This window comes from Novosphingobium bradum (assembly GCF_042646485.1).
Lineage (GTDB): Bacteria > Pseudomonadota > Alphaproteobacteria > Sphingomonadales > Sphingomonadaceae > Novosphingobium > Novosphingobium bradum.
In genome coordinates this window covers 407,458-462,795 of record NZ_JBHRTQ010000007.1, presented here as the reverse complement: position 1 = coordinate 462,795, position 55,338 = coordinate 407,458, and the positions used below count along the sequence as shown (strand labels likewise).

The 55,338-nt window shown below is 68.9% G+C and carries 50 protein-coding genes (2 of these 50 cut by a window edge); 15 read left to right on the top strand and 35 right to left on the bottom strand.

What is annotated here, in order from left to right; translation table 11 throughout:
- On the bottom strand, positions 1-1,597 hold the 5' portion of the coding sequence (locus tag ACFOD9_RS08100) for an electron transfer flavoprotein-ubiquinone oxidoreductase (RefSeq protein WP_379509579.1). The gene continues 53 nt to the left of window position 1, outside the view; only the first 1,597 of its 1,650 coding nucleotides appear in the window; its start codon is at positions 1,595-1,597; the stop codon falls past the left edge of the window.
- Between the two features lie 43 nt (positions 1,598-1,640).
- Between ACFOD9_RS08100 and ACFOD9_RS08095 the strand changes: the two genes are divergently transcribed.
- Genes ACFOD9_RS08095 through moaB form a run of 3 tightly spaced genes read left to right on the top strand, consistent with a single transcriptional unit; the run spans position 1,641 to position 4,760 of the window.
- On the top strand, positions 1,641-2,447 hold the full coding sequence (locus ACFOD9_RS08095; RefSeq protein ID WP_379509578.1) for a uracil-DNA glycosylase family protein: 807 nt from the start codon (positions 1,641-1,643) through the stop codon (positions 2,445-2,447).
- Positions 2,390-4,243, top strand: coding sequence for a lytic transglycosylase domain-containing protein (locus ACFOD9_RS08090; RefSeq protein ID WP_379509577.1), 1,854 nt, complete (start codon positions 2,390-2,392; stop codon positions 4,241-4,243). The genes ACFOD9_RS08095 and ACFOD9_RS08090 overlap by 58 nt, the downstream gene beginning before the upstream one ends.
- On the top strand, positions 4,233-4,760 hold the full coding sequence (gene moaB / locus ACFOD9_RS08085; protein WP_379509576.1) for a molybdenum cofactor biosynthesis protein B: 528 nt from the start codon (positions 4,233-4,235) through the stop codon (positions 4,758-4,760). Before ACFOD9_RS08090 ends, moaB begins: the two co-directional genes overlap by 11 nt.
- Here the strand turns inward: moaB and ACFOD9_RS08080 are convergent.
- Positions 4,757-5,590 (bottom strand): arylamine N-acetyltransferase family protein, encoded by an 834-nt coding sequence (locus ACFOD9_RS08080; RefSeq protein WP_379509575.1) that lies wholly within the window; start codon positions 5,588-5,590, stop codon positions 4,757-4,759. The two genes, moaB and ACFOD9_RS08080, sit on opposite strands and share 4 nt — an antisense overlap.
- A gap of 82 nt (positions 5,591-5,672) precedes the next feature.
- Between ACFOD9_RS08080 and ACFOD9_RS08075 the strand changes: the two genes are divergently transcribed.
- Entirely contained in the window at positions 5,673-6,758 is a 1,086-nt protein-coding gene (locus ACFOD9_RS08075) for a PA0069 family radical SAM protein (RefSeq protein ID WP_379509574.1), read from the top strand.
- A 4-nt stretch (positions 6,759-6,762) separates the two neighbouring features.
- Here ACFOD9_RS08075 and dnaE read toward each other — a convergent pair whose 3' ends face one another.
- On the bottom strand, positions 6,763-10,251 hold the full coding sequence (gene dnaE / locus ACFOD9_RS08070) for a DNA polymerase III subunit alpha (RefSeq protein ID WP_379509573.1): 3,489 nt from the start codon (positions 10,249-10,251) through the stop codon (positions 6,763-6,765).
- 158 nt (positions 10,252-10,409) lie between these two features.
- On the opposite strand from dnaE, the gene ACFOD9_RS08065 reads away from it, so the two are divergent.
- Positions 10,410-11,039: a Yip1 family protein gene (locus ACFOD9_RS08065; protein ID WP_379509572.1), complete on the top strand. Its 630-nt coding sequence runs from the start codon at positions 10,410-10,412 to the stop codon at positions 11,037-11,039.
- A 38-nt stretch (positions 11,040-11,077) separates the two neighbouring features.
- Here ACFOD9_RS08065 and ACFOD9_RS08060 read toward each other — a convergent pair whose 3' ends face one another.
- From ACFOD9_RS08060 to ACFOD9_RS08050, 3 genes are all read right to left on the bottom strand, one after another.
- A complete protein-coding gene (locus tag ACFOD9_RS08060; RefSeq protein ID WP_379509571.1) occupies positions 11,078-11,362 on the bottom strand; it encodes a hypothetical protein in 285 nt (94 codons plus the stop codon).
- 101 nt (positions 11,363-11,463) lie between these two features.
- On the bottom strand, positions 11,464-12,177 hold the full coding sequence (locus ACFOD9_RS08055) for an ABC transporter ATP-binding protein (RefSeq protein ID WP_379509570.1): 714 nt from the start codon (positions 12,175-12,177) through the stop codon (positions 11,464-11,466).
- Entirely contained in the window at positions 12,170-13,411 is a 1,242-nt protein-coding gene (locus ACFOD9_RS08050; RefSeq protein ID WP_379509569.1) for a lipoprotein-releasing ABC transporter permease subunit, read from the bottom strand. Before ACFOD9_RS08050 ends, ACFOD9_RS08055 begins: the two co-directional genes overlap by 8 nt.
- A gap of 197 nt (positions 13,412-13,608) precedes the next feature.
- Here ACFOD9_RS08050 and purF point away from each other — a divergent pair, with 197 nt between their 5' ends.
- The 3 genes from purF (at position 13,609) to ACFOD9_RS08035 (ending at position 16,238) form a co-directional block, all read left to right on the top strand.
- Positions 13,609-15,069, top strand: coding sequence for an amidophosphoribosyltransferase (gene purF, locus ACFOD9_RS08045; RefSeq protein WP_379509568.1), 1,461 nt, complete (start codon positions 13,609-13,611; stop codon positions 15,067-15,069).
- A gap of 4 nt (positions 15,070-15,073) precedes the next feature.
- Entirely contained in the window at positions 15,074-15,799 is a 726-nt protein-coding gene (locus ACFOD9_RS08040) for an SDR family NAD(P)-dependent oxidoreductase (protein WP_379509567.1), read from the top strand.
- An 85-nt stretch (positions 15,800-15,884) separates the two neighbouring features.
- Positions 15,885-16,238 (top strand): PilZ domain-containing protein, encoded by a 354-nt coding sequence (locus ACFOD9_RS08035; RefSeq protein WP_379509566.1) that lies wholly within the window; start codon positions 15,885-15,887, stop codon positions 16,236-16,238.
- A gap of 271 nt (positions 16,239-16,509) precedes the next feature.
- On the opposite strand, the gene ACFOD9_RS08030 is transcribed toward ACFOD9_RS08035, so the two are convergent.
- From ACFOD9_RS08030 to ACFOD9_RS08020, 3 genes are all read right to left on the bottom strand, one after another.
- The gene (locus tag ACFOD9_RS08030; RefSeq protein WP_379509565.1) at positions 16,510-17,901 is read right to left on the bottom strand and encodes a cryptochrome/photolyase family protein; all 1,392 of its coding nucleotides are present in this window, start codon (positions 17,899-17,901) and stop codon (positions 16,510-16,512) included.
- A 96-nt stretch (positions 17,902-17,997) separates the two neighbouring features.
- A complete protein-coding gene (locus ACFOD9_RS08025) occupies positions 17,998-19,044 on the bottom strand; it encodes a 2-oxoacid:ferredoxin oxidoreductase subunit beta (protein ID WP_379509564.1) in 1,047 nt (348 codons plus the stop codon).
- 10 nt (positions 19,045-19,054) lie between these two features.
- The gene (locus ACFOD9_RS08020) at positions 19,055-20,935 is read right to left on the bottom strand and encodes a 2-oxoacid:acceptor oxidoreductase subunit alpha (RefSeq protein ID WP_379509563.1); all 1,881 of its coding nucleotides are present in this window, start codon (positions 20,933-20,935) and stop codon (positions 19,055-19,057) included.
- A 254-nt stretch (positions 20,936-21,189) separates the two neighbouring features.
- Between ACFOD9_RS08020 and ACFOD9_RS08015 the strand changes: the two genes are divergently transcribed.
- Positions 21,190-21,672, top strand: a complete 483-nt coding sequence (locus ACFOD9_RS08015; protein ID WP_379509562.1) for an RNA pyrophosphohydrolase — start codon at positions 21,190-21,192, stop codon at positions 21,670-21,672.
- 50 nt (positions 21,673-21,722) lie between these two features.
- Here ACFOD9_RS08015 and ACFOD9_RS08010 read toward each other — a convergent pair whose 3' ends face one another.
- From ACFOD9_RS08010 to ACFOD9_RS07990, 5 genes are all read right to left on the bottom strand, one after another.
- Entirely contained in the window at positions 21,723-22,226 is a 504-nt protein-coding gene (locus ACFOD9_RS08010) for a tetratricopeptide repeat protein (protein ID WP_379509561.1), read from the bottom strand.
- Positions 22,227-22,301: 75 nt separating this feature from the next.
- Positions 22,302-23,474, bottom strand: a complete 1,173-nt coding sequence (locus tag ACFOD9_RS08005; protein WP_379509560.1) for an RsmB/NOP family class I SAM-dependent RNA methyltransferase — start codon at positions 23,472-23,474, stop codon at positions 22,302-22,304.
- 147 nt (positions 23,475-23,621) lie between these two features.
- The gene (gene guaB / locus ACFOD9_RS08000) at positions 23,622-25,079 is read right to left on the bottom strand and encodes an IMP dehydrogenase (protein ID WP_379509962.1); all 1,458 of its coding nucleotides are present in this window, start codon (positions 25,077-25,079) and stop codon (positions 23,622-23,624) included.
- 167 nt (positions 25,080-25,246) lie between these two features.
- Positions 25,247-26,749, bottom strand: coding sequence for a M28 family peptidase (locus tag ACFOD9_RS07995; RefSeq protein WP_379509559.1), 1,503 nt, complete (start codon positions 26,747-26,749; stop codon positions 25,247-25,249).
- 178 nt (positions 26,750-26,927) lie between these two features.
- Positions 26,928-27,683 carry a 3-hydroxybutyrate dehydrogenase gene (locus tag ACFOD9_RS07990; protein ID WP_379509558.1) on the bottom strand — a complete coding sequence of 252 codons (756 nt, stop codon included), beginning with the start codon at positions 27,681-27,683 and terminating at the stop codon, positions 26,928-26,930.
- A 120-nt stretch (positions 27,684-27,803) separates the two neighbouring features.
- On the opposite strand from ACFOD9_RS07990, the gene ypfJ reads away from it, so the two are divergent.
- Both ypfJ and ACFOD9_RS07980 read left to right on the top strand, forming a co-directional pair.
- On the top strand, positions 27,804-28,733 hold the full coding sequence (ypfJ, locus tag ACFOD9_RS07985; protein WP_379509557.1) for a KPN_02809 family neutral zinc metallopeptidase: 930 nt from the start codon (positions 27,804-27,806) through the stop codon (positions 28,731-28,733).
- The gene (locus ACFOD9_RS07980) at positions 28,730-29,413 is read left to right on the top strand and encodes a hypothetical protein (protein ID WP_379509556.1); all 684 of its coding nucleotides are present in this window, start codon (positions 28,730-28,732) and stop codon (positions 29,411-29,413) included. Before ypfJ ends, ACFOD9_RS07980 begins: the two co-directional genes overlap by 4 nt.
- 59 nt (positions 29,414-29,472) lie before the next feature.
- Here the strand turns inward: ACFOD9_RS07980 and ACFOD9_RS07975 are convergent, their stop codons facing one another.
- The 3 genes from ACFOD9_RS07975 to ACFOD9_RS07965 form a co-directional block, all read right to left on the bottom strand.
- Positions 29,473-30,315: a carbonic anhydrase gene (locus tag ACFOD9_RS07975; protein WP_379509555.1), complete on the bottom strand. Its 843-nt coding sequence runs from the start codon at positions 30,313-30,315 to the stop codon at positions 29,473-29,475.
- 123 nt (positions 30,316-30,438) lie between these two features.
- Positions 30,439-32,628, bottom strand: coding sequence for a xanthine dehydrogenase family protein molybdopterin-binding subunit (locus ACFOD9_RS07970; RefSeq protein WP_379509554.1), 2,190 nt, complete (start codon positions 32,626-32,628; stop codon positions 30,439-30,441).
- Positions 32,628-33,104 (bottom strand): (2Fe-2S)-binding protein, encoded by a 477-nt coding sequence (locus ACFOD9_RS07965; RefSeq protein ID WP_379509553.1) that lies wholly within the window; start codon positions 33,102-33,104, stop codon positions 32,628-32,630. Before ACFOD9_RS07965 ends, ACFOD9_RS07970 begins: the two co-directional genes overlap by 1 nt.
- Before the next feature lie 218 nt (positions 33,105-33,322).
- On the opposite strand from ACFOD9_RS07965, the gene ACFOD9_RS07960 reads away from it, so the two are divergent.
- The gene (locus tag ACFOD9_RS07960; protein WP_379509552.1) at positions 33,323-33,982 is read left to right on the top strand and encodes an Hsp20/alpha crystallin family protein; all 660 of its coding nucleotides are present in this window, start codon (positions 33,323-33,325) and stop codon (positions 33,980-33,982) included.
- A gap of 107 nt (positions 33,983-34,089) precedes the next feature.
- Here the strand turns inward: ACFOD9_RS07960 and ACFOD9_RS07955 are convergent, their stop codons facing one another.
- The 4 genes from ACFOD9_RS07955 to sdhC all read right to left on the bottom strand — a co-directional run bounded on the left by ACFOD9_RS07955 (position 34,090) and on the right by sdhC (position 37,671).
- Positions 34,090-34,818 (bottom strand): 2OG-Fe(II) oxygenase, encoded by a 729-nt coding sequence (locus tag ACFOD9_RS07955; protein ID WP_379509551.1) that lies wholly within the window; start codon positions 34,816-34,818, stop codon positions 34,090-34,092.
- 232 nt (positions 34,819-35,050) lie between these two features.
- A complete protein-coding gene (sdhA, locus tag ACFOD9_RS07950; RefSeq protein ID WP_379509550.1) occupies positions 35,051-36,871 on the bottom strand; it encodes a succinate dehydrogenase flavoprotein subunit in 1,821 nt (606 codons plus the stop codon).
- A gap of 2 nt (positions 36,872-36,873) precedes the next feature.
- Positions 36,874-37,254 carry a succinate dehydrogenase, hydrophobic membrane anchor protein gene (gene sdhD / locus ACFOD9_RS07945; RefSeq protein ID WP_379509549.1) on the bottom strand — a complete coding sequence of 127 codons (381 nt, stop codon included), beginning with the start codon at positions 37,252-37,254 and terminating at the stop codon, positions 36,874-36,876.
- 12 nt (positions 37,255-37,266) lie between these two features.
- Positions 37,267-37,671, bottom strand: a complete 405-nt coding sequence (sdhC, locus tag ACFOD9_RS07940) for a succinate dehydrogenase, cytochrome b556 subunit (protein WP_379509548.1) — start codon at positions 37,669-37,671, stop codon at positions 37,267-37,269.
- Positions 37,672-37,868: 197 nt separating this feature from the next.
- Between sdhC and ACFOD9_RS07935 the strand changes: the two genes are divergently transcribed.
- Positions 37,869-38,831 (top strand): 50S ribosomal protein L11 methyltransferase, encoded by a 963-nt coding sequence (locus ACFOD9_RS07935; RefSeq protein WP_379509547.1) that lies wholly within the window; start codon positions 37,869-37,871, stop codon positions 38,829-38,831.
- Between the two features lie 152 nt (positions 38,832-38,983).
- Here ACFOD9_RS07935 and ACFOD9_RS07930 read toward each other — a convergent pair whose 3' ends face one another.
- The 11 genes from ACFOD9_RS07930 to ACFOD9_RS07880 all read right to left on the bottom strand — a co-directional run bounded on the left by ACFOD9_RS07930 (position 38,984) and on the right by ACFOD9_RS07880 (position 50,218).
- Positions 38,984-39,472 (bottom strand): CinA family protein, encoded by a 489-nt coding sequence (locus ACFOD9_RS07930; protein ID WP_379509546.1) that lies wholly within the window; start codon positions 39,470-39,472, stop codon positions 38,984-38,986.
- Positions 39,469-41,622 (bottom strand): NAD-dependent DNA ligase LigA, encoded by a 2,154-nt coding sequence (gene ligA, locus ACFOD9_RS07925; protein ID WP_379509545.1) that lies wholly within the window; start codon positions 41,620-41,622, stop codon positions 39,469-39,471. Before ligA ends, ACFOD9_RS07930 begins: the two co-directional genes overlap by 4 nt.
- Positions 41,622-43,286, bottom strand: a complete 1,665-nt coding sequence (gene recN / locus ACFOD9_RS07920; protein WP_379509544.1) for a DNA repair protein RecN — start codon at positions 43,284-43,286, stop codon at positions 41,622-41,624. Before recN ends, ligA begins: the two co-directional genes overlap by 1 nt.
- 187 nt (positions 43,287-43,473) lie before the next feature.
- The gene (locus tag ACFOD9_RS07915; RefSeq protein WP_379509543.1) at positions 43,474-44,028 is read right to left on the bottom strand and encodes a F0F1 ATP synthase subunit B family protein; all 555 of its coding nucleotides are present in this window, start codon (positions 44,026-44,028) and stop codon (positions 43,474-43,476) included.
- Entirely contained in the window at positions 44,021-44,512 is a 492-nt protein-coding gene (locus ACFOD9_RS07910; protein ID WP_379509542.1) for a F0F1 ATP synthase subunit B family protein, read from the bottom strand. The genes ACFOD9_RS07915 and ACFOD9_RS07910 overlap by 8 nt, the downstream gene beginning before the upstream one ends.
- A 97-nt stretch (positions 44,513-44,609) precedes the next feature.
- Positions 44,610-44,837 carry a F0F1 ATP synthase subunit C gene (locus ACFOD9_RS07905; RefSeq protein WP_054122335.1) on the bottom strand — a complete coding sequence of 76 codons (228 nt, stop codon included), beginning with the start codon at positions 44,835-44,837 and terminating at the stop codon, positions 44,610-44,612.
- 42 nt (positions 44,838-44,879) lie between these two features.
- Complete coding sequence (locus ACFOD9_RS07900; RefSeq protein ID WP_379509961.1) at positions 44,880-45,638, bottom strand: F0F1 ATP synthase subunit A; 759 nt, start codon at positions 45,636-45,638, stop codon at positions 44,880-44,882.
- A 105-nt stretch (positions 45,639-45,743) separates the two neighbouring features.
- Complete coding sequence (locus tag ACFOD9_RS07895; RefSeq protein WP_379509541.1) at positions 45,744-46,076, bottom strand: F0F1 ATP synthase assembly protein I; 333 nt, start codon at positions 46,074-46,076, stop codon at positions 45,744-45,746.
- Between the two features lie 244 nt (positions 46,077-46,320).
- The gene (locus tag ACFOD9_RS07890) at positions 46,321-46,713 is read right to left on the bottom strand and encodes a YdbL family protein (protein ID WP_379509540.1); all 393 of its coding nucleotides are present in this window, start codon (positions 46,711-46,713) and stop codon (positions 46,321-46,323) included.
- Positions 46,713-46,877, bottom strand: coding sequence for a YnbE family lipoprotein (locus tag ACFOD9_RS07885; protein WP_379509539.1), 165 nt, complete (start codon positions 46,875-46,877; stop codon positions 46,713-46,715). The genes ACFOD9_RS07890 and ACFOD9_RS07885 overlap by 1 nt, the downstream gene beginning before the upstream one ends.
- 104 nt (positions 46,878-46,981) lie before the next feature.
- Positions 46,982-50,218, bottom strand: a complete 3,237-nt coding sequence (locus ACFOD9_RS07880) for a YdbH domain-containing protein (RefSeq protein WP_379509538.1) — start codon at positions 50,216-50,218, stop codon at positions 46,982-46,984.
- Positions 50,219-50,292: 74 nt separating this feature from the next.
- On the opposite strand from ACFOD9_RS07880, the gene radC reads away from it, so the two are divergent.
- Positions 50,293-51,021: a RadC family protein gene (gene radC, locus ACFOD9_RS07875; RefSeq protein WP_379509537.1), complete on the top strand. Its 729-nt coding sequence runs from the start codon at positions 50,293-50,295 to the stop codon at positions 51,019-51,021.
- On the opposite strand, the gene ACFOD9_RS07870 is transcribed toward radC, so the two are convergent.
- Positions 51,018-52,706 carry a M10 family metallopeptidase C-terminal domain-containing protein gene (locus tag ACFOD9_RS07870; RefSeq protein WP_379509536.1) on the bottom strand — a complete coding sequence of 563 codons (1,689 nt, stop codon included), beginning with the start codon at positions 52,704-52,706 and terminating at the stop codon, positions 51,018-51,020. The genes radC and ACFOD9_RS07870 overlap by 4 nt on opposite strands.
- A 142-nt stretch (positions 52,707-52,848) precedes the next feature.
- Positions 52,849-53,355, bottom strand: a complete 507-nt coding sequence (locus tag ACFOD9_RS07865; protein ID WP_379509535.1) for a response regulator — start codon at positions 53,353-53,355, stop codon at positions 52,849-52,851.
- A gap of 221 nt (positions 53,356-53,576) precedes the next feature.
- Between ACFOD9_RS07865 and purB the strand changes: the two genes are divergently transcribed.
- Positions 53,577-54,890, top strand: coding sequence for an adenylosuccinate lyase (purB, locus tag ACFOD9_RS07860; protein WP_379509534.1), 1,314 nt, complete (start codon positions 53,577-53,579; stop codon positions 54,888-54,890).
- A gap of 96 nt (positions 54,891-54,986) precedes the next feature.
- Here the strand turns inward: purB and ACFOD9_RS07855 are convergent, their stop codons facing one another.
- Positions 54,987-55,338 carry the end of a TonB-dependent receptor gene (locus ACFOD9_RS07855; RefSeq protein WP_379509533.1) on the bottom strand. 2,174 nt of this gene lie beyond the right edge of the window, so only the last 352 of its 2,526 coding nucleotides appear in the window; the start codon falls outside the window, past its right edge; the stop codon is at positions 54,987-54,989.

Genomic DNA, 55,338 nt, shown 5'->3' with positions numbered 1-55,338 from the left:
TGTTCTGGGTCGGGTCCTTGATGTCGCAGGTCTTGCAGTGGACGCAGTTCTGCGCGTTGATCTGGAGGCGCGGGCCAGACCCATCGGGATCGACGAATTCATAGACCCCGGCCGGGCAATAGCGCTGCTCCGGCCCGGCATAGAGCGGCAGGTTGATCCGCGTCGGCACCGTCGGGTCCGTCAGGCGCAGATGGCAGGGCTGCTCTTCCTCGTGGTTGGTGAACGAGTAGGAGACGCTGGTCAGCCGGTCGAAGCTGATCACGCCATCGGGCTTGGGATAGGCGATCGGCTGGTAGAGATCGGCCCGGCCGATGCTGGAGGCATCGGTGTGGTGCTTCATCGGCTTGGCCACGCCGAAGCCGAACAGGGTCCGCAGCCACATATCGGCGCCGGCCAGGATCGTGCCGATCTCGCCGCCGAACTTGGCGACCAGCGGCTCGGCGTTCTGGACCAGCTTCAGCTCCTTGGCGATCCAGCTATCGCGCACGGCGGCATCGTATTCGGCAAGGGCATCGCCCTCGCGGCCGGCGGCGATGGCCGCGGCAATGGCTTCGGCCGCCAGCATCCCGCTCTTCATCGCGGTGTGGCTGCCCTTGATGCGCGGCACGTTGACGAAGCCGGCCGAGCATCCCGCCAGCACGCCGCCGGGGAAATCGAGCTTCGGCACCGATTGCCAGCCGCCCTCGTTGATCGCGCGCGCGCCATAGGCCACGCGCTTGCCGCCTTCGAGGATCGCCCGGATTTCCGGGTGCTGCTTCCAGCGCTGGAATTCCTCGAACGGGAAGACATAAGGGTTCTTGTAATCGAGCGCGCAGACGAAGCCCAATGAGACCTGGTTGTTCGCCTGGTGATAGAGGAACCCGCCACCCCAGCTGTCGCTCTCCGAGAGCGGCCAACCCTGGGTGTGGATCACCCGGCCCGGCACGTGCTTGGCCGGATCGATGTCCCACAGCTCCTTCATGCCGATGCCGTAGACCTGCGGCTGGCATTCGGCTTCAAGGTCATACTTCGCCTTGAGCCGCTTGGTCAGATGGCCGCGCGCGCCCTCGCAGAACACGGTGTATTTCGCCAGCAGGTTCATGCCCGGTTGGAAATCGGCCTTGGGATTGCCCTCGCGGTCAACGCCCATGTCGCCGGTCTGCACGCCGATGACTTCGCCGTTTTCCCCATAGAGCACTTCGGCGGCGGGGAAGCCGGGGAAGATTTCGACGCCCAGCGCCTCGGCCTTGCCGGCCAGCCAGCGGCACAGGTTGCCCAGGCTGCCGGTGTAGTTGCCGTGGTTCGACAGGAACGGCGGCATGATCACGTGCGGGATCGAAAGCTTGCCGCCCTTGGTGAGGTTCCAGTGCCAGTTGTCGGTCACCGGCACTTCGGCCATAGGGCAGCCGTCGTCGCGCCAGTCGGGCAGGAGCTCGTCGAGCGCCTTGGGATCGTAGGTCGCGCCCGAAAGGATGTGGGCGCCGATCTCGGAACCCTTTTCGAGGATGCACACCGACAGCTCGGGATTGAGCTGCTTCAAGCGGATCGCCGTGCCGAGCCCGGCGGGGCCACCGCCGACGACAACGACGTCGTAAGGCATGGATTCGCGTTCGATCATGGGAAAACCCGTCCTGTCCTGCTCTCTTTTGGTCGAATGTGCCTTGATTGCACTCGGCGCAGAGGTCAAGGCCGAAGCGATGGAGGGTCTTCGCCAGCGCGAAAACGATCGGTTGCGTCCGGGCGATCTCGCCGGGGCGATGGCCTGGTGGCGCGATGCCGGCGTGGACCTCGATTTCACCGATGAACCGCAGGGCTGGCTGGCCGCTCCCGAAGCCCCGCCGGGGCACGAGATCAAGTCCGCCGCCGCCCCCGCCCGCCCGGCGCCCGAACCCGCCCCCCCCGCCCGCATCGGCGGCGATCCCCAGGCCTGGCCGGCGGATCTCGCCGCCTTTCGCGAATGGTGGCTGGCCGAACCCCTGCTCGATGGCGGAAGCCTGCGCGGCCGGGTGCCGCCGCGCGGCAGCGCCGAGGCGCAGGTGATGATCGTGGTCGGCCAGCCCGAAGCCGAGGATGAGGGCGAACTGCTCTCGGCCAGCCAGGGACGGCTGCTGTCGGCCATGCTCGCGGCCATGTCCCTGCCGCCCGAAGCGGTCTATCTCGCCTCGGCCCTGCCCCGCCACACCCCCGTGCCCGATTGGGCCGATCTGGCCGCGCGCGGGCTGGGCGCGGTGCTGCGCCACCACATCGCCCTCGCCCGCCCGCGGCGCCTGCTGGTGTTCGGAGAGGGCGTCCTGTCGCTGCTGGGCAACGATCCGGCGCAAAGCGCTCAAAATTCATCGCACTTTTACCATGAGGACCAAACCTTGCCGCTGCTGGGCGCGCGCGAACTCGCGTCGCTGGCCCGGCCGGCATGGAAGGCCCGCTTCTGGCGGGACTGGCTGGACTGGACTGGAACCGAAACCGCGTGAAGCAGGCGAACCCTTCCTGGCTGGCAAGCCTGGGCCTGGCCACCGGCCTGGCCCCGCTGGCCCTGGCGCTGGTCCCGGCTCCCGCCGCGGCCAACAGCGCCGCGGTCGATTATTTCCGTGGCCGCGCCGATCGCAGCGCCGTGCCCACCCTGCTCTCGCAGGACGAACGCGCCTATTACAAAGACCTGTTCGGCGCCATCGCGCATGAGGATTGGGCCAGGGTCCAGGCCCTGTTCGCTCAGAAGGTCGACGGCCCGCTCCACCAGGTCGCCCGGGCCGAGTATTTCCTCGATCCCAAGAGCCCGAAGATCGAACTGGATGCGCTGAGCCAGTGGCTTGCCGCCAGCGCCGCCCTGCCGCTGCCGCAGACCGAACAGGTCGCCGCCCTGGCGCTGAAGCGCGGGGCCACCGCGCTCCCTGTCCTGCCTGCGCCCCAGCCATTCGTCTCCCAGCCCTCCAGCCCCAAGCGCCTGCGCCCGCGCGAAACCAACGATGGCACCATGCCCGCGCCGGTCGCCACGGCCATGCAGCAGCGGATCAAGGCCGATGATCCGGCCGGCGCCCGGCTCCTGCTCGATGGCATCGATGCCAGCCTCAGCCCGGCCACCCGGGCCGAATGGCGCGCCCGGATCGCCTGGTCGTTCTATATCGAGAACGACGATGCCTCGGCCTATGCCCTCGCCCAGACCACAGCCGATGGCCAGGGGCCATGGGTGGCCGAAGGCTGGTGGACAGCGGGCCTCGCCGCCTGGCGGCTCGACGATTGCCAGGGCGCCGCCGATGCCTTTTCCCGCACGGCGAGCCTGGCTGACAATGTCGAGCTGAAAACCGCGGCCTATTACTGGCAAAGCCGCGCCCTGGTTCGCTGCCGCCAGCCGGAAAAGGCCGCCGCCCCGCTCCGCCTCGCCGCCGCGCGCGATGAAACCTTCTACGGGATGCTCGCCGCCGAACAGCTTGGCCTGCGCCTGCCCGAAACCCACCAGACCGCCGATTTCACCACGGCCGACTGGCAGCGCCTGCGCGACAATCCCACGGTCCGCACCGCGGTCGAACTGGCCGAAGTGGGCGAGGATGGGCTGGCCGACGAAGTGCTGCGCTACCAGGCCCGGATCGGCGATCCCGCGCTCTACCAGCCGCTCTCGCGCCTTGCGCGCGACATGGGCCTGCCCTCCACCCAGCTGTGGATGGGTTACAGCGCGCCGCGCGGCGGGCAGAGCGAGCCGGCCCTGCGCTTCCCCACCCCCAAGTGGACCCCGGCCAATGGCTGGAAGGTCGATCCGGCGCTGGTCTATGCCCACACGCTCCAGGAATCGGTGTTCCGCACCAGCGTCACCAGCCCGGCCGGCGCGCGCGGGCTGATGCAGATCATGCCCGGCACCGCGCGTGATCGCGCGGCGGAACTGGGCGTCTCGGCGGCCGATGTCACCCGCCCCGAAGTCAACCTCGCCTTCGGCCAGCAGCACCTGCAACTCCTGCGAAATTCCGCAGGAACCCAAGGCCTCCTGCCCAAGGTGATCGCCGCCTACAATGCCGGCCTTCTGCCGATCACCCGCTGGAACACCGAGATCAGGGACAAGGGCGATCCGCTGCTGTGGATCGAAAGCGTGCCCTATTGGGAAACGCGCGGCTACGTGAACATCGTGCTCAAGAACTACTGGATGTACGAGCGCCAGGCCGGCGGCCCCTCGGAAAGCCGGATCGCCCTTGCCCAGGCCATGTGGCCCACATTCCCCGACCTGTCCGGCAGCCAGGCCGTCCGCATGGCAAGCAATGGAGTTCTTCTGCGTGGCCGTTGACCTGACCCGTGAATTCAAGCCCATCGGCATCGCCGTCCTCACTGTTTCCGACACCCGCACCGCCGCCGACGATACCTCGGGCGACCTTCTGTGCGAGCGGGTGAAGGGAGCCGGCCACCGCCTGGTCGCCCGCGCTATCGTCAGGGACAGCGTCCACGAAATCGCCAGCCGCATCCGCAACTGGCTCGATGATCGCGCGGTCGATGCGATCATCACCACCGGCGGCACGGGCCTGACCGGGCGCGACATCACCCCCGAGGCGCTCGACACGATCAAGGACCGCGACATTCCCGGCTTCGGCGAACTGTTCCGCCTGGTCTCCTACCAGACCATCGGCACCTCCACCCTGCAATCGCGCGCCTGCGCGGTGATCGCGCGGGGCAAATACGTGTTCGCGCTCCCCGGCTCGAACGGCGCGGTCAAGGACGGCTGGGACCTGATCCTTGCCGAACAGCTGGATAGCCGCAACCGCCCCTGCAACTTCGTCGAACTGATGCCGCGGTTGCGCGAGGTCTAGCGCAGGGCCGCTTCGGGCAAGTCGATCCCGAACACCGCGTCCAGCGCCGCGCGATAGTCAGCGGCATCGGTGATCGTGCGCCGTTCCGTCCGGCCCGCGCGCGTGATCGCCAGCGCCCCGCCGTTCATCGCGGCAAAGCCATCGGGCAGGACGCGGCTGATGACATCGGCCTGGACGAAGCGCGAAGCCGGCCAGGTGGAGGTCCACCAGTTGGCCTGTTCGAGATCGTCGGCGGCCACTTCGGCAAGGTCGAAGGTATATTGCGCCTGCCAGCCGTCATGCGCGGCAAAGCGGCCGTCCGTCGCCGCGGTGGCCCCGGCGCGCTCCAGCTGCCACTCGCCGGCAAGGCTCCCCGGGGCACCCACCCGGCGCAGCCGGTGGCGCGCGCCATCCGGCGTCTGTGCTCCGGCGCCATCGACCAGCGGCAGGGGCGGCACATAGGACCCGCCGAACCCCGCATCGCAGATCCACGGGCTTCCCCCAAGGTCAACCAGCAGCAGCACGTGGGTGCGCGGCGGCACGGTGCCCGCCGGGATCGCCAGCCGGGGCCGCGCCAGCAGCGGCCGGGAGGCGAAGCCCAGCAGCCCCAGCATATCGGCGTAGAGCCGGTTCTGCTCGAAGCAGTATCCCCCGCGCCGGCTGTGAACGAGCTTGGCCAGCACGCTGGCGCCGTCGATCCGGATCGGCCGGCCCAGCCGCACATCGAGGTTCTCGAAGGCAATCGCCTGGCGCTGGGCGGCCTGCAACTGCGCCAGCCCCGCCGCATCGCGCGGCGGCGGACGGTCAAGGCCAAGGCGGGCAAGGTAGGCGGCGAGAGCGGCATCAGTCATGGCGCGCTTCTAGCCGACATCGCGGCACGGGTCAGCCCGAAGGCGCTTGCCCATCTGTTCTTATTATGTTCTGTCCATCTCGATGACTCGCCCTCCCCCCCTGCACGGTCGCGGCGCGCAGTCGGCGGCCGTGCCCCAGCGCTTCGGCCTCGCCGCGCGCGAGGCAGATGGCGATTGGCTGGATGAGAGCGCAAAGGTCGATGGCCCACCCGCGCCTTTGCGAACCACCGTCACCGAGGAACACCCCCGCTCGATCCTCACCTTCAACAAGTCGCCCGACGTGCCGTTCGATCGTTCGGTCAATGCCTATCGCGGCTGCGAGCAGGGCTGCATCTATTGCTTCGCCCGGCCCACCCACGCCTGGCACGATCTCTCCCCCGGCCTCGATTTCGAGACGAAGCTGTTCGCCAAGCCCGATGCCGCGCGCCTCTTGCGCGAAACCTTCGCCCGCCCCGGCTACAAGCCCGCCCCGCTGGCCATGGGCACCAACACCGATCCCTACCAGCCGATCGAGGCGCGCTACCGGATCACCCGGGCCGTGCTCGAACTGTGCCTCGAAGTGCGCCACCCGGTGATGATCACCACCAAGAGCGACCGGGTGCTGCGCGATCTTGATCTGCTGGCGGAATTGGCGCGCCAGCGCCTCGTCGCCGTCGGCCTGTCCGTCACCAGCCTCGATCCGGTGCTGTCGGGCAAGCTCGAACCGCGCGCCGCCGCCCCGGCCAAGCGCCTCGCCGCGCTGGGCCGATTGGCAGAAGCCGGCGTGCCCGCCCATGTTGCCGTCGCCCCGGTGATCCCCGCCATTACCGACGAATGGCTCGAACGCATCCTGGCCGAAGCCGCCGCGCGCGGGGTGGGCTCGGCCTCGTGGATCCTGCTGCGCCTGCCCCACGAAGTGGCGCCATTGTTCCGCGAATGGCTCGCCGTCCACTTCCCCGACCGTGCCGCCAGGGTCATGGCGATCGTGCGCGAAGCGCGCGGCGGCAAAGACTACGATTCCGGGTTCCACACCCGGATGCGGCCCAGGGGCACCTGGCCCGACCTCATCGGCGCGCGATTCCGGCTGGCGTGCCAGCGGCTGGGCCTGAATGGCAAGGACAGCAAGCTGGAGCTGGATTCCAGCCAGTACACCCCGCCCGAACGCGGCGGCCAGTTGCGGCTGCTGTAAGCGCTCAGGCCACCAATCGCAGGCTCGGCCCGCGCTTGGCCGAAAGGCTCACAGCGGCAATGCCGGGAATGGCGGCGACCTGTTCGGCCAGCTCGCCATCGAGGTGGAAATCGCGCCCCAGCCGCATCAGCGGGTCTGGCCCGGAACCGCCGGTCCGCAGCCGCGCCACCACCTCGCCCTTGCCGGCGGCGCCCGGCTGGAGCAGCAGCGCCAGTTCCGACAGCGCCTCCACCGTGGACACTTCCAGCGAAAGCTCCATCCGCGCCGCCTCGCGCACTTCGGCCAGCGGGCGCCCGCCCCGCACGGTCACGCGCGGCGGCTCGTCCGGGCTGGGGCTGTCGAGTTCCACCTGAAGCAGCACGCAGGTGCCCTCCCTGGCCCATTGCACAAAGCTGTCGACCAGGCTCTCCTCGAAGCACGATGCGGAAAACTGGCCCGAGCTGTCGGAGAAGTCGGCCATGACGAAGTCCTTGCCGCGCTTGGTCTTGCGGCGCTGCACGCCTTCCACCATCGCCGCCATCACCGCCATTTGCCGGCCCCCGCCAGCGGCCCCGCCGCTCGCCATCAGGCTGCCATAGGTCCGCGCGCCATTGGCGCTGGCGATCGCGCGCCATTGCTCCACCGGATGGGCGGCGAAATAGAACCCGAAGTTCTCGCGCTCGCGGGCCATCTGCTCGGCCCTGGTCCAGGCCGGGGTCTCGGCCAGGCGCAGCACGTGGTGATCGTGGTCCGCCCCGCCGAACAGGCCATGCTGGCCGCTCGTGCGGGTGCGCTCGGCCTCGTCCGCCACGGCCAGCAGCATATCGGCATTGGCAAGCACCTTGGCCCGGTTCGGCTCGATGCTGTCAAAGGCGCCGGCCGCGGCCAGGCCTTCCAGTTGCCGCCGGTTCATCGAGCCTTGCGGCACGCGCCCGAACAGATCCTCCAGCGAGGCAAACCGGCCGTTGCCCTCGCGCTCGGCAACAATCGCCTCCATCGCCTTCTCGCCCACGTTGCGGATGCCGGCCAGGGCATAGCGCACCTGGTGCCCGTCCTCGGTCTGCTCCACCGAGAATTCCGCCTCCGACATATTGAGGTCCGGCCCGGCGATGACCAGCCCGTTGCGGCGCATATCATCCACGAAGACCGAGAGCTTTTCCGACTGGTGCATATCGAAGCACATGGCCGCGGCGTAGAATTCGTGAGGGTAATGGGCCTTGAACCAGGCGGTCTGGTAGGCCAGCAGGGCATAGGCCGCCGCATGGCTCTTGTTGAAGCCATATCCGGCAAACTTGTCGATCAAATCAAATAGTTCGTTGGCCTTCTTAGCGTCGATTCCACTATCGCGCGCGCACCCTTCGACAAACCGCTGGCGCTGCGCGTCCATCTCGGCCTGGACCTTCTTGCCCATGGCCCGGCGCAGCAGGTCGGCGTCGCCCAGCGAATAGCCCGCCAGGATCTGCGCGGCCTGCATCACCTGTTCCTGGTAGACGAAGATCCCATAGGTTTCCGACAGAATACCCGCCAGTTTTTCATGCGGATATTCAATCTCTTCCAACCCGTTCTTGCGACGGCCAAACAAGGGGATGTTGTCCATCGGCCCGGGCCGGTAGAGCGAAACCAGCGCGATGATGTCGCCGAAATTGCTGGGTTTCACGGCGGAAAGCGTGCGGCGCATCCCTTCCGATTCCAGCTGGAACACGCCCACCGTATCGCCGCGCTGGAGCAGCTCGTAGACCTGCGGATCATCCCAGGCGAGCAGACCCAGATCGATGGTGATCCCGCGCCGCGCCAGCAGGTCCACCGCCTTCCGCAGCACCGACAGCGTCTTGAGCCCCAGGAAGTCGAACTTGATCAGCCCGGTATCCTCGACATATTTCATGTCGAACTGGGTCACCGGCATATCCGAACGCGGATCGCGGTAGAGCGGAACCAGTTGCTCCAGCGGCCGGTCCCCGATGACCACGCCGGCGGCATGGGTGGAGGAATTGCGCGGCATCCCCTCCAACTGCACGGCCAGGTCGATCAGCCGGCGCACCTCGTCGTCATTGTCGTATTCGCGGCGGAACTCGGCCACGCCGTTGAGCGCGCGCTTGAGGTCCCAGGGATCGGCCGGCAGGTTCGGCACCAGCTTGCACAGGCGGTCCACCTGCCCGTAGCTCATCTGGAGGATGCGGCCCGTATCGCGCAGCACCGCGCGGGCCTTCAGCTTGCCGAAGGTGATAATCTGGGCAACGTGATCGGCGCCATATTTGCCCTGCACGTAGCGGATCACCTCGCCGCGCCGGGTTTCGCAGAAGTCGATGTCGAAGTCGGGCATCGAGACGCGTTCGGGGTTGAGGAAGCGCTCGAACAGCAGGCCGAGGCGCAAGGGATCGAGGTCGGTGATGGTCAGCGCCCAGGCAACCACGCTGCCCGCACCCGAACCGCGCCCCGGCCCCACCGGAATATCGTTGTCCTTGGCCCACTTGATGAAGTCGGCCACGATCAGGAAGTAGCCGGCGAAGCCCATCTTGTTGATGATCCCGGTCTCGAAATCGAGCCGGTCGAAATAGGCCTGGCGCTCCGCCTCGGGCAGTTCGCCATAGGGCTCCAGCCGCTTGACCAGCCCGGCGCGCGCATCCTCCACCAGCATTCGCGCCTCGCCCTCGGTGTCGCCGGCAAGGCTGGGCAGCAGCGGCTTGCGCCTGGGCGGGGCATAGGCGCAGCGCTGCGCGACGACGAGCGTGTTAGCGGTCGCCTCGGGCAGGTCGGCGAACAGCTCGGCCATCGTGTCGGCCGGCTTGACCCAGGCTTCGCCGGAAGAGCGCGGCCGGTCCGCCGCATCGATGTGGGTCGAATTGGCGATGCACAGCAGGGCATCGTGGGCGGCGTGGAACTGGCTTTCGGCAAACATCGCCGGGTTGGTGGCCACCAGGGGCAGGTCGCGGGCATAGGCCAGCGCGATCAGCGCCTCCTCGGCCGCTTCCTCCACCGCGTCGCCGCGCCGGGCGATCTCGACATAGAGCCGCCCGGGAAACAGACCGGCCAGCCGCGCGGCCAGGTCATGCGCGGCCTCGGCCTTGCCATCGGCCAGCAGCCGGGCGAGGCCACCCTCGCCAGCCCCGGTCAGCGCGATCAGCCCATCGGTGTGGCCATCGAGATCGGCCAGCGGCACGTGGGGCTCGCGGTCGAGCGGGCGGTCAAGGTGGGCGCGGCTGACCAGCCGGCACAGGTTGAGCCAGCCGGCCTCGTCCTGGGCATAGAGCGCCAGCCAGTCGATCGCGGCGGAATCCCTTGGCTCCCCCTCGCGGGCCACGGCCAACAAGGTGCCGACCAGCGGCTGGATGCCCGCGTCCTTGCAGGCCGAGGCAAAGGCCGGCGCGCAATAGAGGCCATTGCGATCGCACACCGCGATGGCCGGGAACCCGCGCTCCTTGGCCAGCTTGGCGATGGCCTTGGGATCGATCGCCCCCTCCAGCATCGAATAGGAGGAGAACACGCGCAAGGGAACGAACGGAGCATAGGCGGCCATCCCGGCAAGGTAGCGCGTGCCCCCGCCCGATCAACCCGCCCCCGCCCCCCTGCTGGGGAAAAGGCGGCTCCCATGAACTTTGCTTTCGCGCAAAGACCGCGCCGCGCCGCGCGGCCAAGCCGGGGCCACAACCGACACGTCGTTGATGGAGTGCCCCGATGCCAGTCGATGAAATCGCCCCGCGCCGCTCGATCGCCGCGCGCGCCGCCGCCATTGTCCTCTCGCCCCGCTCGGAATGGGCGCGGATCGCCGCCGAGGACCGCCCGTCGGGCGAGGTGCTCAACCGCTATGTCCTGCCCCTGTCGCTGATCTGGCCAGTCTGCGCCTCAATCGGCGCGCTCACCTTCGGCCACTTCGGCTATGGCGCCGGGCCGCTCAGCGATCCCACGCCGGTCACCCCGGTCTCGGTGCTGGGCAGCGCGATCATCGTGTTCCTGGGCACCCTGTTCAGCCTGCTGGCCCTGGCCATGTTCGCCAGCATCGTCGCGCGCCACCATGGCGGCACCCACGGCGGCGATCGCGCCTTCGCGCTGATCGGCTATGGATCGACCCCGGTCCTGCTGGCCGGCGTGGTCGCGCTGGTGCCTTCGCTGGCCTGGCTCGGGCTGGTGGCGCTCTACGGGGTGCGCCTCCTCTATCTGGGCGCCGCCCCGATGCTGGGCGTCCCGCGCGAAAAGGTGCTGCGCTTCACCGTGGTGGTGGTCGCCGCGGCCACCCTGCTCAACGTGATCGTGGTGATGATGACCCGGCTCAACGATGCGCTGATCACCGGGATGGGCATGGCCTGAACTCCGGCCGGTCCGGCAGGAACCAGACCGGCTGCCGTTCAGGTGGCCGGCAGGTCGGGCCGCGCGGCCAGCCCCATGATCTCGAAGGGGTGATACTGCCGGTCGCCGGCCTTCTCGATCATGTAGTGCCCGCGCTCGCCCGCCGGCAGGGCGGCGAACCAGCGGACCAGTTCGCCCAGCGTGCCCTTGCGGATCGCCTTGAACCCATGGAGCAGCCCGCCGCCGTCGGCGCGGCGATGCAGGGTCGCCGGATCGTCCCAGCCGATCGCGCCATGCGGCTGGTCGGAAGGCTCGGCGGCAAATGTGGTCGGATGGTGGCTCACGAATGGCTCTCCTTGGCTCCCGCGTTCCCCTTGCAGGAACCAAACGGTTGCCCCGGCGCGCCGGTTCCGGTGAACTTTCGGTAAGCCGCGCGCGATCGCTGTCAGCCCAGCCGCCCATCATGCAGCCGCACCACGCGGTCCATCGCCAGCGCGAGGCGCTCGTTGTGGGTGGCGATCAGCGCGGCGCTGCCCTCGCCGCGCACCAGGCCCAGGAACTGGCCGAGCACCTTGTCGGCGGTCGCCTCGTCAAGGTTGCCGGTCGGCTCGTCGGCCAGGACCAGCGCCGGGCGGTTGGCCAGCGCCCGGGCCACGGCCACGCGCTGCTGCTCGCCGCCCGAAAGCCGGCTCGGCTTGTGGGTCAGGCGCTGGCCCAGGCCCAGGCTCTCCAGCAGTTCGGTCGCCCGCGCTTCGGCTTCCTCCTGACCGGCGCCCGCGATCAATTGCGGCAGGATCACGTTCTCGATCGCGGTGAAATCGGCCAGCAGGTGGTGGAATTGGTAGACAAAGCCCAGGTGCTCGCGCCGCAGCGTGGTCCGCCCGGCCGAATCCTGCGCCGAGGCATCAACCCCCGCGATCTCGATCTTGCCGCCAAAGCCGCCTTCCAGCAGGCCGATCGCCTGGAGCATGGTCGACTTGCCCGAACCCGAAGGCCCCAGCAGGGCCACGATCTCGCCGGGGCGGATTTCAAGGTCGATCCCACGCAGCACGTCGATCCGTACCCCGCCCTGCTCGAAGCTGCGGGTCACGCCGGCAAGGCGCACGACTGGCGCGGCAAGGTCCGTGGCGGCAAGGTCCAGCGGCGCGCGATCACTCATAGCGCAGCACCTGCACCGGATCGGTGCTCGCCGCCTTCCACGCCGGGTAGAGCGTGGCGAGGAACGAGAGTACCAGCGCCATCGCCGCGATGGCCACGATCTCCACTGGGTCGGAGCGGCTGGGCAGTTCGGAAAGGAAGCGGATCGAAGGGTCCCACAGGTTCTGCCCGGTCAGGTATTGCACCGCGTTGACCACGTTCTGGCGGAAGAACAGGAACACGAAGCCCAGCGCCAGCCCCGTGCCGGTGCCCAGCGCGCCGATCGAGAAGCCGATGGTTACGAAGATCCGCAGCAGGCTGGCCCGCCGCGCGCCCATGGTCCGCAAGATGGCGATGTCGCGGGTTTTCGCGCGCACCAGCATGATCAGCGAGGAGAGGATGTTGAACACCGCCACCAGCACGATGATCGAGAGCACGGTGAACATCGCCACCCGCTCCACCGAGAGCGCCTCGAACAGGGCGGCGTTGATGGTCTTCCAGTCGGTCACCACGGCCACGCCCGCCAGCTTGCGGGTGAGCGGGGCGAGGATTTCGGTCACCTGGTCCGGATCGGTGGTCTTCACCTCGATCATCCCGATCGAATCGCCGCTCAGCAGCAGGGTCTGCGCGTCGGGAATGGGCATGACCACGAAGGTGTTGTCATAGTCATAGACCCCGATCTCGAAGATCGCGCCCACCGTGTAGCCCACCTGCCGGGGCACCGTGCCGAACGGGGTGGCGCGCCCCTGCGGGTTGATGATGGTGATCGTGTCGCCCACCCGCGCGCCGAGGTTTTCCGCCAGCCGCGCGCCGATGGCCACCATGCTCGCGCCCGGGCGCAGCATCTGGAGCGAGCCATCCTTCACCTGCGGCTTGATCCGGCCGATGTCCTCGGCCGTGTTGCCGCGCACGAGAATGCCTTCCACCCGGCCGTTGAAGGTGGCGAGCAGGGGCTGCTCGATCAGCGGCGAGGCCCGGGTCACCCCCGGCGTGGCGCGCACATCGGCCAGCACCTGCTGCCAATTGTCGAGCCGGCCGCCATAGGCTTGGATGATCGCATGGCCGTTCAGCCCCACGATCTTGTCGAACAGTTCGGCGCGAAAGCCGTTCATCACGCTCATCACGATGACCAGGGCCGCCACGCCCAGGCTCACCGCCACCAAGCTGATCCCGGCAACGAGCGCGATGAACGCCTCGCCCCGGCCCGGCAGCATATAGCGCTTGGCGATGGTCCATTCGAACGGGGAGAGGATCAAGCGGGAGCCTTCTTTCGCGGGTCTCCTGGGGCAGGCGACGCGAGGCCGGGTTTAGGCGGCGGCGCGGCCGAGGGCAATGGTCTGCCGACCCATCTCCGCCTTGCGCGCCACCGGGCTTGCCTTTCGGCGCCGCAGGGGCCAAATGCGCCCGCAACACGGCTGTAACACAAGCCTTCTCGCCCGGCGGACCAGCAACCATGAACCTGACCAATCCTTTCTGCGACGCGGACGGCGACAAGCTGCGCGAGGAGTGCGGCATCTTCGGCGTGATCGGCGCCCGCGAAGCCGCCCCCATGACCGCGCTCGGCCTCCACGCGCTCCAGCATCGCGGCCAGGAGGCCGTGGGCATCACCAGCTTCGATGGCCAGGAATTCTATTCCCGCCGCGGCACCGGCCACGTTGCCGCCAATTTCTCCAGCGCCGAAGCCCTCGCCGAACTGCCGGGCATCATGGCCGCGGGCCACGTGCGCTATTCCACCACCGGCGGCTCGGGCCTGCGAAACGTCCAGCCGCTGTTTGCCGATCTGGCCTCGGGCGGCTTCGCCATCGCCCACAACGGCAACATCTCCAACGCCATGCACCTCAAGTACGATCTGGTGCAGAAGGGCGCGATCTTCCAGTCCACCTCGGATACCGAGGTGATCATCCACCTCGTCGCCACCAGCCGCTATCCCACCCTGCTCGATCGCTTCATCGATGCGCTGCGGCTGGTCGAAGGCGCCTATTCGCTGATCTGCATGACCCCGGCCGGCATGATCGCCTGCCGCGATCCGCTGGGCATCCGCCCGCTGGTCATGGGCAAGCTGGGCGATGCGACCGTGTTCGCCAGCGAAACGGTCGCGCTCGACGTGATCGGCGCCGATTTCCTGCGCGAGGTGGAGCCGGGCGAACTGGTCGAAGTCGATCTCGATGGCGCGGTCCGCACCCACCGCCCCTTCGGCGATCCGCCGGCCCGGCCGTGCATCTTCGAACACGTCTATTTCAGCCGCCCCGATTCGCTGATGGGCGGCAGCTCGGTCTACGAGGTCCGCAAGGCCATCGGCCGCGAACTGGCGCGCGAATCGCTGGCCGATGCCGACATGGTGATCCCCGTGCCCGATAGCGGCGTGCCCGCCGCGCTCGGCTATGCCCAGGAATCGGGCCTGCCCTTCGAGCTCGGCATCATCCGCTCGCACTATGTGGGCCGCACTTTCATCCAGCCGTCCGACGGCGCCCGCAATGCCGATGTGAAGCGCAAGCACAATGCCAACCGCGCGATCGTCGCGGGCAAGCGGATCGTGCTGGTCGACGATTCGATCGTGCGCGGCACCACCAGCCTCAAGATCGTGCAGATGATGCGCGATGCGGGCGCGGCCGAAGTGCATATGCGGATCGCCTCCCCGCCGACCGAGCATAGCTGCTTCTACGGGGTCGATACCCCCGAACGCTCCAAGCTGCTCGCCGCGCGGATGGACGTGGCCGCCATGGCCGAATTCATCCAGGCCGACAGTCTCGCCTTCGTCTCGCTCGATGGCCTCTATCGCGCCGTGGGCCTGAAGGGCCGCAACGCCGCCTGCCCGCAATATTGCGACGCCTGCTTCTCGGGCGAATACCCGACCCGGCTGACCGACCTGGCCGATCGCGATCGCCCGGCCCAGCTCGACCTGCCGGTCGCCTGAAGCGATGAGCGAAGCAGGCAAGCCCTTTTCAGGCCAGGTCGCGCTGGTCACCGGGGCCAGCAAGGGAATCGGCGCGGCCACGGCCCTGGCGCTCGGCCAGGCCGGCGCCCATGTCATCCTCACCGCGCGTGATGTGAAGGGGCTTGAAGCGGTCGAGGAGGCGATCCACGCCGCCGGCGGGACCGCCACCATCGCTCCGGTCGATCTGATGGAACCCGATGGCGTGGCCCGCCTCGCCACGGCAATTCGCAGCCGCTGGGACAAGCTCGACGTGCTGGTGCTCGCCGCCGCCCTGCTGCCGCAACTCTCGAGCGTGGCCGATATCGACCAGGCCAGCTTCAACAAGGCGCTCACGGTCAACGTGCTGGCCACCCAGTCGCTGATCGCCCACTTCGATGGCCTGCTGCGCCGCAGCGCCGATCCGCGGGTGATCGGCCTGACCAGTACCGTGGCCGATGCGCCCCGCGCCTATTGGGGCGCCTATGGCGCCACAAAGGCCGCCTTCGCGCAATTGCTCGATTGCTGGGCGCAGGAAGTTCGCGCCATTTCGCGCATCCGCATTGCCTTGGTTAATCCCGGCGCCACCCGCACCGCGATGCGCGCCCGGGCCTATCCGGGCGAAGATCCCGCTTCGGTCAAGGCGCCCGAAGTGGTGGCAGAGCGCCTGGTTGCCCTGCTGGGCGAACCCTTCGCCAGCCCGCACCGCGAAACCGTTAACCATCCGGCGTAACCCGCCGGCAAGCAGTCTTGCCCCATCCTTTAGCCGGAATTCACCGGCCTGCGCGATAGTGCGTAGGCGGTAGGGAGCAAAGACGATGGGCGAAGTCCAATCCGTGCAACGCTATGAAGTGGCCGCGCAGGAAGATCGCTGCGCGCCGCGGACGCGCATTTCCATTCCGGCCAGCCTGCGCGCCTCGGGCGGCCGTAGCTTCTCGACGATCGTCCACGATCTCTCGCTGGGCGGTTTCTGCGCCTCGGCGATCAGCCGAATGCAGCCGGGCACGATCTGCTGGATCACCCTGCCCGGCCTCGAATCGCTGCAATCGGAAGTGGTCTGGTGGAACAACAGCCTGATCGGCTGCGCCTTCCAGAACCTGCTCTCGCCGATCGTGCACGACAATATCCTGGCCCGCTGGCAACCCGAGACGATCTTCCGCTCGACCCTCTGATCACCCGGCCACGACCAGTTACCCGGTGGGGCGCGGCGGCGGGGGGCAATCCCGACCAGGGGCCGCCGCGCCCTTCGCGGCCTGAAAGCTCGCCTTCGCGGCCTTCGCGGCCTGAAGCTTCTGGAGCGGGATGACATTGCATTGAAGTGCCGGTCTCCCCTCCCCATTGGGGAGGGGCTGGGGGTGGGGGTACGGCGCTGGCGTGGAACCCCCATCCCAACCCTTCCCCAACGGGGAAGGGCTTTGCGCTTCAATCCAATGTCATCAGATTCTAGCCCCCGCCGCTCGCCGCTTCCCCCTTCGCCTGCACCATCGCCGCCAGCGCCCGCGCGCGGCCCGCACCATGGTCCACGATGGGCCGCGGATAGCCCCTGGGTCGCACCACGGGATCATGGATCTCGCCATCCGCCAGCCCCGCCAGCTCCGGCACCCACTGGCGGATATAGCCCGCCGCATCGAACTTCACCGATTGGCTGAGCGGCGCCATGATCCGCGAAAAGATGTTGGCATCCACCCCGCTGCCCGCGCTCCACTGCCAGTTGACCGCGTTCTGCCCATGGTCGGCATCGACCAGCGTATCCCAGAACCAGCGCTCGCCTTCGCGCCAGTCGATCATCAGGTGCTTGATCAGGAACGAGGCCGCCAGCATCCGCACCCGGTTATGCATCCAGCCGGTGCGCCACAGCTGCCGCATCCCGGCGTCCACGATGGGATAGCCGGTGCGCCCCTGCTGCCAGGCCGCAAGGTCCGCCTCGGCCTCTGGCCCGGTCCGCCAGGGCATATGGTCGAACTCCGCCTTCGCGCTGCGGGTGGCATAGTCGGGAAATTGCAGGATCACGTTCTGGGCATAGTCGCGCCAGCCCAGTTCCCCCAGGAAGGTGCCGACCGAACCGCCCGCCCCGGCCACCGCGTGCCACACCGCGGCCGGTGAAATCTCCCCGAAATGGAGGTGCGGCGAAAGCAGCGACGTGCCCTCCTGCGCCGGCAGGTTGCGGCGCTGTTCATAGACCGCCGCGGCCTCGGCAAAGTCGGCCAGCCGTTCGCGCGCCCCGCCCTCGCCCGGCGACCACATCGCGCGCAGCCCGCCCGCCCAGTCCGGCGCGCGCGGCAGCAGGCCCCAGTCCTCCAGCGCATCGCTTGCCGGCCAGTTCGCCGGGGCCGGCAGGTGCGCCGGCGCGGCCACGGGCAATGGCGGCGGCAGGCGTTCGCTCAACGCCCGCCAGAACGGGGTGTAGATGCGGTAGGGTGTCCCCGCGCCCGAGAGGATGGTGCCGGGCGGCGCCAGGTAATTGCCGTCATGGCGCACCAGCTGGAAGTGCTTGGCCACGGCCCGCTCGGCATTGCGCCACCACGGCTCGTAATGCGCCAGGCAATGGACCGTGCGCGCGCCCACCTCGCGCCGGATCGCGGCCAGTTCCTCGTGGGCCTTGCCCCGCCGCAGCACCAGCCGCGATCCGATCGCCCGAAGGTCGGCATCGAGGCGGCTGAGCGAATGATGAAGCCACCAGCGCGAAGCCCCGCCCATCCGGTGATGCCGGGGCGCCTCGTCATCCAGCACATAGACCGGGATCACCGGCGCACCGCTCTGCGCCGCCGCGTGAAACGCGGCCTGGTCGGCCAGCCGCAGGTCGCGGCGCAGCCAGACGATGACGGGATTGGTCATGCCGCCCAGCTAAGCGAGGGCACCTGCCCATTGCCAGCCCCAAGCGCCCCACCTGCCCTTTCGGGCAGGTCGGATCGAAACCGGAATCCCGTCAGATCAGCCCAGGTCCGCCGCCTTGGCCGGAACGGTCCAGGTCTGGCCCTTGGCGAGGAGCTTGCCGAGATCGGCCACCCGGCCCTCGCGCGCCTTGGCGTCCTGGCCGTGCACCGCGTCCTCGTAGGTCGGGCGCGGATCGTCGAAGATCACGCCAAGCGCCATCGGGAACGGCCCGAAGGGCATTTCCACCAGCATATGGGCCACGGCCTTGTTCTTCACGTTGTGGACGATAACGCCGGCGGCCTGCCAGTCGCCGTCTGCAACGTCGACGACCTTGAGCGACAGGGTTTCCATATCAAGCGTGATGCCCTTCACCCCGCCCGACTTTTCCGAGCCGAACAGCATCGGCTCGCCGTCCTTCAGCCAGAGCTGGTTCGCTTCCGCGCCCTTGGGGGCGGCGAAGTCCTCGAAGCGGTCCTTGTTGTAGACGATGCAGTTCTGGAAGATTTCCACGAAGGCCGCGCCGCGATGGGCGTGGGCCGCCTTGAGCACGCCGCCCAGTTCCTTGGATACGTCGAACCCGCGCGCAACGAACCGCGCGCCCGAACCCAGCGCAAAGGCGCAAGGCAACGCCGGATGATCCACCGAACCCATCGGGGTGGAGGGGCTGGAGGTGCCCTCGCGGCTGGTGGGCGAATACTGCCCCTTGGTCAGGCCGTAGATCTCGTTGTTGAACAGCATGATCTGGCAGTTCAGATTGCGCCGCAGCAGGTGCATCGTGTGGTTGCCGCCGATGCTCATGCCGTCGCCGTCGCCGGTCACCAGCCAGATATCCAGCTCCGGGTTGGCCAACTTGATGCCGGTGGCAAAGGCCGGGGCGCGACCATGGATCGTGTGGAAGCCGTAGCTTTCCACGTAGTAGGGGAACCGGCTCGAACAGCCGATGCCGCTCACGAACACGGTCTTGGCCGGGTCCGCGCCGATCTCGGGCAGGGTGCGCTGCACCGCCTTCAAAATCGCATAGTCGCCGCAACCGGGGCACCAGCGCACTTCCTGGTCGCTCTCCCAGTCCTTGAGCGTGGTCTGGATCGGGGTCATGTCGTTCATGGTCGTTCCCTCACGCCAGCATATCGTCGATCGCGGCTTCGATTTCCGCGATGGTATAGGGCTGGCCGCTGGTCTTGTTGAGCGGCCGGGCGTCGATCAGGTACTGGTCGCGCAGCACGGTCTTGAACTGGCCGGTGTTCATCTCGGGCACCAGCACCTTGTCGAAACCCTTGAGCAGGTCGCCCAGGTTCTCGGGCAGCGGCCAGACGTGGCGCACGTGGATGTGAGAAACGTCCAGCCCCCTGGCCCGAGCCCGGCGCACCGCCTGGATGATCGGGCCATAGGTGGAACCCCAACCCACGACCGCCAGCTTGCCACTGCTTTCGCCCAGCGTCACCTCCTGCGCCGGAATGGCCTTGGCCACGCCGTCGATCTTGGCCTTGCGGGCATCGGTCTGCAACTGGTGGGTGGCCGGCGCGTAATCGAGGTCGCCGGTGTCGGGCGCCTTCTCGATCCCGCCGATGCGGTGCATCAGGCCCGGCGTGCCCGGCTTGATCCACGGGCGCACGCCCTTCGCATCGCGCTTGTAGGGCAGCACCTTGCCGCCATCGGGATTGTTGTTTTCCTCCAGGAACTCCACCGGGAACGGCGCATAGCTCGCCGGATCGGGCACGGCCCAGGGCTCGGCGGCATTGCCGATATAGCCGTCCGTCAGCAGGATCACCGGGGTCATGAACTGCACCGCGAGGCGGCAGGCCTCGATCGCGCAGTCAAAGGCGTCGGCCGGGCTGCGCGCGGCGATCACCGGCAGCGGCGCGTCGCCGTTGCGGCCGTAGACCGCCTGGTAAAGATCGCTCTGCTCGGTCTTGGTCGGCAGGCCCGTCGAAGGCCCACCGCGCTGCGAGTTGACGATGACCAGCGGCAGCTCGGTCATGATCGCCAGCCCCATGGCCTCGCCCTTCAGGGCAATGCCCGGACCGGACGAGGAGGTAACCCCCAGCTGCCCGGCATAGGAGGCGCCGATGGCCGAACAGATCGCCGCGATCTCGTCCTCGGCCTGGAAGGTGGTGACGCCAAACTCCTTGAGCTTGGCCAGGTTGTGCAGGATCGCGGAGGCCGGGGTGATCGGATAGCCGCCGAAGAACATCGGCAGGTCGGCCAACTGCGCGCCAGCCACCAGGCCCAGGCTGACAGCCTCGGCGCCGGTCACCGTGCGATAGAGGCCCGGCGCGCTTTCCACCGGATCGAGGTGCAGCTTCTTCAGCGGCCCGGCCAGCTCGGCCGTCTCGCCATAGGCGTGGCCGGCGTTGAGCGCGGCGATGTTGGCATCGGCCAGCACCGGGTTCTTGGCGAACTTGTCCTTGAGCCAGGCGATCAGCGGCTCGCGGTCGCGGTCGAACATCCACAGCGCCAGGCCCAGCGTCCACATATTCTTGCAGCGCAGGGCTTCCTTGTTGCCAAGACCGAAGGGCTTGACCGATTCCAGCGTCAGCGCGCTGATGTCGAAGGCCAGCAGATCCCACTTGGCGAGGCTGCCATCGTCCAGCGGCGAAACCTCGTACTTGGCCTTTTCGAGGTTGCGCTTGGTGAACTCGCCGCTGTCGGCGATGATCAGCCCGCCGGGCTTGAGCGCCTCGACGTTGGTCTTGAGCGCCGCCGGGTTCATCGCCACCAGCACGTCGGGCGCATCGCCGGCGGTATCCACCGCGGTCGAGCCGAAGTTGATCTGGAAGGCCGAAACGCCGAACAGCGTGCCCTGCGGCGCGCGGATTTCCGCCGGAAAGTCGGGGAAGGTGGCAAGGTCGTTGCCGGCCAGCGCGGTCGAAAGGGTGAACTGCCCGCCGGTCAGCTGCATCCCGTCGCCGGAATCGCCGGCAAACCGCACGACCACGGCTTCGGGGGTATTGGTGCCCGTTGCGGGCTGCTTGTCGGCCAGTAGAGTTGCCATCATGGTCCTCGAAAGGGTTCGCTGCCCGGATTCGTCCGGATCACGCTTGCCTGCGCCTAAGCCACTCAATGATCGGCTGTGCAATTCAGTTTTTCTGTCAGGCGCGATACCGCCGGGCAAGTTTCGCCCATTCCCGAGAGATGGGCACAGCGAGCGGCTAGTCAAGCGGGCCGGCGCGCCCTAAGGCGGCCGCGGGCCGACTCCTTGGGTGAGAGGCCCGGTTTCAAGCCATCCTCCTGAACGAGCACCCTTCTGCGATGAACGACTTTTCCGCCCTGCCCTATCGTCCCTGCGTCGGCGTGATGCTGGTCAATGGCCAGGGGCTCGTCTTCGTCGGCCGCCGGATCGACAATCGCGAGGGGGATTTCTGGCAGATGCCGCAAGGCGGGATCGACGAGGGCGAGGAACTGCGCGCCGCCGCCCTGCGCGAACTGTGGGAAGAAACCGGCGTCTCCGCCGACAAGGTCGCCCTCATCGCGCAGACCCGCGAGGAACTGCTCTACGACCTGCCGGACGAACTGCTCGGGCGCCTGTGGGGCGGAGCCTATCGCGGCCAGCGCCAGCACTGGATCCTCGCCCGCTTCACCGGCGAGGATCACCACATCGCCCTCGACGCTCACGATCCGGCCGAATTCTGCGACTGGAAATGGGTCCGCCCGGAAGAGCTGCCCGAACTGATCGTGCCGTTCAAGAAGCGGGTCTACCGCGCCGTCGTCGAGGAATTCCGCGAATTGATCTGAACCCGCGCCGGACCGGTGCCGCACCTGTTTCAGCTTAACTGAAACAAAGTCTAGTTCGCCACCGCGCCTGTCGGCTTGGCCGGATCGGCCGCCACCACCCGCTCCTGCGGGCCTCGAGCGATCAGCGCGGCCAGGCTCTCCGCTTCCGGGCAAGACGAGCCGCACAGGTTCTGCAACCGGGCAAGATTGCGCTTGGCCTTCTCCACCGCGCCCTTCTCCAGCAGCGCGGCGCCTTCGCCCGAAATCGCCACCACGTTCCGGGGATCGCGCTCCAGCGCCTCGCGGTAATAGTGCAGCGCCTTGCCCTGAAGCCCCTGGCGCCGGGTCGCCTCGGCCAGGTCCAGGGTGATCGCGGTCGCCCCGGGCTGGATCGCCAGCGCGGCCTCATAGGCATCGATCGCGCCTTCGACATTGCCCGTGCCCAGCGCGGTGCGGCCCTGGGCTACCAGCGCCGCCGCGCGCGGATCGATCGCCTGCGGCGCCTGCGACTGGCCCATGCTCGCCGTCAGGACGAAAACCAGCGACAATGCCATCGAGGCCGGGGCAAAACGCATCAGGAACTCCCGCGGTGTCATCTTACAGGTTTCCCGTCGGTGCCGGGCCGGGCCTGAACCCTTGCCGAACGGGTATCACAACCGTTCCAGCCTAGCGACGAAAAACCCGTCGGTTCCATCGGCCCCCGGCGTCAGCCGCAGGCCGGCGCCATGGACCTGCCCCGCGCCCAGCGCGAGCGGCACCGCCCGCCAGCCGGGATGGGCGCCAAGGAACGCCGCGATCTGGTCGGCCCCTTCGGCATCGAGCAGCGAACAGACCACATAGGCCAGCCGCCCGCCCGGGCGCACCAGGGTGGCGGCCAGCCCCAGCAGGCGCTGCTGCAAGGCGGCCAGCCGCGCCACTTCGGCCGGTGTCAGCCGCCAGCGCGATTCGGGATTGCGCCGCCAGGTTCCGGTGCCCGAACAGGGCGCGTCGATCAGCACCGCATCGGCCGTGCCCACCCAGTCGCGCAAGGCCTCGCCCTCGCGTCCGGCATCGAGCAGACGGGTTTCGGCAATGGTCACCCCGGCCCGCGCGGCGCGCGGGGGCAGGCGCGAAAGCCGCGCGCGGTCCGCATCGCAGGCCAGCAGACGGCCCCGGTCGTCCATCGCCGCGCCCAGCGCCAGGGTCTTGCCCCCGGCCCCGGCGCACAGGTCGACCACCGCCTCGCCCGGCCGCGCGCCCAGTGCCTCGCAGACCAGTTGCGAGCCGGCATCCTGCACCTCGATCGCGCCGGCCTGGAAGCCGGGCCATTGCTCCACCGGGGTATCGGGCGGAAAGCGGCGGCCATGCGGCGCCACGGTCGGCTCGCCCGGTTCGGGCAGGTCCGCCAGCGCCGCCTTGAGGCTGTTGATCCGAATGTCCACCGGCGCGCGCTGCATCAGCGCCGCCTGGCTCTCGGCATCGATGCCCGATGCCGCCAGCGCCTGTGCCAGCCAGCCCGGCGCGCTGCCGCCCCAGGCCACCGGCTCGCCCGCCACCAGCGGAGCGGGCGCATGGCGCGATCCATCGAACAGCGCGGCCAGCGCCGGATCGCCGTGGGCCACGCGCAGCATCGCCGCCCGCCCGCTTGCCGGAATGTCGCCGCACTGGCGGATACCCGCGTAAACCAGCTCGCGCACCGCGCGCCGGTCCTTCGATCCGGCATAGCGGCGCGAACGAAACCAGTCGGACAGGATCCGGTCCGCCGGCGCGGCCTTGGCTTTCGCGGCGATGATCACCGCGTCCAGCACCTCGATCGCCGCCTGGACCCGGGCCTGGGGTGTCATGGCAATGTCCTCCCCTGCCGTGCGATGAATTGGCTCAGGCCGGAGCGAGAATGGCCGTTTTGGGAGACCCGGAGCGCAGCGGCCTTAATGGCCGTGAGCACCGGAAGCGCCCGAAATGGCCATTCGCAGCCCGGCCTCAGCCAATTCTCAGCCGACCTTGTAGTTGGGGGCTTCGCGGGTGATGGTCACGTCGTGGACGTGGCTTTCCTTGAGGCCGGCATTGGTGATCTGCACGAACTTGGCCTTGGTCCGCAGCTCCTCGATGGTGCCGCAGCCGGTATAGCCCATCGCCGCCTTCACCCCGCCCACCAGCTGGTGGATCACGTCCCGCGCGGGTCCCTTGAAAGGCACCTGGCCCTCGATCCCCTCGGGCACCAGCTTCATCTGGTCCTTGATATCGCCCTGGAAATAGCGATCGGCGCTGCCGCTGCCCATCGCGCCCACCGAACCCATGCCGCGATACGACTTGTAGGCCCGGCCCTGGTAGAGGAAAGTCTCGCCCGGCGCTTCCTCGGTGCCCGCCAGCATCGAGCCGACCATGACCACCGAGGCGCCGGCCGCCAGCGCCTTGGCCGCATCGCCCGAAGTCCTGAGACCGCCGTCGCCGATCACCGGCACGCCCAGCTTGTCGGCCTCCTCGGCCGCATCCATGATCGCGGTCAGCTGCGGCACGCCCACGCCGGCCACGATCCGCGTGGTGCAGATCGAACCCGGGCCGATGCCCACCTTCACCGCGTCGGCCCCGGCGCCGATCAGCGCGCGGGTGGCTTCCGCCGTGGCGACATTCCCGGCCACGACCTGGGCGGAATTCGACAGCTTCTTCACCCGCTCCACCGCGCGGGCAACGTCGCGGTTGTGGCCGTGGGCGGTATCGATGATCACCACGTCGCACTCGGCCGCGAGCAGCGCCTCGGTGCGCTCGAAGCCCTTGTCGCCCACGGTGGTCGCCGCGGCCACGCGCAGGCGGCCCGCGCCGTCCTTGGTGGCGCTGGGATAGTTGACCGCCTTCTCGATATCCTTGACCGTGATCAGGCCCACGCAGTGATAGGCCTCGTCCACCACCAGCAGCTTCTCGATCCGGCGCTGGTGCAGCAGCCGGCGGGCTTCCTCCTGGCTGACCCCGGCGCCAACCGTGGCCAGGTTCTGGTGAGTCATCAGTTCGCGCACCGGTTGGCCGGGATTGTCGGCGAAGCGCACGTCGCGGTTGGTGAGGATGCCGCACAGCTTGCCATTGGCTTCCACCACCGGGATGCCGCTGATCCGGTTGATCTGCATCAGCGCCCGGGCCTCGCCCAGGGTGGCATCGGGCGAGATGGTAATGGGGTTCACCACCATGCCGCTCTCGAACCGCTTGACCGCGCGCACCGCGGCGCACTGCTCTTCCACGGTGAGATTGCGGTGAAGCACGCCGATTCCGCCAAGCTGCGCCATGACAATCGCCATGTCGGCCTCGGTCACGGTGTCCATCGCCGAGGAGATCACCGGAATGTTGAGCGCGATCTCGCGGGTCAGTTTCGTGCGGGTATCGGCCATCGAGGGCACGATGTCCGATTCCGCCGGGCGCAGCAGCACGTCGTCGAAAGTGAGACCGAGGGAAATGTCGATGAGTGCCACTGCTTTGCCTGTCTGCTCGGGAGTTCCCGGGGGGAATCGTGGCGGCCCATGTAACCGCACGGGGCAATGTTAACAACCCGTGGTTCCCGCTGTGTGACAGGAGGACGAAACGTGGCGGCCGGGCTTCGGGGTTTCGTGCGGAAACCCCGCCACAGCCCTCACTTCACCGCCGGCACCTTGCGCGGATCGGCGAACCACCGCCCCAGTTGCACCAGGAAGCCCACGTCCTGCGCCGCGCCGCCCAGTTCGATGCCTGGCTTCACCACGTCGGTCGGGCGGTGATAGTCGCTGTCGAAGAAGGCCTCCAGCCGCTTGAGATCGCCATAGGCCGTGGTCACCATCACCGCCGGAACGTCGTGCTGGAGCAGCGCCCAGCCATCCTGGCGCTTGATATAGGCATTGGCCTCCTCGCCGCCCACGAGCTTGCGGCGATAGGCCTTGGCCGCCGCTGCGATCTGCGGGTCAAGCCGGGTCATCCCCTTGCCGACAATGGCAAAGGGCGTGCCGGCCGGCGCGATCGCCACGGTATCGATGTTGAAGGCGGCCACCACCTGCTTCAAGGGCAGGGGCGGGTTCTCGGCAAAGGCCTCGGCGCCCAGCAGCCCCAGTTCCTCGGCCGTGGTTGCCACGAAATAGATGTCGCGGTCGGCCTGGGGCATCCGGCTGAGGAACCGCGCCACCTCGGTCAGGGCAGCGATCCCGCTGGCATTGTCGATCGCGCCATTGCAGATCAGGTGCTCGGCCGGCGGCTCGGCGCATTGGCCGAAATGGTCCCAATGGGCCATGAACAGCACCGCGCCCTGATCGGGCCGGCGGCCATCCAGCTTGCCGATCAGGTTGTGGGTGCGGATCGTGCTCTCACGGGTGGTTGCCTCCAGCGTGGCGGCCAGGTCCAGCGGGCGCGGCACGAAGGCCGGGTCGGCGGCGGCGGCCTGCAAGGCGGCCAGGCTGGTCCCGGCCACGACCGCCAGCCGATCGAAGGCGGCGGCATCGATGAACCCCTCCAGGTCCCCGCCCAGCGCCTCGCTCGACAGGGCATAGCCCGAACGCCGCCGCCGCGCGGTGACCTGGGCCAGGGTGCGGTCATCGTCCAGCACGGTCAGCACGGCCGAGGCGCCGGCCTTGAGCAGGGCGTTCTGCCGCTCGCTGTCGCGCTCGCCGGCATCGAGCAGGACCACCACCCGCCCGGCCAGTTCGCTGCGGGCGAGCTGGTCGGCCTTGTCCGCGCGGCCCACGAACAGCAGCGGCGCGTTCTCCACCAGCGCGCGCGGGCCGGAGGTCAGCATCAGCACCGCGCCTTGCGGCACGTAGACCCGTCGCCCCTTGCGGGTGAACACCGCCGCCGATCCGGCCGGCTCGCGCGCCACCAGGTTGACCGGGGCAAACCACGGGTGGCCCGGATCGTTGGTGCCCGAAACCAGCCCGAGGTCGAACCACAGCTTGCCGAGATAGCGCAGGGTTTTCGCCTCGCCCTCGGTCCCCGGCTCGCGCCCATCGAACTCGTCGCTGGCCAGAACCTTGATATGGGCCAGCATATCGGCCTCGAGCGCCAGGTCGCGCCTGGGAGCGGGCGCAGCGGCCTGCGCGGGCGAAAGGCCGGCAAGCGCCAGCCCTCCCACGGCAACCGCCGTCGCAACCGTCGCCCGGAAGGCTCGGCTCATCGCTCCCATGGCTCGCCTCATCGCCGCCGGTTGTGGACGACAACGCCCGGGGCAGCAAGGACGCGCCCCCACGTTACCGCGATATTTGCAAGGTGTGGCAATTGGGGCGCACCCGGGCGCACCGGCCGCCGATACCTCCCCTTGCCAGGAAGGAGCGGAAGAAAAGCCCCGCAAACCCCTATTGCGCGGTCCAGCCACCATCCATCGAGATGTTGCTCCCGGTGATCTGCTGGGCCGCATCGCGGCACAGGAACACGGCCAGCTCGCCCAGGTCCGACGGCTGGGCGAAGTCCTTGGTCGGCTGGCGCTCCAGCATCACGTCCTCGATCACCTGCTCGCGGGTCAGCCCGCGCGCCTTCATCGTGTCGGGGATCTGGTTTTCCACCAGCGGGGTCCAGACATAGCCCGGGCTGATGCAGTTGGCGGTGATCCTGGTGCGCGCCAGCTCCAGCGCCAGGGTCTTGGTCAGGCCGGTCAGGCCATGCTTGGCCGAGACATAGGCCGACTTGAACGGCGATGCGGTCAGCGAATGGGCGCTGGCGATGTTGATGATCCGCCCCCAGTTTTGCGCCTTCATGTGCGGGATCGTCAGCCGGCAGGTGTCAAACGCGGCGGTCAGGTTGAGCGCGATGATCTGGTCCCACTTCTCGACCGGGAACGCCTCCACCGGCGCGACGAACTGCATCCCCGCGTTGTTGACGAGGATGTCGACCGCCCCGGCCGCGGCCATCAGCGCCTCCACGCCCTCGCGCCGGGTGAGGTCGGCCCCCACGTGCCGCGCGCCCAATTCCTCGCACAGCGCCGCGATGGCATCCGGCTCGCCGAAGCCGTTGAGCACCAGTTCGGCCCCCTCGGCGCGCAGGGCGCGGGCGATGGCGAGGCCGATGCCCGAGGTCGAACCGGTGACGAGCGCGCGCTTGCCCGAAAGAAACATTATCGACTCCTGCCGGTTGATGCTGGCAAATGAACGGCGGAACATTGGCGAGGCGGGGTCGCGCTGTCCAGCGTTCATGATGCAGCGCAGCAATATCGGGCCACAACACAGGACGAAGCCATGCGGCTTGACGATTTCGACCCCAACGCCATCGACGTCGAGGACCAGCGCGGCAGCGGCGGCGGCAGTCTGGGCGGCAGCCTGCCGCTCGGCCTGGGCGGCGGACGGCTCGGTTGCGGCACCCTGGTCATCGCGCTCATCGCGGCGGCCGTGTTCGGGGTGAACCCGCTCCAGCTGATCGGCGCCATGCAGGGCACGGGCAGCCCGGACACCGCCGAGGTCGGCGGCCCGCTCCCCGGCCAGCAGCCGCGCGCCGGCACCACTGCCAGTGAAAGCTGCACGATCGACGAAGCCAGCCGCGAAAGCTGCAACGCCCTGTCCTCGCTCAACAAGACCTGGGCGCCGATCTTCCGGGAGGCCGGCGCGCCGTTCGGCCGCCCCAAGCTGGTGTTCTACGCGCAGATGGGCCGCTCGGGCTGCGGCGCGGCGCAAAGCGCGATGGGTCCGTTCTACTGCCCGACCGACAACGGCATCTACCTCGACACCGATTTCTACCGCCAGATGAGCGAACAACTTGGCGCCACCGGCCAGTTCGCGCGCGACTATGTGATCGCCCATGAATATGGCCACCACATCCAGACCCTCACCGGCCTGTCCGACAAGGTCCACCAGGCACAGGAACGCCATCCCGGCCAGGCCAATGCCCTGTCGGTGCGGCTCGAACTCCAGGCCGATTGCTATGCCGGCGTCTGGGCCGCGCGCAACCGCGACCGGCTGGAGCCGGGCGACATGGAAAGCGGGCTCAACGCCGCCCACCAGATCGGCGACGATACCCTGATGAAGAACGCCGGACGCAATCCCAGCCCGGAAAATTTCACCCACGGCTCCAGCGCCCAGCGCATGACCTGGCTCCGCAAGGGTCTGGAAACCGGCGACGTGAATTCCTGCGACACCTTCGCCGACCAGCGCACCCGCCAAGCCGCCCCATGATCCGCACCGGGAGCCCCGCCTTGCCCAGCCATGCCCGTCGTCTCTCCCACCTCGCCGCGCTCGCCCCGCTGCTGATCGCCACCGTGGCGCTGGGCCAGCCGCAAGCAGGTTCCCAGGCCCAGCCAAAGCCCAGACCAGCGCCCGCCGCCGAGCCGCAAAAGCCGGTCACCAACCGCGATCCCAGCGCCGCCGATGTCGTCGCCACCCCGATGACCGACCTCAACCTGCGGAAGGGCGAAATCCCCGCTGCCCTCCTCGCCGCCGAGGCCGATCCCTATGGCCTGCCGGGGGGCGCCCGCTGCCCGGCGCTGATCGCCGAGGTCCAGCAGCTCGATACCGTGCTGGGCGATGATATCGACCTCGCCCAGGGCGCCCGCGCGCGGCTCAGCGCGGGCAAGGTCGCCCAGTCGGTGGTCGGCTCGTTCATCCCCTTCCGCGGGGTGATCCGCGAAGTGTCGGGCGCCAGCGAACAGGAGCGCCGGCTGCAATCGGCGATCAACGCCGGCGTGGCGCGGCGCGGCTTCCTCAAGGGCGTGGGCCTTCAGCGCGACTGCGCCCGCCCGGCCCGCCCCGCCACGGCGCCGGCGCCGGCGCCGGCGCCGGTGCCGGCCGCCAAGGTCCAACCGGCCCCTGTCCGGCCCGCGTCCGCCCGGCCCGTCCAAGGCAAGCCGGGCCGCTGATCGGCACTGCGCGCAAGCTCCGCGCTCGTCTGCGGATCGGCGCCGGCGCCGGCTTTCGCTCAGTCCGAGCCGGCGACCAGCAGGCGCCCGTGAAGCGGCTGGGTGGGCCGGGCATTGTCGCCGATGATCGCGTGGATCGCGGCGATCTGCCCGGCGCTGGCTGTCACCCGGTGCTCGGCCACGTGCCAGCGCACCCCTTCGGTGCAGGGCGGCGTGGTCAGCGATCCTTCATAGCGCCAGACCGCCAGGTTATCGGGCAGCAGCCGGGCCGGATCGAACGTCACGCCGGCCACCGGGGTTGGCCCCTGCTCCCAGCGCGGGGCGGCGCGGATCACCTTGTCGAGCTCGGGATTGTGCGCCCCTTCCTCGAACAGCACCGCCAGCACGGCCAGGTTGCCATTGGCGTCCACGTGGACGAAATGGACGACCATCGGATAGGGAATGCCATAGACCGTTTCCTCCGAGGGCGTGTGGAAGTGCATCTGCACCAGCTTGTAGCGGGCGATCCCGCTGGCAAGCTGCGATCCTTCGGGGAAGTTCACCTGCACCGTGTGCCCGTTGTTGAGCACGGTCAGCCCGCCGGGCCGATAGGCGGCGCGCACCGCCAGCCGCCCGGCGCTTTCCGCCCCGCCCAGGTCCACCGGGCTTTGCATATGCCCCTTGGCGCAGGCGGCGAAATCCTCACTCATCTCGCCCCAATGCTCCGGGCCGGCAGCCCCGTCATAGGTCCAGTGCGGCCCGCCATGGCCCACCGGCGCGGCATCGCCGGCTCCATGCGACTGGCCGTAGCGCTCCGGCTGGCCGGCGCGAACCGGGCGATGCGGCGCTCCCAGTCCCGCCCCGGCAAGGGCGATCAGCGCGACGGTGGCGCACAGGGCGGCAAGGGCGGCACGGGTCTTCATCGCGCAGGCAGGCTCCCGGATAGGCAGGCGGATGGGCGGGCAATCGCCCCCACCTAGCCCGGCCCGGCTAAGCCCGCGCCAAGGCCCGCCTCCGCAAAAGCCCTGAGCCCCGCGCCGCCGCCCTCATCCCTTGGCCTGGTCGCGGATCGGCAGGCTGCGAATGCGCTTGCCGGTGGCCACGGCCAGGGCGTTGACCAGCGCCGGGGTCAGCGGCGGCACGCCCGGCTCGCCGATCCCGCCCATCTCCGCGCCGCTCTCGATGAAGTGCACGGCGATTGCGCCCGGCGCCTCGGCCAGCTTGAGCAGGGGATAGTCGGGGAAGCTGGATTGCACCACCGCGCCCTTCTCCAGCGTGATCGCCTCGCCCACCGCGGTGGAAAGCGCCTGGACAATCGCCCCGGAAATCTGCGCCTCGGCATTGCGCGGGTTCACCGTCGTCCCGCAGTCGACCACCGCGGTCACCTTGTGGACCCTTGGCCAGCCATCCTCGCGCAGCGATGCCTCGACCACTTCGGCCACATAGGTGCCAAAGCACTTGAAAATGGCGATCCCCCGCCCCGTGCCCGGCGGCAGCGCCGTGCCCCAGCCGCCCAGCCGCGCCGCCTCGTCCAGCACTTTCGCCGCGCGCGGATCGTGATCGAGATGCCGACGGCGGAACCTGTAGGGATCCTCCCCGGCGGCCGAGGCCAGCTCATCCATGAAGCTCTCGGTCCAGAACCCGAACTGGGTGGCGTTGACCGATCGCCACGGCCCGTCCACCTGGTTGGTCTTGTGGGCAAAGTGGCGCCGCTGCACGTTGGGCAGATCGTAAAGGAAGCCCACTTCCATCTCGGCACTGGCGCTCTGGGCATAGTCGGTCCGCAGCGCGGTAATCCGCCCATCCTTCACCGCCCCCCTGAGCCGGGCCGAACACTGCGGACGATAGGAACCGTGGCTCACCTCCTGCTCGCGGCTCCAGATCAGCTTGACCGGCCAGGGGCACTGGCTGGCCACGGCCACGGCCTGATCGATGATCTCGCACTGCCACGGCGAACGCCGGCCGAAGCCGCCGCCCATCAGCGTGGTGTGCAAGGTCACGTCGTCCATCCCCACCCCGGCCGCCTTGGCGACAAGGCTGCGGGTTGCCAGCGGGTCCTGCAGGCCCACCCACGCCTCCACCTTGTCGCCCCGGCGATGAACGGTCATCGCGAAGGGCTCCATCATCGCATGGTGCAGGTAGGGCACCTGGTAATCGGCCTCGATCACCTTCGCCCCGGCCTCGGCAAAGGCCTTGTCCACGTCGCCCTTGCCGGCTTCCTTGTCGGCCTTGCCGGCCGCGATCAGGCGCGCATGGTCGGCCGCGATCCCTTCCGATCCGATGGCGCCGTTGCCGCCGTCGGAAAACTTCGGGGCCAGCGCCTGCGCGCCCTTCCACGCCGCCCAGTAGCCGGTGGCCACCACGGCCACGGCCTCGGGCAGACGGATCACCCTGTCCACCCCGGCCACGGCCAGGGCCGGCTTCTCGTCCACCTCCAGCAGCTTGCCGCCGCGCACCGGGGCCATGATCACGGTCGCCACCCGCATGGCGGGCAGGGTCACGTCGATCCCGTAGACCGCGCTGCCGTCCACCTTGCCGGGAATGTCGCGGCGCGCCACCGAACGGCCCACGGCCGCGCCCGGCTTGATCGGGGCCAGCACCGGCTCGGCCGCAAGGCTGCGCTTCGCCGCCGCCTCGGCCAGTTCGCCATAGCGCAGGCTGCGCCCCGATGCGGCGTGGCGCACCCGGCCCTCGGCCAGGGCCAGCTCGCCCTCGGGAACCCCCAGCCGGCTCGCTGCCTCGGCCGCCAGCAGGCTGCGTGCGCCCGCCGCCGCGCGGCGCAGCAACTGCCCGCTATAGCGCACGGCCGATGAGCCGCCGGTCAATTGCACCGGCACCTTGCGGGCGGCGAAGCCCAGGATCTGGTCTGGCACCCAATCGGTCACCGCGCCCACGAACTCCTTGCCGAAGCCCCTGACCACCTCGGTATTGGCAAAGCCGGGCATGGCCGGGGCCTGCTCGATCACGATCCGCTCGAACGGCACGCCCAGCTCGTCGGCCACCATCTGCGCCTGGGCGGTCTGCGAGCCCTGGCCCATGTCGATGGTCGGCGAATAGAGCGTCACCGTGTCGTCAGGCGCGATCTTGAGCCAGGCGTCGAAACTGCCCTCGCCCTGGCGACGGGTGGCGGCGATCGCCTCGGCCCGGGCGCTGCTGGCGCTCCATTTCAGCCCGAACACCCCGGCGCCCGCCAGCGCGACCGAACCGAACAGGAAGGCGCGGCGCTTGATCCCCATCACGCCTCTCCCGTTTCGGCCACGGCGCCGGTGGCGCGTTGTATTGCCGCGCGGATGCGCGGATAGGTGCCGCAGCGGCACAGGTTGGTCATCGCCTCGTCCACCTGCGCCGGGCTGGGCCGGCCGGCCTTCGCCACCAGCGCCGCCGCCGCCATGATCTGGCCCGATTGGCAATAGCCGCATTGCGGCACCTGCTGGTCGATCCACGCCTGCTGGACCGGATGAAGCTGCCCGTCCGGCCCCTTCAGGCCTTCGATCGTGGTGATCGCCTTGCCGGCCACATCGCCGATCGGCACCGAGCATGAACGCACCGGCTCGCCATCGATGTGCATCGTGCAGGCTCCGCAGGCTGCCACGCCGCAGCCGAACTTGGCGCCCGTCAGCCCCAATTGCTCACGCACCGCCCACAACAGCGGCATATCCGCCTCACCCGCAAAGCGCACCGCCTTGCCGTTCACCGTGGCTTCGATCGCCATGCCTGCAATTCCCTTCATCGACGCCGCGTCGCATAGCCGATAGCGCGCGCGCGCGCCACGCTCATCAAAGGACAGGTCAGGCGCCACACGGCGTTCCCCACGGTCGACCAACGCCGGAACCGGCGGCGCCCTCCTCGCGTTCGGGCGATGGAAGGGAGCCTCGCGGCCAGGTGTCCGTCCGGCCCCGCTTCGCACAATTCCAACCCGAGGAGGATACCATGGCCAATCGGCAACTCACCCCCTATCGGCGCGGCGGCATGGCCAGCTCATCCGGCGGCGCGGGCAGCGGCTTCGGCGGCGGCTTCGGCTTCGGCGGCTCGCTGTTCGACCTCAGCCGCCAGATGAACCGCCTGTTCGACGACCTGATCGAACGCGGCCCCACCGGCGCCCAGGCCGGCGGCACCTTCTCGGCTCCGGCGCTCGAAGTGCACCAGTCCGACGACCGCCTCGAAATCACCGCCGAACTGCCCGGCGTGCGCGAGGAAGACATCGATCTCACCATCGAGGACGGGCTGCTCACCCTAAGCGGCGAAAAGCGCTCCGATCATACCGATGAACAGCGCGGCTATTCCGAACGGACCTATGGCCGCTTCGAACGCACCATCACGCTGCCCACCAACGTAAACGAGGAAGCCGCCCGCGCCCAGTTCCGCAACGGCGTCCTCACCATCACCCTGCCCCGCGCCGCCGAACGCCCGCGCGGCCGCAAGATTCCGCTCGGCGGCGCCCAGCAAGCCCAGGTCGGCCAGGTAGCCCACAACGATGCCCACCCCGCACCGGCCCAGCAAGCCGCCCAGCAACCCAGGGGCAGCAGCAGCCAGCAGGGCGAGGTGCACCGGCAGGGGGATAAGCACCGCGGGCCAGGCCAGCAAGGCTGAAGCCAGGCCCGCGTCGGCACGGCGCGGCAGGGCCGGGCACAGTCCGGGGCGGGTGCAGCGCCCCGGCCTGTGCCGGCACGTTCAGCCGGCCTCGCCCGGCGCGCGCCTCAGCGCAGCAGCCACCCGGTGATCGCATACCGCGGCGCCCCGGCAAACGGCGCCACGTAGGAAACGCTGTGCATCTGCGGCACGCGGAACAAATGAATGGTGTTGAACCCGGGCTTGAGCGAAAGCGGCACGTCGCCCCCGGCATTCTGGAACTGGAGCAGGCCGCCCCAGTCAGGCCGCCAGTCCTTGGTCAGGTTGATGACAAAGGCCGCCACGCGGTTTTCCCCGGCCAGCGAATCGTCGTGGGCCGTCAGGAAATGCCCGGGCAGGTAGCGCGTCGCCTGGCCCACCGCCTGGCGCACTTTCGGCTCCCCGGTGATCGCGCGGAACGTATTGAGCGACGAGTGATGGTTGAGCGCCTCGACCACCCGGTCCAGCAGCAGCCCGCGCGCCTTGCGCTCCCTGGCCTTGTCCGAAACGATCACCGAATCGAACAGGAACTGGAACCCGTCGCGCGCCGCAGCGTGGACCCGGTCGATAAAGGCATGGTCCTTGGCCGCGATCATCTGCGCGATCAATTCGGGGGTCAGGTCCAGGGTATCGTCGCCCTGGCTCACCGCCCGGCGCCATTCGAGGTCCGTCTCGAAATGCTGGTACAGCGCCTCGGCCACTTCGCCCGGAAAAAGCTCGGGCACCCGCAGCACCCCGGCCCGCGCGAAACTGTTCGCCGCATCGGCCAGCAGCCCCGCATCGAACGACAATCGCAGGTCGGCGTCATCAAAGCTCATTCAGGCATTCCATGGTCTGGCGTGATCCCCGGCGCAAACCCCGCAACCAGCCACCCGCAAGGGCCACCCGCGCTTGCGAGACACGCGCAGTCGCCACGGTAACCACAGCCCCCCGCGCAAACAAGGCCGGTGGGCATAGGCCGCGCCCGATTCCCACCTCCCGCACACCATCAAAAAGGGCCGGAGCATCGCTGCCCCGACCCTTCTCGATGTTCCGGAAAGGCGAACCGCCTCAGTACACCCGCTTCTTCGGCTTGATGTACTCGACGTCGTCGGTCAGCGTGAACTCGTGGACCGGGCGGTAGTCGATCTTCACCTGGCCGCCCTTGCCGCCCCAGCCCTCGAACCAGGCCGCGGTGTGCTTCATCCACTCGGCATCGTTGCGATCGGGGAAGTCCTCGTGCGCGTGGGCGCCGCGGCTTTCCTTGCGGTTGTGTGCGCCGTGCAGCGTGACCGAGGCCTGGCTGATCAGGTTGTCCAGCTCCAGCGTCTCGATCAGGTCCGAGTTCCAGATGAGCGAACGGTCGGTCACCTTGATGTCGTTCATGCGGCTGTAGGTCGCGGCCAACTTGTCCTTGCCCTCGGCCATCAGCTCGTCATTGCGGAACACGGCGGCATGAAGGCTCATCGTGCGCTGCATCTCGGCGCGGATATCGGCGGTCGAGCTTTCGCCCTTGGCGTTGCGGAAGTGGTCGAGGCGGGTCAGCGCCAGGTCGGCCGAATCCTTGGGCAGCTCGGCATGGGCCGTGCCCGGCTTGATCAGCTCCTTGAGGCGATGGCCCGTGGCGCGGCCGAACACCACGAGGTCGATCAGCGAGTTGGAACCCAGGCGGTTCGCGCCGTGAACCGAAACGCAGGCCGCCTCGCCCACCGCGAACAGGCCGGGGACCACCGTTTCCGGGTTCCCGTCGGCGCCGATGGTGACCACCTCGCCATGGTAGTTCGTGGGAATGCCGCCCATGTTGTAGTGCACGGTCGGCACCACCGGCAGCGGCTGGCGGGTCAGGTCGACATTGGCGAAGATCTTGCCGCTCTCGGTGATCCCGGGCAGGCGCTCGGCCAGCACGGCGGGATCGATGTGATCGAGGTGCAGGTAGATGTGGTCCTTGTGCGGACCCACGCCCCGGCCCTCGCGGATTTCCATGGCCATCGAGCGCGAAACCACGTCGCGGCTGGCCAGGTCCTTCGCGGAAGGCGCATAGCGCTCCATGAAGCGCTCACCCTCGGAGTTGGTCAGGTAGCCGCCCTCGCCGCGCGCGCCCTCGGTGATGAGCACGCCCGCGCCGTAGATGCCCGTGGGGTGGAACTGGACGAATTCCATGTCCTGCAGCGGCAGGCCCGCGCGCAGCACCATGCCGCCGCCGTCGCCGGTGCAGGTATGGGCCGAGGTCGCGGTGTAGTAGCAGCGGCCATAGCCGCCGGTCGCCAGCACCACGGAGTGCGACTTGAACCGGTGGATCGAGCCATCATCCAGGCAGATCGCGATCACGCCGCGGCATACCGGAACACCATCGGGGCCATTTTCCATGATCAGGTCGATCGCGAAGTATTCCACGAAGAAGTCCGCGGCATACTTCAGGCTCTGCTGGTAGAGCGCGTGAAGCATGGCATGGCCGGTGCGGTCGGCGGCGGCGCAGGTGCGCTGCACCGGCGGGCCTTCGCCCATGTTCTGCATATGCCCGCCGAACGGGCGCTGGTAGATCGTGCCGTCGGCATTGCGGCTGAAGGGCACGCCGGCGTGCTCCAGCTCGTAGACCGCCTGGGGCGCCTCGCGCACCATGTATTCGATCGCGTCCTGGTCGCCCAGCCAGTCCGACCCCTTGACGGTGTCGTACATATGCCAGGTCCAGTGGTCGGGCGTGTTGTTCTTGAGGCTCGCCGCGATGCCGCCCTGGGCAGCGACCGTGTGCGAGCGGGTGGGGAACACCTTGGTGATGCAGGCAGTCTTCAGCCCGGCCTCGGCGGCGCCCATCGTGGCGCGCAGGCCCGAACCGCCGGCGCCCACGACCACGGCATCATAGGTGTGGTCGATGATCTTGTAGGCAGCAGTCATGCTCAGGCTCCGAGCGCAAGGCGGATGATGGAGAGCACGCCGAACGCGCCGCCGGCAAAGGCGGCCATGTTCAGCGCGGCATTGGCGGCAAAGGCGGCGCCGGCTTCATGGACATAGTCCTCGATCACCACGCGCAGGCCCGAGCGGGCGTGCCAGAAGTTCACCACCACGAACAACACCATGGCGGTGGCCGGCAGCGGATGCGAGATCCACGCGCGCACCGTCTGGTAGTTCAGCGCCGGCAGCATCAGCAGCGAGAACAGCAGGTAGAGCGAGACGATCATGCTCGCCAGGCCCGTGAAGCGCTCCTGGATCCAGTTGGTGGCCCCGCTGTGGGCCGAGCCGAGGCCGCGCACGCGGCCGATGGAGGTTCCGTTACCCATGATCCGTTCCCCTCAGCGCGCGAAAATGCAGGCCCAGGTGCCCGCGGTCAGCAGCACCGAGACAACCATCGTGATCACCGACCAGTGCGCGTTCGCATCCAGTTCGAACCCCGCGCCGATATCCAGCACGAAGTGGCGCACGCCCGAGCACAGGTGCTGGAAGAAGGCCCAGGTCAGGCCCACCAGCACGACCAGCCCCAGCGGCGAGCCCATCACGGCGGTGAAAGTGGCGTAAGCCTCAGGCCCGGTCACCAGCGCGCCCAGCCACCACAGCAGGACGGCCAGGCCGACCACGGCCAGCCCGCCGCCGGTTGCCCGGTGCAGGATCGAAACGACCATCGCCGGCCCCCAGCGCCAGATCTGCAGGTGCGGCGAAAGCGGGCGGCTCTTGGCGCCGGGCGGGTTGGCACTGGCCATCTTCGCGGTGTTCCTCGTTAGCCTGAATGTCTTGAGGGCAACCCCTCTTGAGGTTCCCCTTAATCGAAACGTCCGCCCATGCAAGCTTGTGCGAAGGGGGTGGCGCCGTCGATCATGAACCGCCGCCGCCAGGGCCGGGCCACACACCCCCGCCCCCACCTAGCCAATCCCCCGCCCACCGCCTAAAGCCCGCTCCCATGAGCCAGTCGTGGAAAATCACCGTCCTTGCGCCCCGCCCCGTGATCGAGGCCGCCCTCGTCGCCCACGAGGATGCGTTCGACTGGGATGCCGACATCGTCCTGTCCGGCAGCGAAATCGCCGAGGACCGGCCGGACGACTGGCGCCTCGAAGCCTGGCTCCCGCGCCGCCCCGCCCCGGCCGACAAGGCCGCGATCACCGCGCTGTTCGCCGGCAAAGCGCCGCCGCTCGAGATCGAACAACTGCCCGAAACCGATTGGGTCACCCTCAGCCAGAACAACGTCCAGCCAATCCGCGCCGGCGCCTTCCATGTCCACACCCCCGAATTCCCGGCCGCCAACGAACCGGGTATCCGCGATTTCATCATCCCCGCCAGCCAGGCCTTCGGCACCGGCGCCCATGCCACCACCGCCGGTTGCCTCGCCATGCTCACCCGGATGCGCCGCACCGGGGTCATCACCCGCAATCTCGCCGATATCGGCACCGGCACCGGCCTGCTTGCCTTCGCCGCGCTCCACCTGTGGCCGCGCGCGCTGGCCACCGCCTCCGACATAGATCGCGTCTGCGCCGGGGTGGTGGAGGATAACGCCGCGCTCAACCGGGTGCCGCTCGGCGGCCGCGCGGGCGAACTGGCCATGGTCGTCGCCGATGGCATGGCCCACCCGGTGCTCGCCGCGCGTGGGCCTTATGATCTGATCATCGCCAATATCCTCGCCGGCCCGCTGATCAGCCTTGCCCCCCACTTCGCGCGCCATCTGGTGCCCGGCGGCAACCTGCTGCTGGCCGGCCTGCTCGAAACCCAGGAAGCCCAGGTCCGCGCCGCCTGCCGCCGCGCCGGCCTGCGCCTCGCCGCGCGGCTGGTGAACGGCGACTGGTCGATCCTGTGGCTGCGCCAGCGCGCCCGGGCCAGCGTCCACGGCGGCCGCCGCGCCGACCTGCCGGATTGGTCGCGGAGCTGGTAAATCGGGATCGCCGCAAGGCAGGCTCCTCAGGCAAGCCAGGCAAGGTCCTCCCCGTTTTTGCTGAAAGCACAAATGGGGAGGTGGCAGCCGCAGCAGGCGGCTGACGGAGGGGCCATGGCGCAAGCTGGGCAATCCTCGCAGCGCCGGCTGCTCTACCCCGCCAAAGCCCGCTCCAGCAGCCCCAGCGCGGCCACGGCAAAGGCTTCAATGTTGCCGATCCGCGCGTCGCTCCCGGTTTCGGTGCGGCAGGTCAGTTCCACCCCCGGCCCCACCACCGCCGCCACGCTGATGCCCGAACCCACGCCCAGCGGATGGGCGCTGCCGCCTGCCGCCCCGGTCTCGGCCAGCCCCCAGTCGGCGCCCAGGTTGTCGCGAATCGCCCGCGCCTGGAGCAGGGCATAGTCGGCGCTGGCCGAGCGCATCCCCCGGAACGCCGCCCGCTCCAGTCCGAACAGGACCTCGCGCGAACGCAGCGAATAGACCACGCCCCCGCCCACATAGAACCCCAAGGCACCCGGCACCGTCAGCAACGCGGCCGAAATCAGCCCCCCACTCGCCCCATCGGCCACGGCCACCGTGTCCCCCCGCGCCAGCAAGGCCGCCGCAATCCGCGCGGCCACAGGGTGAAGCGCCTCGATCATCCGGCCGCCTTGACGATCTCGGCCCAGGCCGTCTCATCGATCACTTCGATCCCCAGCGCCGCAGCCTGCTTCAACTTCGACCCCGCCCCCGGCCCGGCCACCACCAGGTCGGTCTTGGCACTCACCGAACCCGCCGCCCGCGCGCCCAGCGCCTCGGCCTGGGCCTTGGCCTCGTCGCGGCTCATCGTCTCGAGCTTGCCGGTGAACACCACCGTCTTGCCCGCCACCGCGCTCTCCCGGGTCTCCACCACATAGGGCGGCGGAGTCACCTCGCTCAGCAGATCCTCCCACACCGCCACGTTGTGCGGCTCATGGAAGAAGTCCCCCAGCGCCTCGACCACCACCGGCCCCACCCCCTCGATCGAAAGCAGCTCGGCCCGCGCTTCCACCAGATCCTCCCCCTCTGGGGGAGGTGGCAGCCCGCAGGGCTGACGGAGGGGGCTTGCCCCAAACAGATCCCCCTGCGGGCCTGCCGCCCCACCAGCCCCGATCCCGTTCGCCCGTTCGGCAACTGCCCGCAGCGCCTCCAGAGTCACGAACCGCTTCATCAGGTCCCGCGCGGTCACCGCACCGACATGGCGAATGCCAAGGCCGAACAGCAGCCGCGCCGCATCCGGCTGCCGCTTGGCCTCGATCGCGGCGATGAGGTTGTCGACCGACTTGTCCTTCCACCCCTCGCGCCCCACGATCTCGTCGCGCCGCCGCCGCAGCCGGAAGATGTCCGCCGGCCCCTTGTCCAGCCAGCCGAGATCAAGAAACTCCGCGATGCTCTTCTCGCCCAGCCCCTCGATGTCGAGGCTCCCGCGCGAAACGAAGTGCCGCAGCCGCTCGAAGCGCTGCGCCCGACAGGTCAGCCCGCCCGTGCACCGCACGTCAACCTCACCCTCCTCGGCCACGGCTTCCGCGCCGCATTCCGGGCAATGCTCCGGAAAGGCGAAGGCCGCGCGCGGCTCGTCGCGGGTCAGGTTGTCCACCACCTGCGGGATCACGTCGCCGGCCCGCTGGAGCACCACCCGGTCGCCCACGCGAAGGCCGAGCCGGGCGATCTCGTCGCGGTTGTGCAGGGTCACGTTGGTCACCGTCACCCCGCCGACCGAAACCGGCCGCAACCGGCCCACCGGGGTCAGCTTGCCGGTCCGCCCCACCTGGATGTCGATCGCCTCCAGCGTCGTCTCGGCCTGCTCGGCGGGAAATTTCCGGGCCAGACCCCAGCGCGGCGCCTTGGCGACAAAGCCCAGCCGCTCCTGCCAGTCGAGCCGGTCGACCTTGTAGACCACCCCGTCGATGTCGTGCGGCAGGTCCGCGCGGGCCTGCTGGATGGTGCTGTAGTGTTGCAGGGCCGTTGCAGCGTCGTTGCACAGCACCAGCAGCGGGGAGACGGGAACGCCCCATTCCGCGATCCGCCGCATCATCGCAAACTGCGTGGTTTCAGACACTTGGCTTGCCGCGCCCCAGCCATGGGCCAGGAACCGCAAGGGCCGCGCCGCCGTCACCCGCGCATCCTTCTGGCGCAGCGATCCGGCGGCCGCATTGCGCGGATTGGCGAACACCTTCTCGCCCCGCTCCTCCTGCGCGGCGTTCAGCGCCAGAAAGTCCGCCTTGGCCATGTAGACCTCGCCGCGAACCTCGAAAACATCTGGAACATCTCCAGCAAGTATCTGGGGAATATCGGCAATCGCGGCCACGTTTGCGGTCACATCCTCTCCCACCGAGCCATCCCCGCGCGTCGCCGCCCGCACCAGCCTGCCCGCCTCATAGCGCAACGAACACGACAGACCGTCGATCTTGTCCTCCGCCGTCAGCGCCACCGGCGCATCCTCGGCCAGGTTCAGGAACCGCCGCACCCGGGCAACAAATTCAAGCACTTCCTCATCGGAAAAGGCGTTATCAAGGCTCATCATCCGAACCTCGTGCGCCACCTTGGAAAGCGGCGAGGCCGAAACCTCATGTCCCACCTGCCGGCTCGGCGAGTCCGGCCGGACCAGATGTGGAAAGGCCGCCTCCAGCTCGGCATTGCGCCGCACCAGCTCGTCATACTCCGCATCGGAAATTTCCGGCGTATCTTCAGCGTGATAGCGGCGATTGTGATGGGCGATTATGCGCGCCAGGCGCATCAGTTCATTGGCCGCCTCGGCCTCGGTCAACGGCATCACACCCCCTCCAGCAGCCGATCCGCCTGCGCGCGCGCTTCGGGGGTCACTTCCGCGCCCGACAGCATCCGGGCGATTTCCTCCTTGCGCCCGCCTTCATCGAGCAGGTGGACCGAGGTCCGCGTCACCGTGCCTTCACTTGATTTTTCAATGAGATAATGCCGATCCCCGCGCGCCGCGACCTGGGGGCTGTGGGTAACGGCCAGCAATTGCCCGTCCGAGGCCAGCCGCGCCAAGCGCTCGCCAATGGCGCTGGCCACGGCACCGCCCACACCCCGGTCGATCTCGTCGAAGATTACCGTCGCGGCTCCACCCTCTTCCGCAAGAGCGACCTTCAAGGCGAGGATAAACCGCGATAATTCGCCGCCCGAGGCGATCTTCCCCAGCGGCGCGAAATCCGCCCCCGGATTGGTAGCGATCAGGAATTCCACCGCATCAAACCCGCCCGGCCCCCAGCGATCATCCGGCAGTCGAACCACGGCAGTGCGGAACCGCGCGGCATCGAGCTTCAACGGCGCCAGTTCCCCCGCCACCGCCTGGTCCAGCCGCTGCGCCGCCTCGAACCGCTGGGCCGAGAGAGTCTCTGCGCGCGCCTGGTAATCAAGCTGCGCCTCGTGCGCCGCGCGCTCCAACGCGCCGATTTCCGCCTCCCCGCTCTCGATCGCCTCCAGGGTGGCGCGCATCGCCAGCATCCGGTCGGGCAGCTCGTCGACCGCGCAGCCATGCTTGCGCGCGGTGGCGCGAAGTTCGAACAGGCGGGTCTCGATCCGGTCCAGCGCCTGGGGATCATGGGCCAGGGCCTCGGCCGCGCGGTTCAGCCGATCCTCCGCCTCGCCCGCCTCGATCACCGCGCGATCGAGCGATTCCAGCGCCTCGGCCAGCAGGGGATGTTCCGCCGCGATCCGGTCAAGCCGGCGGGCGGCGGAACGCAAGGCGGCCGACGCCGAATCCGAACCTGCCCACAAGTGCTGGAGCGCGGCCAGATCATCCGCCAGCTTCTCGCCCTTCTGCATGGCCGCGCGAGCCTCGGCCAGTTGCTCCTCCTCACCCACCTCGGGAGACAGCTCGGTCAATTCAGCAAGATGGGCGAGCAACAGGTCCTGATCGGCGCTGGCCTGGGCCACCCGCCCCCGGGCGACCGCCAGCCGGTCTTCGGCGAGGCGCCAGGCCTTCCACGCTCCCTCGACCCCGGCCACGTCGGCCCGCGCATAGCGATCGAGCAAGGCCCGGTGGCCGCGCGGGTTGACCAGGCCGCGGTCATCGTGCTGGCCATGCAGTTCCACCAGGAACGGCGCCAGTTCGCGCAGCAGGGCCGCGCCCACCGGCTGGTCGTTGATGAAGGCCTTGGAGCCGCCATCGGCCTTCAATTGCCGACGGATCAGCAGCGGTTCGCCCCTCTCCACCTCCACCTCGGCCTCGGCCAGCGCGGCGGCGATGCCATCAGGCAAGGCGGCGAATTCGAAACAGCCGGTCACGCTGGCCTTGTCGGCCCCGGCCCGGACCAGCCCGGAATCGGCCCGGTTGCCCAGCACCAGCCCCAGCGCATCGAGCAGGATCGACTTGCCCGCCCCGGTCTCGCCGGTCAGCACGCCCAGCCCGCGCGCGAACGCGAGGTCGAGTGCTTCGATGAGCACGATATTGCGGATCGAAAGGCGGGTCAGCATTGCTCGGCCCTAAAACTCACGGCGGATGTTCGCGTCACGTTCTAGCGAAGCCTTCAGCCAAGGTCACGGGGGTTACGCAGGTTGTCCCGGTTTTTTGACAGCCGCCCCTGTATTCTGGAGCACTATCGCACCCAACAAAAAACCCCCGCCGAAGCGGGGGTTCGTTGGTCCGGAGCGGAGCGCGTGCTCAGAGCCCGGCGATCGCCTGGTCGACCAGCGCCTTGTCGGCCCCGGCATCGTGACCCTTGCGGATCAGCGCGCCGGCGGCAGCGGCGGCGGCAGCAGCGGCCTTGTTGCGAAGATCCTGGACCGCGGCGAGTTCGGCCGCGGCGATCTTTTCCGAAGCCATCTTCTCGCGCCGGGCGATGAGGTCGGTGGTGTCCGCCTCGGCCTTGGCGACGATCGCTTCCGCTTCGTGCTGCGCGTGGGCAACCATTTCGGCAGCCTCGCGCGCGGCATTGGCGATCTTGTCGGCATAGTCCTTGCGAAGGGCTTCGGCTTCGGCGCGCAGGGCCTTGGCCTCTTCGAGCTGGTGCCTGATCTCGGCGATGCCCTTGTCGAGCCCTCCGAGAGCGATCTTCGGCGCCTTGGCGAGGAGGGCGATGCCGATCAGCACGGCCATCGACAGCGCGACCCAGGCGCCGGGAGCGAGGCCGAGCGCGCTCGGTTCGACTTCGGCATGGCCGGCGGCTTCGTGGGCCGCGCCGGCGGCGAGAATGACGAGGCTAGCAATGTCAGCCATTGAAGGCCTCCTTGACGGCAGCGGCGCCCGCGGCCTTGGTGACCTTGAGGCCGGCGATCCGGGCAGCGATATCGGCGGCGGCTTCGGCCGCGACAGACTCGATCTCACCCAGCGCGGCAGAGCGGGCGCCGGCAATGCGGCCATCCGCCTCGGCCAGCCGGGCATCGATCGCGGCACCGGCGGCGGCAAGCCGCTGCTCCGCGGCCTTGGCCGCTTCGGCCTTGGCCTTGGCGAGGACCGCCTGGGCTTCCTCACGCTGCTTGAGGGCTGCGGAAGACCACGAGGCCTGCTCGGCATCGGCCGCCGCACGGGCAGCCTCGGCCGCGGCGAGATCGGCGGCGATCTGCCGGTCACGCGATTCGACGGTCGCCATGACCTTGGGAACCATGCCCTTGCCGATGACGAAGAAGACGATCCCGAAGAAGATCAGCGACCAGAAGATCTGGCTCGCAATGGTTTCGGAAAGTTGCGCGATTTGAGGCATCGTGGGGTCCGGTGCAATGTGGCGCGCGGATCGGGTCCGCGACGCCGGGGACCGCCGGGCGGCATGAGCCGCCCGGCCGGTCAGGCATTAGAATTCGTCAGGCGACGAAGATCAGGATCATCGCGACGACGAACGACAGCAGGCCGAGAAGTTCCGCGGCGGCGAAGCCGATGAACAGGCGGCCCTGCTGGCCGTCGGCGGCACCCGGGTTACGCAGCGCGCTCTCGAGGAACGAACCGAAGACGTTGCCCACGCCGATGGCGGCCATGCCGGCGCCGATGGCAGCGAGACCAGCACCGATCAGCTTTGCGCTTGCAGGTTCCATTTCAAAAAACTCCTTTTCTCGAAAATTTCTTGTGTGATGAACTTAGTGAAGGTTCTCTGCGTCGTTGAGGTACAGCGACGTCAACAGCGCGAAGACATAGGCCTGGATGCCAGCCACCAGGATCTCCAGCGCGCAGATGGCGACCATCAGCACGAAGCTGGGAATGCCCACCACCGAACCCCACAGCGGGCCGGAATTGGCGCTCGAGATGACGAAGCTGGAAAGCACTTCCAGCAGGACGTGGCCCGCCATCATCGCCACGAACAGTCGCAGGGCGAGGGAGAAAGGGCGCACCAGGAAGGAAATGAGCTCGATCACCGGGATCAGCCACAGCAGCCACACCGGGGTGCCATGGGGCACGAACAGCGAGAAGAAGTGCAGGCCGTGGCGCCAGAAACCAACCACCAGCACGATCGCGAACGACATGATCGCGAGCACGCCGGTCACCGAGAAGTGGCTGGTGAAGGTGAACGGATGGACGCCAACCAGGCCGAGCGGCAGCAGGCCGAGCACGTTGGCGAACAGAATGAAGCTGAACAGCGAGAAGATGTAGGGGACATACTTCTTGCCGGCCGGACCGATGTTGGCGGCAAGCAGGTTGTCAATGAAGCCGGTCAACGATTCGACCGCCATCTGCCAGCGGCCGGGAACCAGCTCGCGCTTCATCCCGCCCCACACGAACAGCAGCATGGCGGCGACGGTAATCGCCATCCACAGCGCCGAATTGGTGAAGGGGATATGGTAACCCGCAATCTGCCAGTGATCGGTGCCGAACATCGGCTCGATCGAAAACTGGTGCATCGGGTCGACTTTGCCCTGTTCGGCTGCCACGTTTACGCCTCTTGCCTGCCTGTCTTGCGCGACAGCGCCCCTGCTGGATCCCCCTCGCCCGGTTGGGCGACAGGTTCAGTCGGGACGCCGGTTTGCGATCCGTATGATGTTCCTGAAGGCAACGACGATCCCCAGGACCATCACCACCACCAGGCCTCCGTGCTGCGCCTTGCCGGTGAACCAGCCGATGACTTCGTCAACGACCCAACCGATCAAAGCCCCGCCACCAATCCCGCCGATAAGCTCGGCGAGGACCCGGTTGCCCATGCGATAGTTCGCATCGGCTTCCGCGCCCAGCGCCGGGCGGCTGCGCTCTTCTTCCCGCTCGCGCGCGGCCCTGAGCCGCTCCTCGAGCGCGTCGATCCGCGCATCCTCGCCGGGTTCCCGTGCGGATGGTTCGTCGCTCATGGCCGTATCCCTTGTAAAAACACGGCGCGAACTCCCCCCAACCCGCCGGAGGCGCCGCCCCCTTAGGCGGGCCGCCAAAACGAGTCAACCGCACCGCGGCCTGTGCAAAACCTGCGACGGGCCACGAAAAAGCCCGCTGCGCGGGTGCGTGGCGGGCGGAATGGGCGATGGGCCGGGGAAAACCGCGCGAAGCCGACCGGCGGGCGGCGCGGATCGCGCCGCCGCCACGGTCATCGGGGCAGGATCACGGGCAGCGCGGATCGCGGCGTGGCGGGGCTGCGGTGCGCGTGGCCCACGAGCCGTCGGGCGCCTGGTACTTCTCGCCCGGCACCGTGCGGGCAATGGCGAGGCACCCGGCGGTCAGCGCATATTCCTCGACCGTGGCGTGCTGGGCCTGAGCCTGCTGCGAATAGACCGCGCGGCGCTTGATGTTGAGATCGTCGACCATGGTCTTCAGCTCGGCCGTGGCCGGGCCGACGATGCCGAGATAGCCGTCCATCTTCTCGCCCACGCGGCCGGCCTCGCGGGCAGCGGCATAGGCCGGATCGCGCTGGGCCAGCGCCGGCGTGGCGACCACGGCGGCGCCCAGCAGGGCGGCCAGGGCCAGGGTGCGGACAGGAACGAGCGCGTTACGCATCAGAATATCCCCGAATTCTGCTCGATCGCCTTTCCGGCGTCGTCGGCGAGGCGATAGAGCACCTCCTGCTTGATGTTGATGTTCAGCTCGATCACGATCGGCTTGTCGGGCGCGTTCACCGAAACGCACCCCGCCAATCCCGCCGAGCCGGCCACCAGCATCATCGCGGCAAGTGCCCGCCAATGCCTGCGACCCCGTTCCCGTCTGCGCCGTCCCACCATGGGCCGGATTGTCGCAACCGGAAGCCGATCGGTCAATTCGCCTCGGTTCATCGCTTATTCTCGCTGTCTGAAGACTGAATGGGGGTTGAGGGCGCCGTGGGCTTGCCGTTGGCCGGTCGGCGGATCGGCCGCCCCCGCGCATCGAGCAGGCCCAGCGTGCGCGGGTCCTTGATATAGGCCGGATCGTACATCGCCTTGAACGAGGTGATCAGCTGGTAGAACGGCGCGCGCAGGTTGACGTTGAACTGGAGCGGAAGCTGCGCGAACCGCCGGGTCAGGAAATTGCGCCTGGCCCCGGCGCCCTGCTTGACCCCGTCGAACCGCACACGGGTGACGATATCGCCCTCCAGCGCCCCGTCCATGGCGATCCGCATCTGCCGGTAATCGAGCGATTTCAGCGCATCGAAGGCGAAATTGGCGATCGGCGAGAGGTCCTTGTAGGTCAGCGCGCCGACATAGGCGACATTGCCCGCCGGCCGCCCGTCCGTCCCCGGCCGCGAGGTGAGCACCCCGCCCTCGATCCGCCCGCCGTTCTCGTCGAACACCAGCGGCAGGGTGCCATCGAACGATCCCGTGGCGGACAGGTTGGCGAGGTCCATCTGGGCGACGAAGCGCGCCGCATCCAGCCCCTCGATGTCGAGCTGGTAGCGCCGGGTCTCGGCCACGCCGAGGCGCAGGTCGACCGGGCGCAGGAACAGCCGCCCGCCCAGCAGCGGCCAGGTTCCGCCCTCGATCGCCAGGACCGAGCCGGGCTTGAGCTGGAAAAATACCTCGCCGTCGGTTACCGCGATGCCGGGGTTCATCGTGGCGATGGTCAGGCGCTGGTGGGGCTTGGACACGAAATTGACGAGATCGGTGAACTCGATCGTGCCGACCGCGCCAGTGGCCGGACCGAAGGCGGCGGCGAAATCGAGCGAATCGGTGCCGAACCGGCCCGAGCTGTGCACCTTGTCGCCATCCCAGGCGATCTCGCCGCGCCCCTTCACCGTGCCGCGCGCATTGGCGATGACGCCGAGCAGGGCGTGAGTGACCATGTCGGGGCGCAGCCTGTCGTCGAACACGATCCCCGGCACGTCGAGCGTGGCATGGCCCCGCCCGGCGGCCAGATCATGGTCCAGCGCGACCTGGGCTACCTCGCGCCGGCTCTGCGGTTCGCGCAGCAAGGCCTTGGCAGAAATGCGATTATCGCGCAGGATCAGCCCCACATCGCTGGCCTCCAGCGGCTGGAAGCGATCGACCTGGGCGCGATCTTCCAGGCGGAAGGTCGCCCCGGTCACGCCCAGCGCGCCATCGGCATAGCGCCAGGTCCCGCCGGCATCGACCACGTCGAGCGGAACCGCGCCGATCCGCACCTCGGTCCCCGCGAAAGTCCCGGCAATCTCGCGGCCGACCACCGCGCGCAGGTCGGCCAGCCTGAGATGGGTTGCCGTATCGTCCGGGCCGAGCGCCACTTCCAGCGCGCGGGCATAGAGCCCGCCGGGGCTGGCATAGCCGATCGGACCGCTGGCAAGGCGGATCGGGGTCTGCCCGAGATGCCCGGACAGGGCCAGGGCCGGCGCGCCGAGCGCGATGCGCGTGCCACCCGCATCGCTCCTGACGATCACCCCGCCCGGCCCGGCGCACAGGCGCAAGGCCTGCCCGTCGAGCACGAGATTGGCATAGGCCAGTTGATCGAAGCGCACCGTGGTGCAACCCGGCCACAGGCGCAGGCCGCCCGACGCGCCGCGCGTTCCGGCAATTGGCAGGACCAGGTTGCCCGCCCGTCCGCCCGGCAGCGGCCCGCTGGCCTCGGCCACGCCGGAGAAGGCCAGCGCCCCGCTCGGCTGCTGGGCGATGGTCAGTTGTGGCAGGGCGATGCGCGAATCCCCGGCGCGGTATTCGGCCATCACGAGGCGCACCACCGTGCTCCCGCGCGCGCCCTGCTCCATCCGCGCTTCGATCCGCGGCAGGCCCGGGCCACCGGTGGAGAAATTGCCGGCCAGGCGCGGTGCGCCCGGGCCTGACGCATAATGCATCCGCGACAGGGCCAGCAGGGTTGCCCCGCTGCCGCCGGTCAACCGGCCCTGCGGCAGGACGAGGCTGGCCTGCCCGCCAGCGCGGCGCGCCACGAAGCCGGCGGCGAAGTGGCTGGCCGGTCCCTCGCGCTCGATCGCGGCGCGCAACTGGCGCAGCAGGGGGGCCACCAGGCTGCCCTCGCCCTGCCGTTCGGCCGCGACCAGCCCGGCCAGCGTGCTCTCGCCCAGCCTGAGGCCGCCGGCGTCGATATCGCCTTCGGCCTCGGCGCGGGCAAAGCCGTCGCGCGCGCGCAGCGTGCCCTTGAACGCCACGGTCGCCGCGCGGACCTGCGGCAGGGCCAGGCCGCGCACCAGGCCATCGGCCCGCGCGGTCAGCGCGCCGCCGCGCCAGGTGGCATCGACCACGCCATTGAGCCCGCTTGCCCGGCCCGCGCCCAGCGTGCTGGCCCCGGCCCCGATCCCCAGCCGCGCGGCCGCGCCATCGAGCGTCTTGTCCAGCGTGGCGTCGACCGCCACGGCCACCTGGCCGAATCCCACGCCCTGCCCCGGGCAATCCAGCCGCGCCGCGCGCAGCGGCCCGTTGAGCCGGGGCTTGCCCTCGGCCACGCCAAGCTGGCCATACAGCGTCGCCCCGCGCGCCTGGCAGCTGCCCAAGATCAGGGCCGGCGCCACGGCGGCGAGTGTTCCGGCAAAGCCGCCGGTGAGCCGCCCGGCCCCATCGATCCTCAGGCCGATCGGCCCGTGGTTGCCGGTGAGCCGGCCGCGCCCGTCGACGATGGCAAGGTCGATGTCGGGCAGGCCGGCCGCCTTGCGCTGCCCCCCGAACAGCGCCTTGTCGAGCGCGCCGAAGCTGATCGCGCCATCGCTCCAGGTGCCATGGAGCCGCGGGCTGACCAGGGTGATCCGTCCGATCGCCGGAAAGCCGAGGCGCGGCTCGATCTCGATCTCGGCGCGCGCGATGGTGAGGTCAGGCGTGCGCGGATCGCCGATCACCACGTGGCTCAGCACCTGCCTGCGAGGACCGATCGAATCGATGTGCCAGGTGCCCTTGAGGCCCAGCGACCGCAACTGGCTGGCGATGATATCATCGGCGATCCGCTCGCGCGCCAGCCAGACCGTGCCCAGTCCGAGCGCGACCACGCCGCCGGCCACGGCGGCCACGCGCAGCCAGCGCGCCCGGCGCTCAGGCGCGCCCGGCTCCGGTCCCTGCTGCTCCGGCCAGAGGGCCAGGCCCGCATCATCGGACCTGTCGTCCGTCGCCTCGCTCATGGCGCCCACCCTTGCGCGGTCCTTCACGAAAGGCAATGCTGCGCGCGCAACGCTTGGGGCTGTGGGGGGCGCATTTGGCCGAAAACGAACTGTTCGCGCCCGATCCCGGCGCACCACGGCGCCCGGATGCCGCCCACGATCCCAGCGGCCACCGCGCGCGCCTTCGCAAGCGCCTGCTCGATGGCGGGATCGATGCCCTGGGCGATCACGAGGTGATCGAGTTCCTGCTGATCAGCGCCGTGCCGCGCCGCGACATGAAGCCGCTGGCGCGATCGCTGGTCCAGCGCTTCGGCTCGCTTGCCGGCGTGCTCAACGCCGATCCGCAGACCCTGGCCCACCATCCCGGCATGGGCGAGGCGACTGCGGCGGCCCTGCGGATCGTCGCCGTCGCTACCCGCCGGCTGGCCCGCCAGACCGCGCACGAACAGCCCGTGCTCGGCTCGTGGCAGGCGCTGATCGACTACCTGACGATCGACATGGCCCACCTCACCAAAGAACGTGTGCGGGTGCTCTATCTCAACACCCGCAATATGCTGATCCATGACCAGCACCTGCGCGACGGTTCGCTCGACGAGGCCCAGATCGAACCGCGCGAGGTGATCCACAAGGCGATGGACCTCGGCGCGGCGGCGGTGATTCTCGTCCACAACCACCCCTCCGGCTCGCCCGAACCCAGCCGCGCCGACATCCAGATCACCCAGCGCGTGGCCGAGGCCGGGCGGCTGCTGGGGATCACGGTCCACGATCACGTGATCATCGGGCGGACCGGCCACGTCTCGCTGCGCGCCCAAGGCCTGATCTAGAGCAGGAAGGCGTCGCTCCCCAGCAGGCCGTGGACCCCGGCGACCAGCAGGGCGAATTCGGCCTTGCCATCGCCATTGGTATCGCCCTCGATCACGATCCCGCGCGCGGTATCATGCTGGATCACTTGCCCCGCCAGCCGCACGAACCCGCTGCCCAGCGGCGTGAAGGCCTGGTCGCCGGCCAGGCGCGTGCTGGCATCGATCCCCGAAAGGTCGATCCGGTCGCCCTCGGCCAGGCTGAAATCGTGGATCGTATCCATCTGCCGCAAGGTCGATTGCGCGGCCGACTGGAGCACAAAGACATCGGCCCCGCTGCCGCCCCACAGGTCATCGGCGCCCAGCCCGCCGACCAGGCGATCATCGCCGCCGCCGCCCAGCAGGGTATCGTTGCCCGGCATCCCGGCAAGCAGATCGTCGTTTTCGCCGCCCGCCAGCCGGTCGGCGCCGGTTGTGCCATTGACCTGCATGGCGAGATCGATGGCGGCCGGGCGGACCTCGGCCCCCGCCGGCAGGCCGGCGATCTCGACCACCATCACGTGATCGCTCACCGTCAGGCTGATTGATTGCCCGGTGGCGCTCGCCAGCGGCGCGGCCGACAGCAGCGGATCGAACACCGCCAGCCGCGCCGAACCGCTCGCCAATCCGCTCAGGGTCACGGTCACCGTGCCCGGCCCGGCGGCGATCGGCCGGTCGGCGGCCTCGTCCCAGATGTCCGGCTCGGCCCAGATCATCAGCGCGTAGGTTCCGTCCGACTTTTCCACCAGCAGCGTGTGGGCGCCCTCCGGCAGGCCCGATACCGCATAGTCCAGCGCATGGGGCGCGAAGCCCCTGGCCTGCGCGCCCGGATCGGCAAGGATCGTGGTGAGGTTGTGGATCGCGGTCGCCACCGGCTTGGCCTGGAAGGCGGCATCGAACAGCCCGAAGCCCGAATCGAGCGTTCCGCCCGCGCCCGCCTCGCGCAGCTGGTAGAGGAAGGTCTTGCTCACCCCCAGCAGCCGCGCATCGGCCAGCAGGTTGAGCGTGAGCTTGGCCTGGGTCAGCGGGTCCACCCCCTCGAAGGCGGCCTGGCTGGTGGCCGTGGTATAGCCCGCCTCGGTGATCACCAGCCCCTTGCCCGGCACCGCGGCGCCCTGCACCGCCTGCTTCACCCATTCGTAGGGCTGGGCGCCGCGCTGGGGATAGGGATGGATGTTGGTATAGCCGGAGGCATCGGCGGCAGTGGCGGCCGTGCGCCAGCCGCCGGTGAAATCATAGATCGCCGCGCCAGCCAGCGCCGGATCGCCCATGGCGCGGGTGGCGAGGTCGTTGGTGAAGGCGATCCCCGCCGCCATGCCGCCCAGCCCGTTGTAGGCGATCGGCCAGTTGTTGATCTCGTTGGGGCCTTCCAGCGCGACCAGCGAATGGGGATGCGCGCGGGCGAAGGTGGTGGCCAGGCCCAGGCTCTCGGCCATCGGGCGGACGCTGCCCATCAGCACGTCGAATTTCACCCCCGCACCGGCGAGCCTGTCGGCCACGCTGCCGGACTGGACCAGCACCGGCGAAAGGGTCGTGCGGATATTGGCCAGCCCCAGGTATTGCATCGCCCGCACCGCCTGGGCGGCTTTGTCGGGGGCATTGTACATGGCGATATTGGCAGCGACGCCAATCGAACCGACGAAATCCGCAGACCTTATGGGAACTGACATGGGCTTAAATCCTGCACGGCTTCTGCCGTTACAGGTATGGCACCCGTCTTTATCGCTGGTTCAAGAGCAAGGCGAATCGCCTTTTAACACCTTCGTCTTTCCCTTATCAGTAGTTTTGCGTGAAATTTACCAGATTCCCTGGTCAGTTGCCTTCCTGACTCTTACCGGCCTCGTCCGTGTCGTTGGCCGCGCTGGCCCCCCGCCACGGCTCGCCGATCAAGTCGGCAACCAGGCCGATCAATTGCCTCGGCCCGAATGGCTTGGCCAGCGCCGCATCGGCGTGGCGGCTATGGTCGTCCGGCACCCGGGCCGAGAGCAGGGCCACCGGCAGCCCCGGCCGCGCCGCGCGCGCCTTTTCCGCCAGGGCCAGGCCATCGATCGATCCGGGCATGGTGATATCGGTGGCGAGCAGGGCCAGCGGCTGGCCACTGGCCAGAACGGCGAGCGCCTCGGCCGCATCGCCCGCCTCGATCACGCCATAGCCGGCCTCGCGCAGCCAGTCGGCATTGGCGAGGCGGATGAAGATCTCGTCCTCCACCAGGAGGATGGGGTCAGGTTTGCCGCCCCCAGCGCCGAGCGCCGCCACATCGGGCGCGTCCGCAATCGCCGCCTCGGCAGCAGGCGCGCCGCACTGGCCTGAGCCTGTCATCGACCCTACCCCGGCTACCCCCGTCCTTGGTGCCGGCTTTCCAGCCCCTGTCTGACCGAGGCCGCCCCGACCGGCAAGGGTCGCTTGGAACAGTTCACAGATTTATCCCGTGCGTTCGGCGCACTTGCCAACCGGGGCGCGGCGGCATAGCGGCGCAGGCAAAGGCCGGCCCGGTCGGGCCACCCGCGCCGATCGGGCGCGCCTGTCGAAGGAGTCTGTCCATGGTCCCCCGTTATGCCCGCCCCGCGATGACCGCGATCTGGGAGCCGGAAGCGCGTTTCCGCATCTGGTTCGAGATCGAGGCCCATGCCACCGAAAAGCTGGGCAAACTGGGCGTCGTCCCGAAAAGCGGCGCCAAGGCGCTGTGGGACTGGTGGGCGACCAACCCCACGATCGACGTTGCCGCGATCGACGCGATCGAAGCCGTGACCAAGCACGACGTGATCGCCTTCCTTGACTGGATCGCCCAGCAGGTCGGCCCGGAAGCCCGCTTCATGCACCAGGGCATGACCAGCTCCGACGTTCTGGACACGACCCTTGCCGTCCAGCTCGCCCGCGCCGCCGATCTCCTGCTGGCCGATCTGGATGACCTGCTCGCCGCGATCAAGCGCCGCGCGCTCGAACACAAGTTCACCCCCACCATCGGCCGCAGCCACGGCATCCACGCCGAACCCACCACCTTCGGCAAGAAGCTGGCCGAAGCCTATGCCGAGTTCGCGCGCTGCAAGGTGCGCCTCCAGCACGCCCGCGCCGAGATCGCCACCTGCGCCATTTCGGGCGCGGTCGGCACTTTTGCCAACATCGATCCCTCGGTCGAGGAATACGTGGCGGAACAGCTCGGCCTCGCGGTCGAGCCGGTGTCCACCCAGGTCATCCCGCGCGATCGCCACGCGATGTTCTTCGCCACGCTGGGCGTGATCGCCAGCTCGATCGAGCGCCTGGCCGTCGAAGTGCGCCACCTCCAGCGCACCGAAGTGCTCGAAGCCGAGGAATATTTCTCGCCCGGCCAGAAGGGCTCGTCGGCCATGCCGCACAAGCGCAACCCGGTGCTGACCGAGAACCTCACCGGCCTTGCCCGCATGGTCCGCTCCGCCGTCACCCCGGCGCTGGAAAACGTGGCCCTGTGGCACGAGCGCGACATCTCGCACTCCTCGGTCGAACGCTTCATCGGCCCCGATGCCACGATCACGCTCGATTTCGCCCTCGCCCGGCTGACCTCGGTGGTCGACAAGCTGGTGGTCTATCCTGAGCGGATGGAGAAGAACCTCAACAAGATGGGCGGGCTGGTGCACTCGCAGCGCGTCCTCCTCGCGCTTACCCAGGCCGGGCTGGAGCGCGATACCGCCTACCGCCTCGTGCAGCGCAATGCGATGAAGGTGTGGGAATCGGACGGCCAGCTTTCGCTGCTCGAACTGCTCAAGGCCGATCCCGAAGTCGCCGCCGCGCTCACGGCGCAGCAGATCGAGGAAAAGTTCAACCTCGACTATCACTTCAAGGCGATCGACACGATCTTCGCCCGGGTGTTCGGGGAATAGGCCTGGCCCCTCGCGCCAGCAGAAAGGCCCGCGGAAGCATGATGCTCCCGCGGGCCTTTCTTCATGGGCCGGCGGCGTGGACCGGCCCGCATTCCTTCAGAACGAGAACTTGATCGTCCCGCCCCAGGTCCGCTGGTCGCCGGCCGTGCCCGCGATCAGGCCGGTGTTGCCCGGCGCCACCTGCAGCAGGTCGATGTAGTTGACGTCGAAGGCATTACGCACCCAGCCGAACACATCCACCCCGTCACCCCGGAAGCCGACGCGGAAGTTGGTCAGGGCATAGCCATCAACCCTGGTGTAGATAGAGGGCGAGGCGTTGGAGTTCCAGGCGGAGCGATAGTTGCCGTCCACCCCGAAGTAGACCTGGCCGTCCTTGTCGAGCAGCCTGGCCGGCACGTTGACTTCCGCGCCATAGGCGAACGACCACTTCGAAACGCCCGGCAGGGTC

What these genes read in the sequence shown, in the direction of transcription:
- ACFOD9_RS08090 (WP_379509577.1), top strand. Translation starts at nt 2,390, where the DNA reads ATGGAAGGCCCGCTTCTGGCGGGACTGGCTGGACTGGACTGGAACCGA.
- ACFOD9_RS08080 (WP_379509575.1), bottom strand. Translation starts at nt 5,590, where the DNA reads ATGACTGATGCCGCTCTCGCCGCCTACCTTGCCCGCCTTGGCCTTGAC.
- ACFOD9_RS08075 (WP_379509574.1), top strand. Translation starts at nt 5,673, where the DNA reads ATGACTCGCCCTCCCCCCCTGCACGGTCGCGGCGCGCAGTCGGCGGCC.
- dnaE (WP_379509573.1), bottom strand. Translation starts at nt 10,251, where the DNA reads ATGGCCGCCTATGCTCCGTTCGTTCCCTTGCGCGTGTTCTCCTCCTAT.
- ACFOD9_RS08065 (WP_379509572.1), top strand. Translation starts at nt 10,410, where the DNA reads ATGCCAGTCGATGAAATCGCCCCGCGCCGCTCGATCGCCGCGCGCGCC.
- ACFOD9_RS08055 (WP_379509570.1), bottom strand. Translation starts at nt 12,177, where the DNA reads ATGAGTGATCGCGCGCCGCTGGACCTTGCCGCCACGGACCTTGCCGCG.
- purF (WP_379509568.1), top strand. Translation starts at nt 13,609, where the DNA reads ATGAACCTGACCAATCCTTTCTGCGACGCGGACGGCGACAAGCTGCGC.
- ACFOD9_RS08040 (WP_379509567.1), top strand. Translation starts at nt 15,074, where the DNA reads ATGAGCGAAGCAGGCAAGCCCTTTTCAGGCCAGGTCGCGCTGGTCACC.
- ACFOD9_RS08035 (WP_379509566.1), top strand. Translation starts at nt 15,885, where the DNA reads ATGGGCGAAGTCCAATCCGTGCAACGCTATGAAGTGGCCGCGCAGGAA.
- ACFOD9_RS08030 (WP_379509565.1), bottom strand. Translation starts at nt 17,901, where the DNA reads ATGACCAATCCCGTCATCGTCTGGCTGCGCCGCGACCTGCGGCTGGCC.
- ACFOD9_RS08025 (WP_379509564.1), bottom strand. Translation starts at nt 19,044, where the DNA reads ATGAACGACATGACCCCGATCCAGACCACGCTCAAGGACTGGGAGAGC.
- ACFOD9_RS08020 (WP_379509563.1), bottom strand. Translation starts at nt 20,935, where the DNA reads ATGATGGCAACTCTACTGGCCGACAAGCAGCCCGCAACGGGCACCAAT.
- ACFOD9_RS08015 (WP_379509562.1), top strand. Translation starts at nt 21,190, where the DNA reads ATGAACGACTTTTCCGCCCTGCCCTATCGTCCCTGCGTCGGCGTGATG.
- ACFOD9_RS08010 (WP_379509561.1), bottom strand. Translation starts at nt 22,226, where the DNA reads ATGCGTTTTGCCCCGGCCTCGATGGCATTGTCGCTGGTTTTCGTCCTG.
- ACFOD9_RS08005 (WP_379509560.1), bottom strand. Translation starts at nt 23,474, where the DNA reads ATGACACCCCAGGCCCGGGTCCAGGCGGCGATCGAGGTGCTGGACGCG.
- ACFOD9_RS07995 (WP_379509559.1), bottom strand. Translation starts at nt 26,749, where the DNA reads ATGAGCCGAGCCTTCCGGGCGACGGTTGCGACGGCGGTTGCCGTGGGA.
- ACFOD9_RS07990 (WP_379509558.1), bottom strand. Translation starts at nt 27,683, where the DNA reads ATGTTTCTTTCGGGCAAGCGCGCGCTCGTCACCGGTTCGACCTCGGGC.
- ypfJ (WP_379509557.1), top strand. Translation starts at nt 27,804, where the DNA reads ATGCGGCTTGACGATTTCGACCCCAACGCCATCGACGTCGAGGACCAG.
- ACFOD9_RS07980 (WP_379509556.1), top strand. Translation starts at nt 28,730, where the DNA reads ATGATCCGCACCGGGAGCCCCGCCTTGCCCAGCCATGCCCGTCGTCTC.
- ACFOD9_RS07975 (WP_379509555.1), bottom strand. Translation starts at nt 30,315, where the DNA reads ATGAAGACCCGTGCCGCCCTTGCCGCCCTGTGCGCCACCGTCGCGCTG.
- ACFOD9_RS07970 (WP_379509554.1), bottom strand. Translation starts at nt 32,628, where the DNA reads ATGGGGATCAAGCGCCGCGCCTTCCTGTTCGGTTCGGTCGCGCTGGCG.
- ACFOD9_RS07965 (WP_379509553.1), bottom strand. Translation starts at nt 33,104, where the DNA reads ATGGCGATCGAAGCCACGGTGAACGGCAAGGCGGTGCGCTTTGCGGGT.
- ACFOD9_RS07960 (WP_379509552.1), top strand. Translation starts at nt 33,323, where the DNA reads ATGGCCAATCGGCAACTCACCCCCTATCGGCGCGGCGGCATGGCCAGC.
- ACFOD9_RS07955 (WP_379509551.1), bottom strand. Translation starts at nt 34,818, where the DNA reads ATGAGCTTTGATGACGCCGACCTGCGATTGTCGTTCGATGCGGGGCTG.
- sdhA (WP_379509550.1), bottom strand. Translation starts at nt 36,871, where the DNA reads ATGACTGCTGCCTACAAGATCATCGACCACACCTATGATGCCGTGGTC.
- sdhD (WP_379509549.1), bottom strand. Translation starts at nt 37,254, where the DNA reads ATGGGTAACGGAACCTCCATCGGCCGCGTGCGCGGCCTCGGCTCGGCC.
- sdhC (WP_379509548.1), bottom strand. Translation starts at nt 37,671, where the DNA reads ATGGCCAGTGCCAACCCGCCCGGCGCCAAGAGCCGCCCGCTTTCGCCG.
- ACFOD9_RS07935 (WP_379509547.1), top strand. Translation starts at nt 37,869, where the DNA reads ATGAGCCAGTCGTGGAAAATCACCGTCCTTGCGCCCCGCCCCGTGATC.
- ACFOD9_RS07930 (WP_379509546.1), bottom strand. Translation starts at nt 39,472, where the DNA reads ATGATCGAGGCGCTTCACCCTGTGGCCGCGCGGATTGCGGCGGCCTTG.
- ligA (WP_379509545.1), bottom strand. Translation starts at nt 41,622, where the DNA reads ATGCCGTTGACCGAGGCCGAGGCGGCCAATGAACTGATGCGCCTGGCG.
- recN (WP_379509544.1), bottom strand. Translation starts at nt 43,286, where the DNA reads ATGCTGACCCGCCTTTCGATCCGCAATATCGTGCTCATCGAAGCACTC.
- ACFOD9_RS07915 (WP_379509543.1), bottom strand. Translation starts at nt 44,028, where the DNA reads ATGGCTGACATTGCTAGCCTCGTCATTCTCGCCGCCGGCGCGGCCCAC.
- ACFOD9_RS07910 (WP_379509542.1), bottom strand. Translation starts at nt 44,512, where the DNA reads ATGCCTCAAATCGCGCAACTTTCCGAAACCATTGCGAGCCAGATCTTC.
- ACFOD9_RS07905 (WP_054122335.1), bottom strand. Translation starts at nt 44,837, where the DNA reads ATGGAACCTGCAAGCGCAAAGCTGATCGGTGCTGGTCTCGCTGCCATC.
- ACFOD9_RS07900 (WP_379509961.1), bottom strand. Translation starts at nt 45,638, where the DNA reads ATGCACCAGTTTTCGATCGAGCCGATGTTCGGCACCGATCACTGGCAG.
- ACFOD9_RS07895 (WP_379509541.1), bottom strand. Translation starts at nt 46,076, where the DNA reads ATGAGCGACGAACCATCCGCACGGGAACCCGGCGAGGATGCGCGGATC.
- ACFOD9_RS07890 (WP_379509540.1), bottom strand. Translation starts at nt 46,713, where the DNA reads ATGCGTAACGCGCTCGTTCCTGTCCGCACCCTGGCCCTGGCCGCCCTG.
- ACFOD9_RS07885 (WP_379509539.1), bottom strand. Translation starts at nt 46,877, where the DNA reads ATGATGCTGGTGGCCGGCTCGGCGGGATTGGCGGGGTGCGTTTCGGTG.
- ACFOD9_RS07880 (WP_379509538.1), bottom strand. Translation starts at nt 50,218, where the DNA reads ATGAGCGAGGCGACGGACGACAGGTCCGATGATGCGGGCCTGGCCCTC.
- ACFOD9_RS07870 (WP_379509536.1), bottom strand. Translation starts at nt 52,706, where the DNA reads ATGTCAGTTCCCATAAGGTCTGCGGATTTCGTCGGTTCGATTGGCGTC.
- ACFOD9_RS07865 (WP_379509535.1), bottom strand. Translation starts at nt 53,355, where the DNA reads ATGACAGGCTCAGGCCAGTGCGGCGCGCCTGCTGCCGAGGCGGCGATT.
- purB (WP_379509534.1), top strand. Translation starts at nt 53,577, where the DNA reads ATGGTCCCCCGTTATGCCCGCCCCGCGATGACCGCGATCTGGGAGCCG.